This window comes from Streptomyces bottropensis ATCC 25435, assembly GCF_000383595.1.
GTDB classification, from domain to species: Bacteria; Actinomycetota; Actinomycetes; order Streptomycetales; family Streptomycetaceae; genus Streptomyces; species Streptomyces bottropensis.
The window spans coordinates 1,885,013-1,942,683 of record NZ_KB911581.1; the positions used below are offsets into that span (position 1 = coordinate 1,885,013).

The 57,671-nt window shown below is 72.0% G+C and carries 44 protein-coding genes and 2 pseudogenes (2 of these 46 running past the window's edge); 24 read left to right on the forward strand and 22 right to left on the reverse strand.

Features of this window, described 5'->3' with window-relative positions; translation table 11 throughout:
• Together STRBO_RS0108455 and STRBO_RS0108460 are read right to left on the reverse strand one after the other, a co-directional pair.
• Nucleotides 1-378, reverse strand: partial view of a PQQ-dependent sugar dehydrogenase gene (locus tag STRBO_RS0108455; RefSeq protein WP_020114057.1) — the 5' portion only. Its footprint begins 771 nt before the window's first position; the window shows 378 of its 1,149 coding nt (coding positions 1-378); its start codon is at nucleotides 376-378; the stop codon falls past the left edge of the window.
• A gap of 226 nt (nucleotides 379-604) precedes the next feature.
• The gene (locus STRBO_RS0108460; protein ID WP_020114058.1) at nucleotides 605-1,603 is read right to left on the reverse strand and encodes an aldo/keto reductase; all 999 of its coding nucleotides are present in this window, start codon (nucleotides 1,601-1,603) and stop codon (nucleotides 605-607) included.
• A 75-nt stretch (nucleotides 1,604-1,678) separates the two neighbouring features.
• On the opposite strand from STRBO_RS0108460, the gene STRBO_RS0108465 reads away from it, so the two are divergent.
• From STRBO_RS0108465 to STRBO_RS0108495, 7 genes and pseudogenes are all read left to right on the forward strand, one after another.
• The gene (locus STRBO_RS0108465) at nucleotides 1,679-2,680 is read left to right on the forward strand and encodes a 2-hydroxyacid dehydrogenase (RefSeq protein ID WP_005479982.1); all 1,002 of its coding nucleotides are present in this window, start codon (nucleotides 1,679-1,681) and stop codon (nucleotides 2,678-2,680) included.
• A 391-nt stretch (nucleotides 2,681-3,071) separates the two neighbouring features.
• Nucleotides 3,072-6,207: pseudogene (locus STRBO_RS0108470) on the forward strand (putative bifunctional diguanylate cyclase/phosphodiesterase).
• A 246-nt stretch (nucleotides 6,208-6,453) separates the two neighbouring features.
• A complete protein-coding gene (locus STRBO_RS0108475) occupies nucleotides 6,454-8,316 on the forward strand; it encodes an acetolactate synthase large subunit (protein WP_028796544.1) in 1,863 nt (620 codons plus the stop codon).
• A gap of 21 nt (nucleotides 8,317-8,337) precedes the next feature.
• Nucleotides 8,338-8,865 (forward strand): acetolactate synthase small subunit, encoded by a 528-nt coding sequence (gene ilvN, locus STRBO_RS0108480; RefSeq protein WP_005479969.1) that lies wholly within the window; start codon nucleotides 8,338-8,340, stop codon nucleotides 8,863-8,865.
• Between the two features lie 117 nt (nucleotides 8,866-8,982).
• On the forward strand, nucleotides 8,983-9,984 hold the full coding sequence (ilvC, locus tag STRBO_RS0108485; RefSeq protein ID WP_005479968.1) for a ketol-acid reductoisomerase: 1,002 nt from the start codon (nucleotides 8,983-8,985) through the stop codon (nucleotides 9,982-9,984).
• Nucleotides 9,985-10,240: 256 nt separating this feature from the next.
• Nucleotides 10,241-11,830, forward strand: a complete 1,590-nt coding sequence (serA, locus tag STRBO_RS0108490) for a phosphoglycerate dehydrogenase (RefSeq protein ID WP_005479965.1) — start codon at nucleotides 10,241-10,243, stop codon at nucleotides 11,828-11,830.
• 226 nt (nucleotides 11,831-12,056) lie between these two features.
• Nucleotides 12,057-14,981: a helix-turn-helix transcriptional regulator gene (locus STRBO_RS0108495; protein WP_005479963.1), complete on the forward strand. Its 2,925-nt coding sequence runs from the start codon at nucleotides 12,057-12,059 to the stop codon at nucleotides 14,979-14,981.
• An 84-nt stretch (nucleotides 14,982-15,065) separates the two neighbouring features.
• Here STRBO_RS0108495 and STRBO_RS0108500 read toward each other — a convergent pair whose 3' ends face one another.
• Nucleotides 15,066-16,799, reverse strand: coding sequence for a serine/threonine-protein kinase (locus tag STRBO_RS0108500; protein ID WP_005479961.1), 1,734 nt, complete (start codon nucleotides 16,797-16,799; stop codon nucleotides 15,066-15,068).
• Between the two features lie 139 nt (nucleotides 16,800-16,938).
• Nucleotides 16,939-18,159, reverse strand: coding sequence for a PucR family transcriptional regulator (locus STRBO_RS0108505; protein ID WP_005479959.1), 1,221 nt, complete (start codon nucleotides 18,157-18,159; stop codon nucleotides 16,939-16,941).
• Nucleotides 18,160-18,266: 107 nt separating this feature from the next.
• On the opposite strand from STRBO_RS0108505, the gene STRBO_RS0108510 reads away from it, so the two are divergent.
• The 3 genes from STRBO_RS0108510 (at nucleotide 18,267) to STRBO_RS45360 (ending at nucleotide 21,355) form a co-directional block, all read left to right on the forward strand.
• A complete protein-coding gene (locus STRBO_RS0108510; RefSeq protein ID WP_020114061.1) occupies nucleotides 18,267-19,193 on the forward strand; it encodes a proline dehydrogenase family protein in 927 nt (308 codons plus the stop codon).
• Between the two features lie 67 nt (nucleotides 19,194-19,260).
• A complete protein-coding gene (gene pruA / locus STRBO_RS0108515; protein ID WP_005479956.1) occupies nucleotides 19,261-20,892 on the forward strand; it encodes an L-glutamate gamma-semialdehyde dehydrogenase in 1,632 nt (543 codons plus the stop codon).
• A 331-nt stretch (nucleotides 20,893-21,223) separates the two neighbouring features.
• Nucleotides 21,224-21,355 carry a hypothetical protein gene (locus tag STRBO_RS45360; protein WP_005479955.1) on the forward strand — a complete coding sequence of 44 codons (132 nt, stop codon included), beginning with the start codon at nucleotides 21,224-21,226 and terminating at the stop codon, nucleotides 21,353-21,355.
• Nucleotides 21,356-21,413: 58 nt separating this feature from the next.
• On the opposite strand, the gene STRBO_RS0108525 is transcribed toward STRBO_RS45360, so the two are convergent.
• Nucleotides 21,414-22,991, reverse strand: a complete 1,578-nt coding sequence (locus STRBO_RS0108525) for a purple acid phosphatase family protein (protein WP_005479953.1) — start codon at nucleotides 22,989-22,991, stop codon at nucleotides 21,414-21,416.
• Nucleotides 22,992-23,133: 142 nt separating this feature from the next.
• On the opposite strand from STRBO_RS0108525, the gene STRBO_RS0108530 reads away from it, so the two are divergent.
• A complete protein-coding gene (locus STRBO_RS0108530; RefSeq protein WP_020114062.1) occupies nucleotides 23,134-24,177 on the forward strand; it encodes a 3-isopropylmalate dehydrogenase in 1,044 nt (347 codons plus the stop codon).
• Nucleotides 24,178-24,438: 261 nt separating this feature from the next.
• Nucleotides 24,439-25,527: a branched-chain amino acid aminotransferase gene (locus STRBO_RS0108535; protein ID WP_005479951.1), complete on the forward strand. Its 1,089-nt coding sequence runs from the start codon at nucleotides 24,439-24,441 to the stop codon at nucleotides 25,525-25,527.
• A gap of 89 nt (nucleotides 25,528-25,616) precedes the next feature.
• On the opposite strand, the gene STRBO_RS0108540 is transcribed toward STRBO_RS0108535, so the two are convergent.
• Nucleotides 25,617-26,774, reverse strand: coding sequence for a serine hydrolase domain-containing protein (locus STRBO_RS0108540; RefSeq protein ID WP_237547575.1), 1,158 nt, complete (start codon nucleotides 26,772-26,774; stop codon nucleotides 25,617-25,619).
• 132 nt (nucleotides 26,775-26,906) lie between these two features.
• On the opposite strand from STRBO_RS0108540, the gene STRBO_RS0108545 reads away from it, so the two are divergent.
• The 6 genes from STRBO_RS0108545 to cimA all read left to right on the forward strand — a co-directional run bounded on the left by STRBO_RS0108545 (nucleotide 26,907) and on the right by cimA (nucleotide 33,703).
• The gene (locus STRBO_RS0108545; protein WP_005479949.1) at nucleotides 26,907-27,419 is read left to right on the forward strand and encodes a hypothetical protein; all 513 of its coding nucleotides are present in this window, start codon (nucleotides 26,907-26,909) and stop codon (nucleotides 27,417-27,419) included.
• Nucleotides 27,420-27,570: 151 nt separating this feature from the next.
• On the forward strand, nucleotides 27,571-28,251 hold the full coding sequence (gene ureA / locus STRBO_RS0108550) for an urease subunit gamma (RefSeq protein WP_005479948.1): 681 nt from the start codon (nucleotides 27,571-27,573) through the stop codon (nucleotides 28,249-28,251).
• The gene (locus STRBO_RS0108555) at nucleotides 28,248-29,927 is read left to right on the forward strand and encodes an urease subunit alpha (RefSeq protein WP_005479947.1); all 1,680 of its coding nucleotides are present in this window, start codon (nucleotides 28,248-28,250) and stop codon (nucleotides 29,925-29,927) included. The genes ureA and STRBO_RS0108555 overlap by 4 nt, the downstream gene beginning before the upstream one ends.
• Nucleotides 29,928-29,938: 11 nt before the next feature.
• Nucleotides 29,939-30,985, forward strand: coding sequence for an agmatine deiminase family protein (locus tag STRBO_RS0108560; protein ID WP_005479946.1), 1,047 nt, complete (start codon nucleotides 29,939-29,941; stop codon nucleotides 30,983-30,985).
• 211 nt (nucleotides 30,986-31,196) lie between these two features.
• Nucleotides 31,197-31,733, forward strand: coding sequence for a TetR/AcrR family transcriptional regulator (locus tag STRBO_RS0108565; protein WP_202499754.1), 537 nt, complete (start codon nucleotides 31,197-31,199; stop codon nucleotides 31,731-31,733).
• A gap of 365 nt (nucleotides 31,734-32,098) precedes the next feature.
• Entirely contained in the window at nucleotides 32,099-33,703 is a 1,605-nt protein-coding gene (gene cimA, locus STRBO_RS0108570; RefSeq protein ID WP_020114064.1) for a citramalate synthase, read from the forward strand.
• A gap of 201 nt (nucleotides 33,704-33,904) precedes the next feature.
• On the opposite strand, the gene STRBO_RS0108575 is transcribed toward cimA, so the two are convergent.
• Nucleotides 33,905-34,402 (reverse strand): hypothetical protein, encoded by a 498-nt coding sequence (locus STRBO_RS0108575; RefSeq protein ID WP_028796546.1) that lies wholly within the window; start codon nucleotides 34,400-34,402, stop codon nucleotides 33,905-33,907.
• A 157-nt stretch (nucleotides 34,403-34,559) separates the two neighbouring features.
• Between STRBO_RS0108575 and STRBO_RS0108580 the strand changes: the two genes are divergently transcribed.
• The gene (locus tag STRBO_RS0108580; RefSeq protein WP_020114066.1) at nucleotides 34,560-35,942 is read left to right on the forward strand and encodes a hypothetical protein; all 1,383 of its coding nucleotides are present in this window, start codon (nucleotides 34,560-34,562) and stop codon (nucleotides 35,940-35,942) included.
• A 135-nt stretch (nucleotides 35,943-36,077) separates the two neighbouring features.
• On the opposite strand, the gene STRBO_RS0108585 is transcribed toward STRBO_RS0108580, so the two are convergent.
• Nucleotides 36,078-36,863 carry a S1 family peptidase gene (locus tag STRBO_RS0108585; RefSeq protein ID WP_005479938.1) on the reverse strand — a complete coding sequence of 262 codons (786 nt, stop codon included), beginning with the start codon at nucleotides 36,861-36,863 and terminating at the stop codon, nucleotides 36,078-36,080.
• A gap of 251 nt (nucleotides 36,864-37,114) precedes the next feature.
• Between STRBO_RS0108585 and STRBO_RS0108590 the strand changes: the two genes are divergently transcribed.
• Complete coding sequence (locus STRBO_RS0108590) at nucleotides 37,115-37,987, forward strand: aminoglycoside phosphotransferase family protein (protein ID WP_005479936.1); 873 nt, start codon at nucleotides 37,115-37,117, stop codon at nucleotides 37,985-37,987.
• Nucleotides 37,988-38,025: 38 nt separating this feature from the next.
• Nucleotides 38,026-38,610 carry a YdeI/OmpD-associated family protein gene (locus tag STRBO_RS0108595; protein ID WP_005479935.1) on the forward strand — a complete coding sequence of 195 codons (585 nt, stop codon included), beginning with the start codon at nucleotides 38,026-38,028 and terminating at the stop codon, nucleotides 38,608-38,610.
• A 457-nt stretch (nucleotides 38,611-39,067) separates the two neighbouring features.
• On the opposite strand, the gene STRBO_RS0108605 is transcribed toward STRBO_RS0108595, so the two are convergent.
• A complete protein-coding gene (locus STRBO_RS0108605) occupies nucleotides 39,068-39,688 on the reverse strand; it encodes a YceI family protein (protein WP_005479932.1) in 621 nt (206 codons plus the stop codon).
• 147 nt (nucleotides 39,689-39,835) lie between these two features.
• Between STRBO_RS0108605 and STRBO_RS0108610 the strand changes: the two genes are divergently transcribed.
• The 3 genes from STRBO_RS0108610 (at nucleotide 39,836) to STRBO_RS0108620 (ending at nucleotide 44,221) form a co-directional block, all read left to right on the forward strand.
• Nucleotides 39,836-42,220 (forward strand): polysaccharide lyase 8 family protein, encoded by a 2,385-nt coding sequence (locus tag STRBO_RS0108610; protein WP_005479931.1) that lies wholly within the window; start codon nucleotides 39,836-39,838, stop codon nucleotides 42,218-42,220.
• 165 nt (nucleotides 42,221-42,385) lie between these two features.
• A complete protein-coding gene (locus STRBO_RS0108615; RefSeq protein WP_037627141.1) occupies nucleotides 42,386-43,969 on the forward strand; it encodes an acyl-CoA carboxylase subunit beta in 1,584 nt (527 codons plus the stop codon).
• A gap of 57 nt (nucleotides 43,970-44,026) precedes the next feature.
• Nucleotides 44,027-44,221: an acyl-CoA carboxylase epsilon subunit gene (locus tag STRBO_RS0108620; RefSeq protein ID WP_005479927.1), complete on the forward strand. Its 195-nt coding sequence runs from the start codon at nucleotides 44,027-44,029 to the stop codon at nucleotides 44,219-44,221.
• An 80-nt stretch (nucleotides 44,222-44,301) separates the two neighbouring features.
• Here STRBO_RS0108620 and STRBO_RS40885 read toward each other — a convergent pair whose 3' ends face one another.
• From STRBO_RS40885 to STRBO_RS0108685, 13 genes and pseudogenes are all read right to left on the reverse strand, one after another.
• Entirely contained in the window at nucleotides 44,302-45,897 is a 1,596-nt protein-coding gene (locus tag STRBO_RS40885; protein ID WP_005479925.1) for a hypothetical protein, read from the reverse strand.
• A complete protein-coding gene (locus tag STRBO_RS0108630) occupies nucleotides 45,894-46,673 on the reverse strand; it encodes a PP2C family serine/threonine-protein phosphatase (protein WP_005479923.1) in 780 nt (259 codons plus the stop codon). Before STRBO_RS0108630 ends, STRBO_RS40885 begins: the two co-directional genes overlap by 4 nt.
• Nucleotides 46,670-47,458, reverse strand: coding sequence for a vWA domain-containing protein (locus STRBO_RS0108635; protein ID WP_005479921.1), 789 nt, complete (start codon nucleotides 47,456-47,458; stop codon nucleotides 46,670-46,672). The genes STRBO_RS0108630 and STRBO_RS0108635 overlap by 4 nt, the downstream gene beginning before the upstream one ends.
• Before the next feature lie 65 nt (nucleotides 47,459-47,523).
• Nucleotides 47,524-48,030: a hypothetical protein gene (locus STRBO_RS0108640; protein WP_028796547.1), complete on the reverse strand. Its 507-nt coding sequence runs from the start codon at nucleotides 48,028-48,030 to the stop codon at nucleotides 47,524-47,526.
• A 1,570-nt stretch (nucleotides 48,031-49,600) separates the two neighbouring features.
• The gene (locus STRBO_RS0108645; RefSeq protein ID WP_005479917.1) at nucleotides 49,601-50,077 is read right to left on the reverse strand and encodes a hypothetical protein; all 477 of its coding nucleotides are present in this window, start codon (nucleotides 50,075-50,077) and stop codon (nucleotides 49,601-49,603) included.
• Nucleotides 50,067-51,065: a serine/threonine-protein kinase gene (locus tag STRBO_RS0108650; RefSeq protein WP_005479916.1), complete on the reverse strand. Its 999-nt coding sequence runs from the start codon at nucleotides 51,063-51,065 to the stop codon at nucleotides 50,067-50,069. Before STRBO_RS0108650 ends, STRBO_RS0108645 begins: the two co-directional genes overlap by 11 nt.
• A gap of 183 nt (nucleotides 51,066-51,248) precedes the next feature.
• The gene (locus STRBO_RS0108655) at nucleotides 51,249-51,830 is read right to left on the reverse strand and encodes a GTP-binding protein (RefSeq protein WP_028796548.1); all 582 of its coding nucleotides are present in this window, start codon (nucleotides 51,828-51,830) and stop codon (nucleotides 51,249-51,251) included.
• On the reverse strand, nucleotides 51,811-52,380 hold the full coding sequence (locus tag STRBO_RS0108660) for a DUF742 domain-containing protein (RefSeq protein ID WP_028796549.1): 570 nt from the start codon (nucleotides 52,378-52,380) through the stop codon (nucleotides 51,811-51,813). Before STRBO_RS0108660 ends, STRBO_RS0108655 begins: the two co-directional genes overlap by 20 nt.
• Nucleotides 52,381-52,478: 98 nt before the next feature.
• Nucleotides 52,479-52,892 carry a roadblock/LC7 domain-containing protein gene (locus tag STRBO_RS0108665; RefSeq protein WP_005479603.1) on the reverse strand — a complete coding sequence of 138 codons (414 nt, stop codon included), beginning with the start codon at nucleotides 52,890-52,892 and terminating at the stop codon, nucleotides 52,479-52,481.
• Nucleotides 52,893-52,902: 10 nt separating this feature from the next.
• Nucleotides 52,903-56,139, reverse strand: a complete 3,237-nt coding sequence (locus tag STRBO_RS0108670; protein ID WP_028796550.1) for a sensor histidine kinase — start codon at nucleotides 56,137-56,139, stop codon at nucleotides 52,903-52,905.
• A 398-nt stretch (nucleotides 56,140-56,537) separates the two neighbouring features.
• A pseudogene (locus STRBO_RS39990) lies at nucleotides 56,538-56,796 on the reverse strand (ATP-binding protein); the annotation flags it as partial.
• Nucleotides 56,797-56,926: 130 nt separating this feature from the next.
• A complete protein-coding gene (locus STRBO_RS0108680) occupies nucleotides 56,927-57,502 on the reverse strand; it encodes a GTP-binding protein (protein ID WP_020114072.1) in 576 nt (191 codons plus the stop codon).
• Nucleotides 57,483-57,671, reverse strand: partial view of a DUF742 domain-containing protein gene (locus STRBO_RS0108685; protein ID WP_005479912.1) — the final stretch only. Its footprint extends 210 nt past the window's final position; the window shows 189 of its 399 coding nt (coding positions 211-399); its start codon lies beyond the right edge, outside the window; the stop codon is at nucleotides 57,483-57,485. The genes STRBO_RS0108680 and STRBO_RS0108685 overlap by 20 nt, the downstream gene beginning before the upstream one ends.

Genomic DNA, 57,671 nt, shown 5'->3' on the forward strand with positions numbered 1-57,671 from the left:
GTACTCCGGGGAGACCGCGAGGCCCAGGAGGCCGCCCTCCCCGGCCGGGGCCACGCCTGGGACCTCTCCGAGCACGGTCTTCTCGCCCGACTTCTCGTCGATCCTGCTGATCGTGGCCTCGTCGCGGGAGGACACGAGGAGCCCGCCCTCGGGCAGGGGCGCGAGGCCCCAGGGGGTGTCGAGGTCCTCGGCGACGGTGCGCACCACTTTCACCGAGCCCTTGGCGGGGGGCGCCGTGTCCGCCGCCCGCTCGGGCGGAGGCGACTCGGCACTGCTGCTGCTCGGGGGTGAGCTGCCGGCCGTGTCCTTCTTCTCCCCGTCGTCGGAGGAGCAGCCGGTCGTCACCAGGAGCACGGCTGCGGCCAACGCGGCCGTCATCACTCGACGTTGCACCATCACGGTCCCTTCGGCGTGGAGCTTCTACCTGTCTTACACCGCGAGTGCCCCACAGGTTCCGCCTCCGCCCGATCAAGCAGATATTTCGCACGCCCCGCCACGCCCCGCCCCGCCACGCCCCGCCACGCCCCGCCCCGCCACGCCCCGCCCCGCCACGTCACGCCGCGCACCGCGGTGCACCGCCCGGCACACGGGCCGCCGCATCCCCTCAGTCCCAGGATCCCCGGGCCGGAGGAAGGGCCGCCACCTCCGCCAGATCCGCGGCCGTGAGGCGCAGGGCGTGGGCGGCCGCGTTCTCCGCGGCCCACCGGGCCTGCTTGGTGCCCGGCACCGGCACCACGTGCGGGCCGAGGGACAGGACCCAGGCGAGGGCGACCTGCGCCGGGGTCACCTCCGCCCCATGGCGGGCCGCGACGCGGCGCAGGCCGACGACCAGCGGCTGGTTGGCGGCCATCATGTCCGCGGTGAAACGGGGATGACGGGCGCGGAGGTCGTCGCGCTCGAAGCCCCCGCCGGGCGTCAGGGTGCCCGTGAGGAAACCGTTCCCCAGGGGCATGGCGGCGAGGAAGCCGATGCCACGGGCCACGCACCACGGAAGAAGGGAGTCCAGTGCCTCCCGCGACCAGACCGACAGCTCCGCCTGCACGGCGCTCACCGGGAAGATCTGCTGGACCCGCCGCAGCTGGCGGAGCGTGGTGTCGTACACGCCCGCGCCCGGCCGGCGCCCCGCCCGCGCGCCCACCGCGCACAGACCGAGCGCCCTGACCTTCCCGGCCTGCACGAGTTCCGCCATCGCACCCCACGTCTCCTCCACGGGGACCTCGGGGTCCGCCCGGTGGAGCTGGTAGAGATCGATGACGTCGGTCTGGAGCCGGCGCAACGAGGCGTCACAGGCACGCCTCACATAGCCGGGGCGTCCGTTGGCCACGATGTGCTGCTCACCCACCAGCAGACCCACCTTGGTGGAGACGAAGGCCTCCGCACGGCGTTCCTTCAGCACCCGGCCCACCAGCAGCTCGTTGGTGAAGGGGCCGTACATGTCGGCGGTGTCCAGCAGCGTGGTGCCGAGGTCGAGCGCCCGATGCACCGTCCGCATCGACTCGTCGCCCCGTTGCCGCGACCTGGTGTACGCCCAGCTCATCGGCATGCACCCGAGTCCTACGGCCCCCACCTCGAGCGTCGCCGCGCCGATCGTCCTGCGCTCCACCTGGTCGTGACCCTCCCTCTCCCGACCCCCAACCTAACCTCTGCCGTACCGGGTACCTGACATAGCCTCCGGAGCATGACTGCTGACGCGACTGGCGACCCGACCGCGGGCGTGACCGGCGATGTGTGGCTCTCCATCCCGCCGGACGAGATCGAGGGGCTCCCCAAGGGTCCCCGCTACCTCTTCTGGGACGGGGGCGACGACGGCACGGAGCCGTTCCCGGGCGACCCCGCGGACTGCGTCCTGTACGTGGTGCCCTACATGAAGCGCCGTCCGAGGACCGTGAACCCGCTGGAGTCCATGCGCCGTCTGCGGGTCGTCCAGACGCTCACGGCGGGTGTCGACGACGTCCTGGCCCGGATGTCCGTGCTCCCGCCCGGGGTCCAGCTCTGCAACGCGCGCGGGGTGCACGAGGCCAGCACGGCCGAACTCGCGCTCACCCTGACCCTCGCCTCGCTGCGCGGCGTCCCCGACTTCGTCCGTGACCAGCAACAGGAGCGCTGGCAGGGCGACTTCCGTCCCGCGCTCGCCGACAGGTCCGTCCTGATCGTCGGTTACGGCGCGATCGGCGCCGCCATCGAGGACCGGCTCGTGCCCTTCGAGGTGGCGCGTGTGGCGCGCGTCGCGCGCTCTGAGCGCACCACGGCGCGCGGACCGGTGCACTCGTTCACCGACCTGCCCTCCCTGCTGCCGACGGCGGATGTCGTGATCCTGTCCACTCCTCTCACGGAACAGACGAGAAAGCTGGTCGACGCCGACTTCCTGGCCCGTATGAAGGACGGGGCCCTCTTGGTGAATGTTGCCCGCGGAGGCGTCGTCGACACCAAGGCGCTGCTCGCGGAACTGGACACCGGGCGCATCACCGCGGCCCTCGACGTCACCGACCCCGAGCCGCTGCCGCCCGGGCACCCGCTCTGGCGCGCGCCCGGGGTGCTCATCAGTCCGCACGTCGGCGGCCCCACGTCGGCCTTTCTGCCGCGTGCCAAGAGGCTGCTGGTGGACCAGTTGGGGCGATTCGTGAACCGGGAGCCTCTGCGCAACGTGGTCTTTACGACGGGCGGGACGGACGACGTGTAGTCCACTTCGGGCACCCTCCGCGTTCCTTCGGAAGCGGACCGTGCTCGTGTTGCCAGAGACGGTCACTGAGCGTAGAGGAACTATGTCCCTGAGTGACGAGACTGGTGTATCGTCCCGACAGGGGCAGCGCCGCGCACCGTTCGGCGCCGGGGACGAACTTGAGACAGCGAGGGGGGCGACGGGCGATGCACGGCCTATGGACGAACGATCCGACGCGGCGGAGCCGCCGACGACGGCCCTGGCGAGCTGCGACGCGGAGGCACCCGCACGGGAGCCACGGCGGCCACAGCGGTCAAGGTCATCACCGCGGGCACGGCAACCGCAGAAAGCACACCCACCGCGCACACCGGGACCAGCGGGGCAGGGGAGCGGCGCTCACCGGGGAGACCCCGTGAGCCCCCGCCAGTCCTCCTCCCCCACGCTGAGCCCCGCGCTGCGGGCGGCCCAGCCGCTGCCCGGCCCGCTGCCCGGCGGGCGGGCACCCGACCACGGTGGCGCGAGCCTGCGGGCCCAGATCGTCCTCGCCCTGCTCTGCGCGGCCTACGCCGTCGGCGCCGCGTTCGGCTGGGGCAATGAGCAAGTCGCCCTCGTCATGGGCGACTTCGGGCTCAGCGCCGCCGCCGCGGCGGCCGCCGTCTCCTGCTTCCGCTACGCGCGCAGCCGCAGCAGCCGCTTTCGGCCCGCCTGGCTGCTGTTCGCCCTCTCCTCCGCCATGGCCGCCCTGGGCAACGGCGTCTGGGGGTGGTACGAGGTCGTCCTGGAGCGGCCCGTGCCCGAGCCGAGCTACGCGGACCTGTTCTTCCTCTGCTTCGCGCCGCCCGCCATCGTCGGTCTGCTGGTGCTGGCCAAGAGGCCGGTGACCAAGGCCGGCTGGATCTGCCTCGCGCTGGACGCCTGGCTCATCGGCGGCTCCCTGGTCACCCTCTCCTGGAGCCTCGCGCTCGCGCAGAACGCCCAGATCGACGACAGCGACACCGCGCACACCGCGCTCTCGCTGGCCTACCCGCTGCTCGACATCGCCCTGGTCAGCATGGTGCTCGCGCTGCACTTCCGCCGCTCGTCGATGCATCGCTCCGCGGTGAACACCGCGATCGGCGCCCTCGCGCTCACCGTGATGTGCGACGCCCTGTTCACCTCCCCCCTGGTGCACAGCAGCTACGAATCGGGCCAGCTCCTCGACGCCGGCTGGTTCGCGGGCTCCGTGCTCCTCGCCTACGCCCCCTGGGCCGGCAGGCGCCACGGACAGGGGGAGGAGGGCGGGCACGCACGCGTGGTGCACGAACACATCCCGGGCCAGCGCCCCGACGTACACCCGGGCCTGCGTCACGACGTACATCCGGGGCACCGGCACGACAGCCCGCAGGGAGGGCACGCGCACGCGCTCCTCCAGGGCGGAGGCCACGGTCGGTATCCGGCCACCCGTCCCATCGCCGGATCCCTGGCCGCGCTCACTCCCTATCTGGCCGCCGCCGTCTGCACGCTGGGCATCCTCTACAACGTCCTCAACGGCCGCCGCGTCGACCGCGTGGTGCTCATCACCGCCTGCACCGTCGTGCTCGCCCTCGTGGTGCGCCAGGGCATCATGCTCCTCGACAACATCACCCTCACCCAGGAACTGGCCCAGAAGGAGAACCACTTCCGCTCCCTGGTGCAGGGTTCCAGCGACGTCATCATGATCGCCGCGCCGAACGGCATCCTCCGCTACGTCAGCCCGGCCGCCGCCGGGGTCTACGGACGCCCCGCGGAGGACCTGGTCGGCAAGGAGCTGGCTTCGATCATCCATCCCGAGGATCTCGGCTGCGTGGTCCACGAGGTGCGCCGCTTCCTCGCCGCCAGCCCCGCCGAGGAGCCCACCACCCGCATCGAGTGCCGCTTCAAGGCCGGCGCCGGGGGAGGCTGGCTGAACGTGGAGTCCACGGTCAACCGCCACCACGGCGGCCTCATCTTCAACAGCCGGGACGTCACCGAGCGCGTGCGCCTGCAGGCCCAGCTGCAGCACAACGCCGAGCACGACCCGCTCACCGACCTGCCCAACCGCGCCCTGTTCACCAAGCGCGTCCAGCAGGCGCTCTCCGGCCGCCGCTCCTCCGACCGCGGTGCCGCCCTGCGCAACACGGCGGTCCTGTTCATCGACCTCGACGGCTTCAAGGCCGTCAACGACACGATCGGTCACCAGGCCGGGGACGAACTGCTCGTCCAGGCCGCCCGCAGACTCCAGGACGCCGTGAGGCAGGGGGACACCGCCTCCCGTCTCGGCGGTGACGAGTTCGCCGCCCTGATCGTCGGGGACGGCACGCACGACCGCGTCGCCCGGGAACGGCACATCGTGGAGCTGGCGGACCGGCTCCGGATCGCCCTCTCGCAGCCGTACACCATCGACGGCAACGATGTCCGGGTCGCCGCCTCCATCGGCGTCTCCTTCGCCGAACCCGGCCTCGGCGCGGGCGAGCTGCTGCGCAACGCCGACCTGGCCATGTACCGGGCCAAGGCGTCCGGCAAGGGCCGCGTCGAGCTGTACAAGCCACAGATGCAGCAGGACGTCGTCCGCAGGGCCGAGCTGGCCACCCGGCTGCGGGCCGCGCTGCACGACGGCGAGTTCATGCTGCTCAACCAGCCCGTCGTGGAGCTGGCGACCGGCCGGATCTCGTCGGTCGCGACCGCCGCCCGCTGGCGCTCGTCCCAGGGGGTGCTGTTCACGCCCGCCGAGTTCCTGCGGGTCTCCGAGGACAGCGAGAAGACCGCCGAGCTGGGCCGGTGGATGCTCGAACAGGCCGTCGAGCAGGCCGCCGACCGCCTCACCAGCGGGCTGAACGTCCCGGTGTCCGTCCGGATGAGCGCCCGGCGTCTGCTGGACCGCTCACTGCCCCCGGGCTCGCTGGAGACGCTCCTCACCCGCCACGGGCTGCCCTCCGGCTCCCTGGTCGTCGAGCTGTCCGACACCGAGCTGAAGGGCCCGCCGGACGAGTTGGAGCGCCGGCTGAACCAGCTGCGCCGCCTCGGCGTCACCATCGCCCTGGACGGCCTCGGCAGTGGGCACGCGGCCATCACGGCCCTGCGCAGGCTCCCCGTCGACGTACTGAAGCTGGACCGCGGCCTCGTCGAGGGGATCGTGGAGTCCACCCGGCTGCAGAAGATCACTCGCGGGCTGCTGCGCATCGCCGACGACCTGGGGCTGCAGTCCGTCGCCGACGGGGTGGACCTGCCCGAGCAGGTTCTCGCCCTGCGCGCGATGGGCTGCACCCATGGTCAGGGCGCCGCCTTCTGCGGACCGCTGGACGAGTACCGCCTTCGCCGGGCCCTGTCCCTCGGCCACTTCCCGGTGCCCTCCGGACCGGCGGAACCCGCCTTCGCGGGCGGCACGAGAGAACAGGAGGGCCGCGTCGTGGCCTCGGCGCCGACCCTGGCGCCCCAGGGGTGAAGGAGCAGTGACGGGTGCGGGGGTGTACACAAGTGGTGTCACCGCTGTCCACCACGGAGCCGGACGTGCCCGTCGCTCACATGTTGAGACTCCCGTCCCACCCGCTTGACACGTGGTGCGCGCCGGAGAGAGGGTCATTGCCATGCGCACCCGAATCCTCGTACTTGGAAAGCGCGTCGGCTGAAGCTGGGACCCACCGGACGACGATCCGGAATTTCCAGCGACCGTACCCGACGCGCTCCCCTCGCTTGCCCTGTGGCAAGGAGGGGTTTTTTGTTGCACGGGCACTGGTCGGCGTTAGCCGCACACCGCACGAACCTCGCAAAACACCCTCAGCATCGAGAAGAGAATGCCGATGACCGAGCAGGCCACCGGGGCCCACCATCCGCAGCCGCGGCCCCGATCCGGAGGACCGTCCACCCCCGTCGAGCACGTCACGGGTGCGCAGTCCCTCATCCGCTCTCTCGAGGAGGTCGGGGCCGACACGGTGTTCGGCATTCCCGGGGGCACCATCCTGCCGGCGTACGACCCGATGATGGACTCCAAGCGGGTGCGCCACGTGCTGGTCCGTCACGAGCAGGGCGCCGGCCACGCGGCCACCGGTTACGCGCAGGCCACCGGCAAGGTCGGGGTGTGCATGGCGACCTCCGGGCCGGGCGCCACCAACCTGGTCACCCCGATCGCGGACGCGCACATGGACTCCGTGCCGCTCGTCGCGATCACCGGGCAGGTCGTGTCGAAGGCGATCGGCACGGACGCCTTCCAGGAGGCGGACATCGTCGGCATCACCATGCCGATCACCAAGCACAGCTTCCTGGTCACCAAGGCGGAGGGCATCCCCCGGGCGATCGCGCAGGCGTTCCACATCGCCTCCACCGGCCGCCCGGGACCGGTCCTGGTCGACATCCCCAAGGACATCCTCCAGGCGAAGACCACCTTCAGCTGGCCGCCCACCATGGATCTGCCCGGCTACCGGCCCGTCACCAAGCCGCACGCCAAGCAGATCCGCGAGGCCGCCAAGTTGATCACCGCCGCCAACCGGCCCGTCCTGTACGTCGGAGGCGGTGTCCTCAAGGCGCACGCGACCGCCGAGCTGAAGGTGCTGGCCGAGCTGACCGGCGCGCCCGTCACGACCACCCTGATGGCGCTCGGCGCGTTCCCCGACAGCCACCCGCAGCACCTGGGCATGCCCGGGATGCACGGCTCCGTGGCCGCCGTCACCGCACTGCAGAAGGCCGACCTGATCGTCGCCCTCGGCGCCCGCTTCGACGACCGCGTCACCGGCAAGCTGGACAGCTTCGCGCCGTTCGCGAAGATCGTCCACGCGGACATCGACCCGGCCGAGATCGGCAAGAACCGTGCCGCCGACGTCCCGATCGTGGGTGACGCCCGCGAGGTCATCGCCGACCTGGTCCAGGCGGTGCAGAGGGAGCACAGCGAGAGCGGACCGGGCGAGGCCGAGGGCCCCCGCTACGCGGCCTGGTGGAAGGACCTCAACCGCTGGCGCGAGACCTACCCGCTCGGCTACGACCAGCCGGGCGACGGCTCGCTCTCCCCGCAGCACGTCATCGAGCGCATCGGACAGCTCGCCCCCGAGGGCACGATCTTCACGGCGGGCGTCGGCCAGCACCAGATGTGGGCCGCCCACTTCATCCAGTACGAGAAGCCTGCCACCTGGCTGAACTCCGGCGGCGCCGGAACGATGGGGTACGCGGTCCCAGCCGCCATGGGTGCCAAGGCCGGAGCCCCGGCCAACACCGTCTGGGCGATCGACGGCGACGGCTGCTTCCAGATGACCAACCAGGAACTCACCACCTGCGCCCTGAACAACATCCCGATCAAGGTCGCCATCATCAACAACGGCGCCCTCGGGATGGTCCGCCAGTGGCAGACCCTGTTCTACAACCAGCGCTACTCCAACACCGTCCTGCACAGCGGCCCGGACGACGTCAACCCCAACGCCCGCGGCACCCGCGTCCCCGACTTCGTGAAGCTGTCGGAGGCCATGGGCTGCTACGCGATCCGCTGCGAGTCCCCGGACGACCTCGACAAGGTCATCGAGGAGGCGAACTCGATCAACGACCGTCCGGTCGTCGTCGACTTCGTCGTGCACGAGGACGCGATGGTGTGGCCGATGGTCGCCGCCGGCACCTCGAACGACACCATCATGGCCGCCCGTGACGTCCGCCCCGACTTCGGCGACAACGAAGACGACTGAGCGAGAGAGACCGAACCAGACATGTCCAAGCACACGCTCTCCGTCCTGGTGGAGAACACCCCCGGCATCCTGGCCCGGATCGCCGCGCTGTTCTCCCGTCGCGGCTTCAACATCGACTCGCTCGCGGTCGGTGTCACCGAGCACCCCGAGATCTCCCGTATCACCATCGTGGTGACGGTGGTCGAGGAACTGCCCCTGGAGCAGGTGACGAAGCAGCTCAACAAGCTCGTCAACGTCCTGAAGATCGTCGAGCTGGAACCGGGCTCCGCCGTTCAGCGGGAACTCGTTCTGGTGAAGGTGCGCGCCGACAACGAGACGCGCTCCCAGATCGTCGAGATCGTCCAGCTGTTCCGCGCCAAGACCGTCGACGTCTCCCCGGAGGCCGTCACCATCGAGGCCACCGGGTCCAGCGACAAGCTGACCGCCATGCTCAAGATGCTGGAGCCGTTCGGCATCAAGGAACTGGTCCAGTCCGGCACGATCGCGATCGGCCGCGGCTCCCGTTCGATCACGGACCGCTCGCTACGCGCCCTGGACCGTTCGGCCTGACACACGACACGGGCGGCCGACGACGCGCGGCCGCCCGTATGCCGAGACCCGCGGACTTTCATCCCGCCCGCCGTCATACGGTGGACGCAACACCTGCACTCAAGGAGAGAACCCAAAGTGGCCGAGCTGTTCTACGACGCCGACGCCGACCTGTCCATCATCCAGGGCCGCAAGGTCGCGGTCATCGGTTACGGCAGCCAGGGCCACGCCCACGCGCTGTCCCTGCGCGACTCGGGTGCGGACGTCCGCGTCGGTCTGCACGAGGGCTCCAAGTCCAAGGCGAAGGCCGAGGAGCAGGGCCTGCGCGTGGTGACTCCGGCGGAGGCCGCCGCCGAGGCCGACGTCATCATGATCCTCGTCCCGGACCCGATCCAGGCGCAGGTCTACGAGGACCACATCAAGGACAACCTGAACGACGGCGACGCGCTGTTCTTCGGCCACGGCCTGAACATCCGCTTCGGCTTCATCAAGCCCCCGGCCGGCGTCGACGTCTGCATGGTCGCCCCCAAGGGCCCCGGCCACCTCGTCCGCCGCCAGTACGAGGAGGGCCGCGGCGTTCCGTGTATCGCCGCCGTCGAGCAGGACGCGACCGGCAACGCCTTCGCGCTGGCGCTGTCGTACGCCAAGGGCATCGGTGGCACCCGCGCGGGTGTCATCAAGACGACCTTCACCGAGGAGACCGAGACCGACCTGTTCGGTGAGCAGGCCGTGCTCTGCGGTGGTACGGCCGCCCTGGTCAAGGCCGGTTTCGAGACGCTGACCGAGGCCGGCTACCAGCCGGAGATCGCGTACTTCGAGTGCCTGCACGAGCTGAAGCTGATCGTCGACCTCATGTACGAGGGCGGCCTGGAGAAGATGCGCTGGTCGATCTCCGAGACCGCCGAGTGGGGCGACTACGTCACCGGCCCCCGCATCATCACGGACGCCACCAAGGCCGAGATGAAGAAGGTCCTCGCCGAGATCCAGGACGGCACCTTCGCCCAGGCGTGGATGGACGAGTACCACGGTGGTCTGAAGAAGTACAACGAGTACAAGACCCAGGACTCCGAGCACCTGCTGGAGACCACGGGCAAGGAGCTGCGCAAGCTCATGAGCTGGGTCAACGACGAAGAGGCGTGATCCGGGGGCCGGTCACGGCGGGGTTCACCCGGTGCCGTGACCGGCCTTGCTCTCACGTCCGGGTGACCTTTCCGCGGTGGCGTGGGACGACGCCTCCGGCGCCACTACACTGCTGCACTACATACGCGTCAGGCCCACAGCGTCGTGCGTCTTCCACGCGGCCAAGCGACATCGGGGGAATCCCGGGTGTCACTCCCCTCCACCGCCTGCGGCCGTCGGGACGGCCGTCCGCAGCATTGGACTTGTGAGGACTCACGTGAGCGCGAAACCAGTCGTACTGATCGCTGAAGAGCTGTCGCCCGCCACCGTCGACGCGTTGGGCCCGGACTTCGAGATCCGGAACGTCAACGGAGCGGACCGAGCCGAACTGCTCCCGGCCATCGCCGACGTCGACGCCATCCTGATCCGCTCGGCCACCAAGGTCGACGCCGAGGCGATCGCCGCCGCGAAGAAGCTGAAGGTCGTCGCGCGCGCCGGCGTCGGCCTGGACAACGTGGACGTCTCCGCCGCCACCAAGGCCGGCGTGATGGTCGTCAACGCCCCCACCTCGAACATCGTGACCGCCGCCGAGCTGGCCTGCGGTCTGCTCCTCGCCACCGCCCGCCACATCCCGCAGGCGAACACGGCGCTGAAGAACGGCGAGTGGAAGCGCAGCAAGTACACGGGCGTGGAGCTGGCCGAGAAGACCCTCGGCGTCGTCGGCCTCGGCCGCATCGGCGCCCTGGTGGCCCAGCGCATGTCCGCCTTCGGCATGAAGGTCGTCGCCTACGACCCCTACGTGCAGCCCGCGCGGGCCGCCCAGATGGGCGTCAAGGTCCTGTCGCTGGACGAGCTGCTGGAGGTCTCCGACTTCATCACCGTCCACCTGCCGAAGACTCCCGAGACGGTCGGTCTGATCGGCGCCGAGGCGCTGCAGAAGGTCAAGCCCTCGGTGCGCATCGTCAACGCCGCGCGCGGCGGGATCGTCGACGAGGCCGCCCTGTACTCGGCGCTCAAGGAGGGCCGGGTCGCGGGCGCGGGCCTCGACGTGTACGCCAAGGAGCCCTGCACCGACTCGCCGCTGTTCGAGCTGGACGAGGTCGTCTGCACCCCGCACCTCGGTGCCTCCACCGACGAGGCACAGGAGAAGGCGGGCATCGCGGTGGCGCGGTCCGTGCGGCTCGCCCTCGCCGGTGAACTGGTCCCGGACGCGGTGAACGTGCAGGGCGGGGTCATCGCCGAGGACGTCAAGCCCGGTCTGCCGCTCGCCGAGAAGCTCGGCCGCATCTTCACCGCGCTGGCCGGTGAGGTCGCGGTCCGCCTCGACGTCGAGGTGTACGGCGAGATCACCCAGCACGACGTGAAGGTGCTGGAGCTGTCCGCGCTCAAGGGCGTCTTCGAGGACGTCGTCGACGAGACCGTGTCGTACGTCAACGCTCCGCTGTTCGCGCAGGAGCGTGGCGTCGAGGTGCGGCTGACCACCAGCTCCGAGTCGCCCGACCACCGCAATGTCGTCACCGTGCGCGGCACGCTCGGCAGCGGTGAGGAGGTGTCGGTGTCCGGCACGCTCGCCGGGCCGAAGCACCACCAGAAGATCGTCGCGGTCGGTGAGTACGACGTGGACCTCGCGCTGGCCGACCACATGGTCGTCCTCAGCTACGTCGACCGGCCCGGTGTCGTCGGCACCGTCGGTCGCGTCTTCGGCGAGGCCGGGATCAACATCGCCGGCATGCAGGTCGCGCGGTCCGCGGCGGGCGGGGAGGCGCTGGCGGTGCTGACGGTGGACGACACCGTTCCCCCGGTGGTGCTCGCCGAGGTCGCCGAGGAGATCGGCGCGACGTCGGCGCGGTCGGTCAACCTGGTCTGACGGTTCTTCACAGCGGTAGCAGAGGCGGGGTCCGGTCACCTGGGGTGGCCTGGGCCCCGCCTCCTTCTGGTGCGTCGTCGGGTGTCGGCCCGGTGGGGCTTCTCGCGCGGTTCCCCGCGCCCCTGAGAAGCAGGGGCTGGGCTTCTAGGGGCACGACCAGCCCCCACCGGGCCCGCACCCGACCACGCACGCCGGGGGGCGTGCGCGGGCGTGCCAGGATGGCCAGGTGGCTCAGAGCATCGTGTACGCGCCGTTCGTCGGGCGGGACTCCGAGATGGCCCGGCTGAGGGACGTGCTGGACCGGGCCGGGGCCGGGGAGCCCCGGGCCGTGCTGGTCGCGGGGGACGCGGGGGTCGGCAAGAGCCGGACCCTCGCGGAGGCCGCGGCGTACGCGACGCGCAACGGCACCGTCGTGTTCACCGGCCACTGCGTGGACCTCGGCGACGTCGGACTGCCCTATCTGCCGTTCACCGAGATCCTCGGCGCCCTGGCCGCGGACGAGCGGTTCGCGCCGCTCCTTCAGGCGCACCCGGCGACCGGCCGTCTCCTCGGCGGCGGAACCGACGGCGGCGACCGGCTCCAGCTCTTCGAGGGCATCGCCGCCCTGCTGACGGACCTCGCCGAGACGACCCCCGCCCTGCTCGTGCTGGAGGACCTGCACTGGGCCGACCAGTCCTCACGGGACCTGCTGCGTTTCCTGCTCAGCCGGGGCGTCCTCCAGCGCCCCACCCCAGGCGTGGCGCCCCACCGCCTCGCCGTCTTCGCGTCCTACCGCGCCGACGACCTGCACCGCCGCCACCCGCTGCGCCCGCTGCTCGCCGAACTGGTGCGGCTGCCCGCCGTGGAGCGGCTGGAGTTGCGGCCGATGCCGGACAAGGAGGTCGCCCGGCTGGTGCGTTCGCTGCGCGCCGAGCCGCTGTCCGAGGCCACGATCGGCCGGATCGTCGAGCGGGCCGAGGGCAACGCCTTCTACGCGGAGGAACTGCTGGCCGCGACGGCGGACGAGCCGGGGGCGGTCCTGCCGAGCGGGCTGGCCGACCTCCTGCTGATCAGGATCGAGCAACTGCCCGGCGCCGCCCAGCAGGTGCTGCGCACGGCGGCCGTGGCGGGCCGCCGGGTCGGGCACGACCTGCTGCGGGAGGCCGTCCAACTCCCCGACGAGGAGCTGGAGTCGGCGCTGCGGGAGGCCGTCGGCCGGCAACTGCTGCTGCCGGGTGAGGGATCGACGTACGAGTTCCGGCACGCCCTCACCCGGGAGGCGGTCTACACGGATCTGCTGCCGGGCGAACGGGCGCGCCTGCACGGGGTGTTCGCGAAGCTGCTGGCCCGCCGGGGCCGGCCGGGGGAGAGCGCCGAACGGGCGCACCACTCGCGCGAGAGCCATGACCTCGCCGACGCGCTGACCGCCTCCGTCGAGGCCGCCGATCACGCGCACGGCATCGGGGCGCCCGCCGAGGAGCTGCGGCATCTGGAGGCCGCCCTCGATCTGTGGTCGTCCGTGGAGTGCGGGGCCCTGCCCCGGGACCTCGACACGGTCACCCTCACCCTGCGCGCCTCGTCCGCCGCCGCGCGTGCCGGGGAGAACCACCGTGCCGTCTCCCTCTCCCGCTCGGCGCTCGCCGGAGCCGGCCCGGACGCCGGCTCCGAACTGGCCGCCCGGGTGCGCTACACCCTCGCCGGTGACCTGATGCGCGTGGACAACCTGGAGGCCGCGTTCCGGTACAGCAGCGAGGCGCTGGCGATGATCCCCGCCGAGCCCCCGTCCCGTACCTGGGTGTGGGCGGCGGCCACGCACGTGATGGCGGCGCGGTACGTGGGGGAGGACGAGGAGGCCGGGCGGGTCGCGCAGGCGGCACTGGGCGTCGCCGGGCGGCTCGGACTGGCCGACGCCGAGGCCGACCTGATCGTCTCCGTCGTCGGCCTCGACCCCCGGAGCAACCGGCGTACCCGGGCGGGCCGTGCGCGGCTGAAGGACGCCCGTGAGCTGGCCGGGCGGGCGGGGAACGTCCCGGTGGAGATGCGCGCCCTGTTCAACCTCGCCGTCGGCTGCTTCGAATCCGGCGACCTCGACGAGTGCCTCGGCTGGCTCTCCGAGGGGCTGGACCGGGCGGGTCGCACCGGGCTGCTCTCCTCCCCGTACCCGGTGGAGATGCGTTATCTGCACTCCCTGTGCCTCTACACGCTGGGCCGCTGGGACGAGTGTGTCCGTTCGGCCGCCGAGGCCGACCGGCTCCCCGTGGCGGGCGGCTACGCGGTCGGGCCCGCCCTGTACGTGGGCCTCGCGCGCGGCGACGAGGGCGCCGCGGAGCGGGCGCGGGCGCTCCTGGACGGGCCGCCCGACTTCATGACCTGCCTCGTCGGGGGCATCGTCCTCACCGAGGCGGCCCTGCTGCGGCACGACCCCGAGGCCGCGGTCGCCCAGTACCGTTCGAGCGTCGCCACCCTCACCGAGCTGGCCGGGGTCCGGCCCGACGCGACCGTCCGGTTGGCGGCGCTCACCCTGGGGGCGATCGCGGACGCGGTGGCACGGCGGCGGTCGGCCGGCGACGAGGAGGGCGTACGGCGCTGGGCGGCCACCGGTGAGGAGCTGGTGCGGGCCGCGCGGGTCACCGCCGCCGAGGGGGAGGACGGGGGCCGGCAGGGGCCGGAGGGACTCGCGTGGCTCAGCCGGGCCGAGGCGGAGTGGACGCGGGTGCGGACCGGGCCCGATGTCGAGGCCTGGCGCACGGTGGTGGACGCGTTCGCGTTCGGTGATCCGTACGAGCGGGCGCGGTGCCGGCTACGGCTGGCGGAGGCGTTGGCGCAAGCGGGCGAGCGGGAGGAGGCCGGGGCCGAGGCACGGGCGGTGGGGGAGACCGCCGACCGGCTGGGGGCCGTGGCGTTGCGCGCCGACCTGGACGACCTGGTCCGTCGGGGGCGGCTGGCGCGGGCCCCGGCGGCCGGGGCCGTACCCGCGCTCACCGCGCGGGAGGGTGATGTCCTGCGGCTGCTCGCGCTCGGGCGCACCAACCGGCAGATCGGCGACGAGCTGTTCATCACCGGGAAGACGGCGAGTGTGCACGTGTCCAACATCCTGGCCAAGCTGGGCGCGGCCAGCCGTACGGAGGCGGTGGCCATCGCGTATCGGGAGGGGTTGATCACGGCGGGGTGACGGAGACCGGGGAGGGCGCTGTCCCGGCCGTCGGCCGGACCGTCGGGTGTGCTCCCGGCCCGTCGGCCGGACCTCCGGGTGTGCCTAGGTCTTCTTCGGCCAGACCGTCATGTCCGCGGTGACGAAGCTGGCCTCGTGGTCCCCGAGCGCGGTCGACTTGACCTGGATCACCAGCAGGGCGATGTCTCCGGAGGGGTGCTTGACGCAGAACTCGCTGCCGGCCGCCGCTCCGGAGAGCGTGAAGCTGTGGCTCTTGGCGCCGGTGAGGGCGATACGGCACGTCTCCAGGGTGGCGCCGGGGTCGGCGTACATCATCGTGATCACGCTCTTGTCGCTCTCCAGCGCGCAGAGGATCTCCTTGCAGGAAAGACGGACATCGCCCTTGCGGTCCTCGCGTGTCCTGCCGCTCCGGATGTCGACGGAACTCGTCTGTGACAGGAACTGCATGGGATAGGCGGTGGGTTGGGGGTCCCCGGGCGCGGTCGGGGAGGGGTTCGCCGTCCCGGACGTCCGCTCGCCGTCGGTCCCCGCGTCCGCCGTGCCCTTCGTCCCCGGGTCCGTCGCGGACCGTGACGGGGACGCCGACGACCCAGCGGACCTGTCGCCACCGGAGGTCGAGGAGGAGGTCGTCTCCCGGGTGCGGTACCGGTCCACGCCCTGCTTGAGCGTCCACCCCAGGCCCGCGATCAGCAGGGCGCCTCCCGTCACGGCGACGACCGTGAGCAGCGCGGTGCGCCGCCGCCGGGCACGCCGCTGCTCCGGCCGTTCCGGCCCTGCCGGCCCGTTCGGACCCATCGCCCTCATCGGCCTGTTCAGCACCAGCGGCCCGTTCAGCACCAACGGCCCGTGCGGCCCCAGCGGCCGGGTCGGCGACAGCAAGGGCATCGGGTGCGGGACGGTGGCCCCGTGGGCCGTCGCCGGGGGCGGCACCGAGACCTCCGGGCCCGTGACCTCGCGCCAGACGGCGGGCCCGCCGCCCGTGTCGGCGTCCCGGCCCAGCCGACCGCGGCACCACTCGACGACCTCCGCCGGGGTGGGGCGCTCTGCCGGGTCGAGGGCGAGACAGCGGGCCATCATCGGGCGGAGCGGTTCGGGCAGCAGGGACAGGTCGGGTGCCGAGTGCACGATCCGGTACAGCACACCGACCGAGGGTCCGTCGCCGTACAGCGGCTCGCCGAGGGCCGCGAACGCCGCCGTCTGGCCCAGCGCGAAGACATCGGTCGCCGTCGTGACCGCACCGCCGGTCGCCTGCTCGGGGGCCATGAACTGGGGCGTGCCGACGGCGGTGCCGGTGGCCGTGTTCGAGGTGAGGTCGGCGGCCAGCGAGATGCCGAAGTCGATGACCCGGGGCCCGTCGGCGGCGAGCAGCACGTTGGAGGGCTTCAGGTCGCGGTGCACGATGCCCTCGCCGTGGATGGCCTGCAGCGCCTCGGCCACGCCCGCCATCAGCCAGAGCACCGCGGGCACCGGCAGCGGTCCGCGCCGGGCGACGGCCTCCGCCAGGGAGGGGCCGGGCACGTAGAGCGTGGCCAGCCAGGGCGGTACGCCGTCCGCGTCGGCGTCGATCAGTTCGGCGGTGTAGGCGCCCCGGACCCGCCGGGCCGCCCTGATCTCCCGGCCGAACCGCCGCCGGAAGGCCGGGTCGTCGGCCAGCTCCGGGCGGACCACCTTGATCGCCACCGGCCTGCCACCCTGGGTGTGCGACAGATAGACCCGGCCCATGCCGCCCGCGCCCAGCCGGGCGGCGAGACGGTAGCCCGCCATCTGCGGTGGGTCGTCGGCCTGGAGCGGCTGGAACACCTCGGTCGCGTCGTTCAACGGCGCACGTCCCCCTGTTTTCCTGATCTCCCCCGATGCGTCGGTCCGATGATCCGACCGACGGAAACAGCCTAAAGGTTGTTGTGAGCATGCTGTTCGGAGGTGTGCCGGAAGTGCTCGCGGCCGACCGGACCGGAGGTCAGAGCCGCGCCCCCTTGAGCGCCATGTGCAGCAGCAGCCGGTCCTCGCCGTCCGTCAGCCGCAGGCCGGTGAGCTGTTCGACGCGGGAGAGCCGGTAGTAGAGGGTCTGGCGGTGGATGCCCAGCTCGGCGGCGGTGCGGCCCGCCTGGCCCGCCCGGTCGAGGAACACCTCGGCGGTGTGGGCGAGTTCGCGGTGGGCCGGGGTGAGGAGCAGGCGCACACAGGGGTCCTGCGGGGTCCCGGGAGGGAGCGCGGTGAGCAGCCGGTACGGGCCGATGGAGTGCCACTCGGCGACCGGGCCGAGACGCGGCTCCGCCAGCGCCGCCCGCGCCGCCGCCGAGGCCTCCCGCCAGTCGGTGCCCAGTTCGGCGAGGCCCGCACGGGCGCCCGAGACGCCCGCCGCCGCGTGCGTGCCCGCGCGCTCCAGGAGCCGGGCGGCGGCGACGAGCGCCGGCGCCGGTACGTCCGCCGAGCGCAGCCGCACCAGCAGGGCCAGGCCCCGGCCCGCCGTGCCCCACGGCACCGTGCACAGCGCGGTCGCCCCGGGCACCGTACGGAAGGAGGGGGCGTCGTCGGGGTCGGCGGAGGGCCAGGGGGCCACGCACACCATCGCGTGGACGCCGTCGCCGCGCGGGCCGAGAGCCGTGCGCAGCTCCGCCACCGCCATGTCGCGCTCCCAGTCGCGCTCGGCGGTCAGCACCGCGCGCAGCTCCCGGGTGAGGTCGGCGCCGGCCTGGGCCTCGTCCGCGAGGAGGGCGCCGATGCGGGCGGCGACCGCCATCGCGGCGGCGAGCTGGGCGCTCGTCGGGCCCGGGTCGCCGTCCAGGAGCCAGACGTAGCCGAGCACGACACCGCGATGGCGTACGGGCAGGCAGACACGGCCCCGGAGCACCCCCGCCGCCGGGGTCGGCGGGATACGGACCGGGGCCGTCGCCCGGGTGATGCCGAAGCCCTCGAACCACTCCCGCACCGCCGTCGTCGAGCGGCGGGTCAGGATCGAGCGGGTGCGGACCGGGTCCAGGTCGGACGGATCGAGGTCGCCCTCACTGTCGTACGCGCCGAAGGCGATCAGCTCGAAGTCGCGGTTCTCCAGCGTCGCCGGGGCGCCGAGCAGCTCGGAGATCTCGTCGACGAGGTCCTGGTAGTCGCCCACGGGGTGGGGCGATGCGGATTCCGGCGTCACCCGGGCATTGTCCCGTACGGACAGGTCTTCATACATCTGTCTGAGATCTGCGGCACGGATGCGTGACAGCTGTCGATGGCCGACGATCGGCGGGATCCTTAGGTTTCACGGTGGTTCTGTCTGCTGGTCTGTGGAGGTGCCCCGTGCTGGGTCCCGTGATTCTCGCCGCGTCGCGCAGCGGCCGGATACGACGCCTGATCTCGGCGGCGCCGGTGACCAGGCAGGTCGTCGACCGCTTCATCCCCGGGGAGCGGGTCGACGACATCGTCCCGGTCGTCCGGGACCTCACCGCCAAGGGCCTCGACGTGACCCTGGACGTCGTCGGCGAGGACATCACCCGTCCGGAGCAGGCCACCGCCGCCCGCGACGCCTATCTGGAGCTGATCGACCGGCTGAAGGAGCTGGAGCTCGGCGAACGCGCCGAGATGTCCGTCAAGCTCTCCCTGTTCGGCCAGGCCCTCCCGGGCGGCCACGAGCTGGCCCTCGCAGGCGTCAGGCCGGTCGTCGAGGCGGCCGCCGCGATCGGGACGACGGTCACGCTCGACGCCGAGGACCACACCACCCTCGACTCGATGTTCGCCATCCACGACGAGCTGCGGCGGGACTTCCCGCAGACCGGCTGCGTCATCCAGGCCTACCTCTTCCGCACCGAGACCGACGCCCGCCGCCTCGCCGCGAACGGCAGCCGGGTGCGGCTGGTGAAGGGCGCCTACAAGGAGCCCGCCGAGGTCGCCTTCCAGCAGAAGGCCGAGATCGACAAGGCGTACGTACGCGTCCTGAAGATCCTCCTGGAGGGAGAGGGGTACCCGATGATCGGGTCGCACGACCCGCGCCTCATCTCCATCACCCAGGAACTCGCCCACCGCGCCGGGCGCAAACCGGACGAGTACGAGTTCCAGATGCTCTACGGCATCCGCGGCGACGAGCACCTGCGGCTCGCCGCCGAAGGGCACCGCATGCGCGTCTACACCGCGTACGGCACCGACTGGTACGGCTACTTCATGCGCCGCCTCGCGGAGAAGCCGGCGAACCTGCGCTTCTTCGTCCGCTCGATGATCAGCAAGGGCTGAGCCGACACCGCCCGCTCAGGACACCGCCCGCTCAGGACACCGCTCACGTCAAGGAGTTACGGAAATCATGGACGCTGTGACCCAGGTCCCCACCCCCGTCAACGAGCCGGTGCACGGCTACGCCCCCGGCTCGCCCGAGCGGGCCCGGCTGGAGGCCAGGCTCAAGGAGCTGGCCGAGAACCCGGTCGACCTGCCGATGACCATCGGCGGCGAGCGGCGGATGGGCGGCGGCGACCGCTTCGACGTGGTGCAGCCGCACAACCACAAGGCCCGCCTCGGCACCTACGCCAACGCGACCCGGCAGGACGCCCAGGACGCCATCGACGCGGCCCTCGCCGCCGCGCCCGCCTGGCGCGCGATGTCCTTCGACGACCGCGCGGCGATCATCCTGCGCGCCGCCGAGCTGCTCGCCGGCCCCTGGCGCGAGACGCTGGCCGCCTCCACCATGCTGGGCCAGTCGAAGACCGCCCAGCAGGCCGAGATCGACTGTCCCTGCGAGCTGGTCGACTTCTGGCGCTTCAACGTCAAGTACGCCCGTGACCTGCTCGCCGAGCAGCCCCCGGCCAACTCGCCGGGCGTCTGGAACCGTCTCGACCACCGCCCGCTCGAAGGCTTCGTCTACGCGATCACCCCCTTCAACTTCACCGCCATCGCGGGCAACCTGCCGACCGCCCCGGCCCTCATGGGCAACGTGGTGGTCTGGAAGCCGAGCCCCACGCAGACCCACGCCGCCGTGCTGCTGATGCGGCTGCTGGAGGAGGCGGGCCTGCCCAAGGGCGTCATCAACCTGGTCACCGGCGACGGCATCGAGGTGTCCGAGGTCGCGCTGGAGCACCGCGACCTCGCCGGCATCCACTTCACCGGCTCGACGAAGACCTTCCAGTACCTGTGGAAGACGGTCGGCGCGAACATCGAGAAGTACCGCTCGTACCCGCGGCTGGTCGGTGAGACCGGCGGCAAGGACTTCGTGGTCGCCCATCCGTCCGCCGACCGCGCGATCCTCAAGACCGCCCTCACCCGGGGCGCCTTCGAGTACCAGGGCCAGAAGTGCAGCGCGACCTCCCGGGCCTACATCCCGGCGTCGATCTGGAACTCGGGCTTCAAGGAGGAGTTCGCCGCCGAGGTCGAGTACCTGACCATGGGCGACGTCACCGATCTGTCCAACTTCGTCGGCGCCGTCATCGACGAACGCTCCTTCGCCAAGAACAAGGCCGCCATCGACCGCGCCAAGTCCGACCCGACCTGCACGATCGTCGCGGGCGGCTCGTACGACGACTCCGTCGGGTACTTCGTCCGCCCGACAGTCGTCGAGTGCACCGACCCGGCCAACGAGGTCTTCACCACCGAGTACTTCGGCCCGTTCCTCGCCGTCCACGTCTACGAGGACGACCGCTACGAGGAGATGCTGACCCAGATGGAGTCGGTGTCCGCTTACGCCCTGACGGGTTCGGTGATCTCGGGCGACCGCGCGGCCGCCGCGTACACGATGGACAGGCTCCGCTACGCGGCCGGCAACTTCTACATCAACGACAAGTCCACCGGCGCCGTCGTCGGCCAGCAGCCCTTCGGCGGCGGCCGCGCCTCGGGCACCAACGACAAGGCCGGGGCCCCGCAGAACCTGATGCGCTGGACCCTGACCCGCGCCATCAAGGAGACCCTGGTCCCGCCGACGGACTACACGTACCCGCACATGGGCTGACCCGGACATCTGGTCCGCCGCTCGTCGCGCCCCCGTTCCCGGGACCCGGGAACGGGGGCGCGGTCATGTGACGGATGGGAAAAGGCCAGGTCAACGATGTGTGACCCAATCCACCGTCTCAGATAGTAGGAAGTCCGACTAACTGTGGAGACAGATGCGCCGACCTCGCCTAGCTTTGTAGGAGCCGAACGTCTCGCTCGATCCAGCGAATGGCGGTCGTGAGCCGGAGCCCTAGGCAGGCAACCCCTGCGGCCCCGCTCCCCGCCCCTTCCGGCGTCTCGTACACCTCCCGTTTCCGAACTCCGGAATGCCTCGAAGGAGTCGATTTCCCATGGCCGAGACGACCGTCCGCCGCCGAGTCCGTCACGTTTCCCGGACCACCGAGTCCGACCGCAAGAACGCCGCCGCCGCCCTCCAGCGCGCCCTCGACCGCAGGGACAACGGCGGTTCGACCGGGCACTGAGCCCCCTGCCGGGAGCCGCACCCGTGTTCGGGGTGCGGTGCGGCCGTGAGCGGACGGCTCACGCGCCGCGCCGCACCTCGAAGTGGTCGATCCGCCTGCCGTCCTCGGCCAGCGCCGACACCTTCAGAGCCGGACGCGCGCCGCTCTCCGCCTCCACCGAGAGCAGCGAGAAGCCCCGGTAGCGCACCCGCGACCACTCCACCGTCTCCGCCTTCGACCTGCGGGACTTGGTCCACTCGAACGTCTCGACGGCGTCGTGGCGGGTCACGTGCCCCTCGTAGCTCTCCTTGACGCCGGACGGGAAGCCGTACAGATCGCGCCCGCCGCCGCCCGCCGTGACATACACGATCCCGTCCCGGGTCGGGTCGGTCGACGCGCCGATGGGGACCGCCCGGCCGACCTCGCCGCCCTTGACGGCGTCGGTCCGCTCGTAGACGTGGTTGTGGCCGTTGATCACCAGGTCCACCTGGTGCTTCGCGAACAGCGGCAGCCAGGTGTCGCGGATGCCGCCGTCGGAGGCGTGCGAGGACGTCGAGTAGGCGCAGTGGTGGAAGAAGACGACGACGAAGTCCACGCCCTTCGCGGTCCGCAGCTCACCCAGCGTCCTGTCCAGCCATCTGGTCTGCCGACCGCCCGTGTAGCCGAAGTTGGCGGGGATCTCGTACGACACGTCGTTGGCGTCCAGCGCCACGAAGGCGACGTTGCCGTAGGTGAACGCGTACACGCCCGGTGCCGTGCGCGGATCGAAGCCGTTGTCCGGGAGGGACCAGCGGGCGAGCTGGCCGCCGTAGCCGTCCGGCGAGTACCAGGCCTCCATGTCGTGGTTGCCGGTCGTCACCATCCACGGCACGGACCTGGCCACCGACTCGTTCTGCTTGAGGAACAGGTCCCAGAACCCGGGGTCGTAGCCGTCCGACGTGACGCCCTTGCCGTTGCCGTTGGCGTAGCAGATGTCGCCGGCGTGGAGGTGGAAGGCGGGCTTGCGGCGGGCGATCAGGTTGTCGTTGGCCGCGGCCGCACTGCCGACGCCCTGGTCGCCGAACGCCGTGAACACGAACGTCTCGGGGGCCGCGGGCGCCGTGCGGAAGGTGGCGATCGTCGAGCGGTGGGCCGGGGAGGCCGGGTCGAAGCCCTCGTGGCCGACGCCGTAGTAGTACGTCGTGCCGGGGCGCAGGCCGTCCAGGGCCGCGTGCACGTAGTACTGCTCCAGCTCCAGGCGCACGCCCTCGACCCCCGGCGTGTGCAGGTCGCGGATCTCGGCGTCGATCTTCCGGCTCAGTTCCTCGGGCTTCAGCCCCACCCGCACGTACGGCTTCCGCACCGCCACCGGCACCTGCCAGGAGATCCGCATCTCCTTCCTGGGGTCGCCGCCGAAGGCCAGATGGCGGCCGAAGGGGACGACCGCGGAGCCGGGCAGCCGGGAGGTGGCGGGCGACGGGGCGGAGGAGGTCGTCGAGGGCGTCGAGTTCGGCGAACCGGAGCCGCCGCAGCCGGTCAGCAGCCCGCCCGCGGCCAGCGAGCCCGCCGTCACCAGCGTGCGGCGCCGCGTCAGCTTCGTACGCAGGTACTCGTGCTGCTCGGCCATGCTCATCCGGCGCGCGAGCCGCGGCGGGATGCCGAAGTCGGGTATATCCATGGTGATGAAGTTCCCAGTGCATCCCAACGCCCGCCCCGCATACGGGTGAACGCGTGGTGACGTGTGGGCAGAGTCACCGCACCGGACGTCCGCATCGCGGACAGCGCATGTCATCCCGTGGGACAAGGAGTACGGTGCCGTCATGTCTCGCAGCCTCAATCTCGCAGTGATCCCCGGTGACGGCATCGGTAGGGAAGTCGTGGCCCAGGGGCTCAAGGTCCTCTCCGCCGTCCTTCCGCAGGATGTGAAGCTGGAGACCAAGGAGTACGACTTCGGCGCCCAGCGCTACCACGCCACCGGTGAGACCCTCACCGAGGCCGACCTCGACGCGCTGAAGCAGCACGACGCGATCCTGCTGGGCGCGATCGGCGACCCGAGCGTCCCCTCCGGGGTCCTGGAGCGCGGCTTCCTGCTCAAGCTCCGCTTCGCCTTCGACCACCACGTGAACCTGCGCCCGTCGAAGCTGCTCCCCGGTGTCGCCACCCCGCTCGCCGGTCAGCCCGAGATCGACTTCGTCGTGGTCCGCGAGGGCACCGAGGGCCCGTACACGGGCAACGGCGGCACGATCCGCAAGGGCACCGAGCACGAGGTCGCCACCGAGGTCTCGGTCAACACGGCCTTCGGGGTCGAGCGGGTCGTCCGTGACGCGTTCGCCCGCGCCCAGGCCCGCCCGCGCAAGAAGCTCACCCTCGTCCACAAGAACAACGTGCTGACCTTCGCCGGTCACCTGTGGACGAACATCTTCAACAAGGTGGCCGAGGAGTTCCCCGAGGTCACCACCGACTACATCCACGTGGACGCGGCGACGATCTACCTCGTCACCGACCCCGCCCGCTTCGACGTGATCGTCACCGACAACCTCTTCGGCGACATCATCACCGACCTCGCCGCAGCCGTCTCCGGCGGCATCGGCGTCGCGGCGTCGGGCAACATCAACCCCTCCGGCGAGTTCCCGTCCATGTTCGAGCCCGTGCACGGCTCGGCCCCGGACATCGCCGGCCAGGCCAAGGCCGACCCCTCCGCCACGGTCCTGTCCGTCGCCCTGCTCCTGCGCCACCTCGGCTTCGAGGCCGAGGCCGCGGCGATCGAGGAGGCCGTCTCCGCCGACCTCGCGGAGCGCGTCGGCAAGCCGGCCCGTTCGACGGACGAGATCGGCGACGCCCTCGCCGTACGAGTAGCCGGCTGACCCGCCGCGCCACTCGAATCCTCTCGAAGCCGCCGGGTCGCACCAGCACCCGGCGGCTTCCGTATGGCTTCCCCAGGGTCCCGCCGGGTGTCACCATCATCCCTGGGTCGCATTCACGCCGTTTTCTTCCGCGGACTCCGCTTGCGATAATCGAACGCGGAGCCGCTGAATGAGGCAATGCTCGGACGTCCAAGCACTCGCCACCGGCAGTGCGGATGTGAGCGCGGCCCGTCACACACAACCGGTGAAGGACAACCACTCATGACGACGCCCACGATCGAGCTCAAGCCCTCGGCCTCGCCACTCTCCGCCGCGGAGCGCGACGCGGTCCTGGCCGCCCCCGGCTTCGGCCGCCACTTCACCGACCACATGGTCGTGATCAAGTGGACCGAGGGCCGGGGCTGGCACGACGGCCAGCTCGTTCCGTACGCGCCGCTCTCCCTCGACCCGGCCACCATGGTCCTGCACTACGCGCAGGAGATCTTCGAGGGACTGAAGGCCTACCGGCAGCCGGACGGCTCCGTCGCCACCTTCCGGCCGGAGAAGAACGCGGCGCGCTTCCGGGCCTCCGCCCGCCGGCTCGGGATGCCGGAGCTGCCGGTCGAGACATTCATCGAGGCCTGTGACGCGCTGGTGCGGCAGGACCAGGCCTGGGTCCCGGCCCACGGCGGCGAGGAGTCCCTCTACCTGCGCCCCTTCATGATCGCCACCGAGGTGGGTCTGGGCGTCAAGCCCGCAGGCGAGTACCTCTTCCTGGTCATCGCCTCCCCGGCCGGCGCCTACTTCCCCGGCGGAGTGCAGCCCGTCTCCATCTGGGTCTCCGAGGACCACGTCCGCGCCGTCCCCGGCGGCATGGGCGACGCCAAGACCGGCGGCAACTACGCGGCCTCCCTGCTCGCCCAGGCCGAGGCCGCCGCCGAGGGCTGCGCCCAGGTCTGCTACCTCGACGCGGTCGAGCGCAAGTGGGTCGAGGAGCTGGGCGGCATGAACCTGTACTTCGTGTACGGCGACCGGATCGTCACGCCCACCCTCACCGGCTCGATCCTGGAGGGCGTCACCCGCGACTCGCTCCTCACCGTCGCCGCCGACCTCGGTCACAGCGCCGAGGAGGGCCGGATCTCCATCGACCAGTGGCAGGCCGACTCCGAGAGCGGCGCCCTCACCGAGGTCTTCGCCTGCGGGACGGCCGCCGTCATCACCCCCGTCGGCACGGTCAAGCGCACCGGCGCCAGCTGGCAGCAGTCCGCCGGCGAGCCCGGCCCCGTCACGCTCAAGCTCCGCGAGGCGCTGCTGAACATCCAGCGCGGCACCGCGGAGGACAAGCACGGCTGGATGCACGAGCTGGGCTGAGTGCGCGGAGTACATGTCTCGCGCGGCGGCCGGCCCCAGCCCGGCCGCCACGCGGCGCTCCTCGGCGCGGCACTCGGCGGCCCGGCTCCTCATGCCCCCTCCGCCCGCACCCGCTCCACCAGCCCCAGGGTCAGCTCCTGCGCCACGTCCTCCAGGTTCCACTCCCCGTCCCGGTACGCCTGGTTGCTGATCCAGAACACGAGGACACCGTCGGCCGGTGAGCGGCCGAGGAGGCCGAGGGACCAGTCGTTGCCGCCGTCGTGCCAGGCGAAGGGGCCGTCCGGGGTGTCCCGCACGCTCCAGCCGTAGCCGTACGAACTCGTCGAGCCGGGCTCCCGGACCCGCGGCTCGAACAGCTTGTCCCGGGCCCGCGCCGGCAGGATCTCCTCGCCCAGCAGCGCGCGGTGCCAGCGGAACACGTCCTCGGCGGTCGAGAGCATCCCGCCGTTGCCGCGCAGGTTCCAGTGGGGCCCGTCGGCGGCCCAGGGATGGTCGAAGGGCCTGCCCATGCTCCGCCCCCGGTCGTCGTACTCCACCGCGACGAGCCGCCGTGGCCACCGGGGCAGCACGTACCCGGTCCGCTTCATCCCGGCCGGAGCGAACAGGTGCCGGGCCAGGAACTCCTCGTAGCCCTCCGAGGACGCCTTCTCCACGATCGCCGCGAGCAGGCTGTAGCCGGTGTTGGAGTAGTGGAAGCGCGTACCCGGCGCGGAGCGGAGCCTCGATGCCAGCGCCCCGCGCACCAGCTCCTCGCGCGACACGGGGGCGTAGTCGTCACCGAGCCCCTCCACGAGACCGGAGGTGTGGGTGAGCAGCTGCTCGACCGTGATACCGCGTTTGTCCTCCGGCACCGGTCCCAGGTGACGGTCGATGCGGTCGGACACCCGGAGCCGGCCCAGCACCTCCAGCTTGAGGATCGCGGCGGCCGTGAACTGCTTGGTCATCGACATGACGTCGTACACCGTGCGGCAGCTCGCCGCGGTCCCGGCCTCGCGGTCGGCCGTGCCGAAGCCCGCGCAGTAGGCCAGTTGGTCGCCGCGCGCGGCGACGACGGTGCCGCCTGCGCCCCGCGGCAGGGTGCGGCGGACGAAGTCGGCGATCGAGGCGTCGGCGCGGGGCGGTGCGGCGTCGGCCGCCGGGCCGTCGCCGGGCAGGGGAGCGAGCACCCCGAGTGCCAGTGCCGCCGCGAGCAGCGCGGCGCTCCCGACCCTCGTACGGGGCTGAGGTGAACGGCGGGGCGGACCCATATGACCTCCCAGTGGTCTCCGAGCGGGGCGATGCGCACCGAGGTTGACCGCCGGTCTCCCGCCTCCTCAAGCTGTGGGGGTGTTCGAGCTTGTACGAGTCCGTGTCCGTCCAGCTCAGCGAGGGGGACCCCGATGACCACCGCACCGCCCACACCGCCCGACACCGATCCCGCCGCGTTCGTCGCGGCCCTGCGGCGCCTCAAGGCCTGGTCGGGTCTGAGCTATCGCCGGCTGGAGCGCCTGGCGACCGAGGCGGGTCACGTCCTGCCCCACTCCACGGCGGCGACCATGCTCGGCCGCGAACGGCTTCCCCGCGAGGAACCGCTCGCCGCGTTCGTCGCGGCCTGTGGACTGCGCGGGGCCGAGGCCGAGGCGTGGACGGACGCGCGGCGCCGTATCGCCTGCGGCCCGGACGAGGTCCCGGCCGCGGCGGCCGTGCGGCCACCCGGTGTCGACCTGCCCCGGCCCCCGTCCCTGGCGCGGCCCGTCTCGCTGCCGCGGCCCGGACGTCGGCGGGTCCTCGCCGTGGCGGCGCTCTCGCTCACCGCGCTCCTGGGCGGTGCCCTGACCTCCGGCGCGCTCACCGAGGACGAGGAGGTACGGGACACACGGACGGTGCACTACGACGCGTCCCGCGACCGTTAGAGCGATACTCGAATCACATCGCCCTGGTCATCAGCTCACCTCCACGCAGCCAGGCGCCGCTGTCTCGATGTGCGGTCACACGCTTCCGCTGTCCCGTGAACCATGTTTAGAGTGACGTTCTAAGTGAGGGATCGCAAGGAGGTGTCGCCGCATGCGACTGACCCCCACCGAACGCGACCGCCTGCTCCTCTTCGGCGCCGCCGAACTGGCCCGGGCCCGTCGTGCGCGCGGACTGCGGCTGAACGTGCCCGAGGCGACCGCGCTCGTCGCGGACGCCGTGTGCGAGGCGGCGCGGGACGGGCTGCGGCTCGCCGAGGCGATCGAGCGGGCGCGCGGCCTGCTCGGGCCCGACGACGTGCTGCCGGGCGTGGCGGACATCGTGCGGGAGGTGCATGTCGAGGCGGTGTTCGAGGACGGGTCACGGCTGGCCGTCGTCCCGGACCCGATCGGCGGCGCACCGGGGGATCCCGCCCCCGGTGCGCTCCTGCCGGGCCCGGCGCACGCGGACCCCGAGGCCGTCGTGCGGCTGACGGTGACCAACACCGCCCGTGTGCCCGTCTCGGTCACCTCCCACTTCCACTTCTTCGAGGCCAACCCGCGGCTGGACTTCGCGCGGGCGGCGGCCTACGGGATGCGGCTCGCCGTCCCCGCCGGGTCGTCGGTGCGGTTCGGTCCGGGGGAGCGGGTCGAGGTCGGGCTCCTGCCGGTCGGGGGCGAGCGGATCGCGATCGGGTTCGCCGGCCTCGTCGACGGGGAGCTGGACGCGCCGGGCGCCAAGGACGAGGCCCTGCGCCGGGCCGCCGCCTGCGGATACCTGGGGGCCGACCGATGAGCGTCGATCCGTACGGGTACGCCGCCACCCACGGCCCGCGCGCCGGCGACCGGATCCGGCTCGGCGACTCGGGGCTCGTGATCCGGGTCGAGTCGGACTCCCAGGGTTACGGCGACGAGTTCCTGGCCGGCTTCGGGAAGACCGCGCGGGACGGACTGCACCTGAAGGCGGCCGCCGTCCGGGAGACCTGCGACGTCGTGATCAGCAATGTCGTGGTGATCGACGCGGTCCAGGGCGTCCGGAAGGTGTCGATCGGCATCCGGGAGGGGCGGATCAGCGCGATCGGACGGGCCGGGAACCCCGACACCCTCGACGGGGTCGAGGTGGTCGTCGGCACGGGTACGTCCATCGTGTCCGGCGAGGGGCTGATCGCCACCGCCGGAGCCGTCGACACCCATGTCCATCTGCTGTCACCACGGATCATGGAGGCCTCGCTGGCCTCCGGGGTGACGACGATCATCGGGCAGGAGTTCGGGCCGGTCTGGGGCGTCGGGGTCAACTCGCCCTGGGCGCTGCGGCACGCGTTCAACGCGTTCGACGCCTGGCCGGTCAACATCGGCTTCCTCGGCCGGGGTTCGTCGTCCGGTGACGCCCCGCTGGTGGAGGCGCTCGCCGAGGGCGGGGCCTGCGGCTTCAAGGTGCACGAGGACATGGGCGCCCACACCCGGGCGCTGGACACGGCGTTGCGCGTGGCCGAGGAGCACGACGTCCAGGTCGCCCTGCACAGCGACGGACTGAACGAGTGCCTGTCGGTCGAGGACACCCTGCGCGTCCTGGAGGGCCGCACGGTCCACGCCTTCCACATCGAGGGCTGCGGCGGCGGCCATGTGCCGAACGTCCTGAAGATGGCCGGGGTCCCGAACGTCATCGGCTCCTCCACCAACCCCACCCTCCCCTTCGGCCGGGACGCCGTCGCCGAGCACTACGGGATGATCGTCGCCGTCCACGGCCTCAAGACGGACCTGCCCGGCGACGCGGCCCTGGCCCGCGACCGCATCCGCGCCGGGACGATGGGCGCCGAGGACGTCCTGCACGACCTGGGCGCGATCGGCATCACCTCCTCCGACGCGCAGGGGATGGGCCGTGCGGGGGAGACCGTCCGCCGGACCTTCGCGATGGCGGGGAAGATGAAGGCCGAGCGGGGCGCCCCGGACGACGGCCACGACAACGAGCGCGTGCTGCGGTACATCGCCAAGCTGACCGTCAACCCCGCCATCGCCCACGGCCTCGCGCACGAGATCGGTTCGATCGAGGTCGGCAAGCTGGCCGACCTCGTGCTGTGGCGGCCGGAGTACTTCGGGGCCAAGCCCCAGCTCGTGCTCAAGTCCGGCTTCCCCGCGTACGGCGTCGTCGGCGACCCGAACGCGGCCACCGACACCTGCGAACCCCTTGTGCTGGGGCCCCAGTTCGGGGCGCACGGCGCCACCCCCGCCGACCTCTCCGTCGCCTTCGTCGCGGCGGCCGCCCTCGACCTGGGCGGCGACTCGATGCCCACCCGGCGGCGCAGGGTCGCGGTGCGCGGCACGCGCGGGATCGGCCCGGCCGACCTGCGCCTCAACTCCCGCACCGGATCGGTCGACGTGGACCAGCGCACCGGCCTGGTCACCCTCGACGGCGAACCGCTGCGCTCCGAGCCCGCCGAGTCGGTCCCGCTCAACCGCCTGTACTTCCTCTGAGGAGCCGTCCCATGACCACACCCGCCGCCGACGGATTCCGGATGCCGCCCGAGTGGGCCCCGCACGAGCGCACCTGGATGGCGTGGCCGGGACCGAACCCGACCTTCGAGGACCCGGCGGACCTCGCGGACTCCCGCCGGGCCTGGGCGGCGGTCGCCCGTGCCGTCCGCCGCTTCGAACCCGTGACCGTGGTGTGCGGGCCGGGGCAGTCGGAGGAGGCGCGCACTCTGCTGGGCGACGGCGTCGACACGGTCGAACGCGCGCTGGACGACGCCTGGATGCGGGACATCGGGCCGACCTTCGTCACCGACGGGCGCCAACTCGCCGCCGTCGACTGGACGTTCAACGGCTGGGGCGCCCAGCCCTGGGCCCGCTGGGGGCACGACGCCGGGATCGCCGGGCAGGTGGCGGACCTCGCGGGCGCGCGAACGTACGCCTCGAAGCTCGTCAACGAGGGCGGGGCGATCCATGTCGACGGCGAGGGGACCGTCCTGCTGACGGAGACCGTCCAGCTCGGCCCGGAGCGCAACCCCGGCTGGACCCGCGAGGAGGTCGAGGCGGAGATCCACGCCCATCTCGGCACCCGCCGGGCGATCTGGCTGCCGCGCGGCCTCACCGGCGACTACTCCCCGGACGGCTTCGGCACGCTCGGCCATGTCGACATCGTCGCCGCCTTCGCCCGCCCCGGCGTGGTCGTGGCCCACTCCCAGCCGGACCCCGCCCACCCCGACCACGAGATCACCCGGGAGATCATCGGCCTGCTCCGGTCCGCGACCGACGCGCGCGGGCGGCGCCTGGAGGTCGTCGAGGTCCCCGCCCCGACCGTGCTGGAAGCGGACGGCCGCTGGGCCGACTACTCCTACATCAACCACTACCTCTGCAACGGTGGAGTCGTCCTGTGCGGCTTCGACGACCCGCGCGACGAGAGGGCCGCCGAGATCTTCCGCCGGCTGTTCCCGCGGCGGACGGTCACGCTCGTCGACGCCCGCACGGTCTTCGCGGGCGGCGGAGGCATCCACTGCGTCACCCAGCAGCAGCCGCGGACGGGCGTCAGGTAGAAACGTACGGATGACCACGCCACCGCATCCGCCACCGGACACGCACCCACCGGACACGCACCCACCCGAGACACACCCACCGGACGCGCACCCGTCACCGGACCCGGACGCGCCGCCGGACCCGGACGCGCCGCCGGGTCCGCCCGCCCGTCCCGTGGCCGCCCGTCGCCGCAACACCGCCCCGCCCCGCGAGGACGTGCTCGGAGCCGCCATGAGCATGATCGCCGAGCGGGGCCTGGACAAGCTCACCATGGCGGCGCTCGGCCGGGAGGTCGGCATGAGCAGCGGTCATCTCCTCTACTACTTCCACTCCAAGGACGAGCTGCTGCTGCGGACCCTGGAGTGGAGCGAGGGCCGGCTCGGCGTGGAGCGGGCCCGGCTGCTCACCCGCACGGGCACCGTCCGTGAACGGCTGGCGGCGTACGTCGACCTGTACGTCCCCGACGGCCACCGCGACCCCCACTGGACACTCTGGCTGGAGGTCTGGAACCGCTCGCAGAACGCCGACGACGACGCCCGTGAGCGTCAGGCCGCCATCGAGGGCGCCTGGCACCGCGACCTGGTGGCCCTGCTCGCGGAGGGCGTGTCGAAGGGGGAGTTCCGGGCGGTCGACCCGGATCGGTTCGCCGCCCGGCTGCGGGCCCTGCTCGACGGCTTCTCCATCCATGTGGCCATCGGGCTGCGCGGCACGGACCGCGCCCAGATCCTCGCTCACGTACGGGAGTTCCTCGACGAGTCGCTGGGGTGAGCGTGACGCGCGGACTCGTACGCCGCTCGCGGTGACCGCGTGCGGTGACCGCGCGATGATCAGCACGCTGTTCGCATCCTGAGACGGACGGTGAGCGCGGGCCCGGTCTGTGCCAGACTTCCCCCGTGCTCTCGTTCGCCATGATTATTGGCAGCAGGCGCGCCGGTCCGCAGTGACCGCCTCGTACGACCAGGTACGGGCGGACACCGTCGTTCTCGACCCGCGCGCAGACCTCTCGCACCCGCGAGGGGTTTTTCGCTTTTCTGGCCCACCTTCAGCCGGGAGCGCAGCGCGAGGGATCATTGGAGGACGGTGGAGCCGGTCATTCCGGTACGACCGAGATCCAACACAGGAGCCTTGAGATCATGACGGACACCAGCGAACTCGACGACTCGTTCCACGTCTTCGACACCACCCTGCGCGACGGCGCCCAGCGCGAGGGCATCAACCTCACGGTCGCGGACAAGCTGGCCATCGCACGGCACCTGGACGACTTCGGCGTCGGCTTCATCGAGGGCGGCTGGCCCGGCGCGAACCCGCGCGACACCGAGTTCTTCGCCCGCGCCCAGAAGGAGATCGACTTCAAGCACGCCCGGCTTGTCGCGTTCGGCGCCACTCGTCGCGCGAACGGCAAGGCGAGCGAGGACCCGCAGGTCAAGGCCCTGCTCGACTCCGGCGCCCCGGTCATCACCCTCGTCGCGAAGTCCCATGACCGGCATGTCGAACTCGCCCTGCGCACCACTTTGGACGAGAACCTGGAGATGGTCCGCGACACCGTCTCCCACCTGCGCGCGCAGGGCCGCCGGGTCTTCGTCGACTGCGAACACTTCTTCGACGGCTACCGCGCCAACCCCGAGTACGCCAAGGCCGTCGTCCGCGCCGCCGCCGAAGCGGGCGCCGACGTCGTGATCCTCTGCGACACCAACGGCGGCATGCTCCCCGCGCAGGTCCAGGCCGTCGTCGCCACCGTGCTCGCCGACACCGGCGCCCGTCTCGGCATCCACGCCCAGGACGACACCGGCTGCGCGGTCGCCAACACCCTGGCCGCCGTCGACGCGGGCGCGACCCACGTCCAGTGCACGGCCAACGGCTACGGCGAGCGCGTCGGCAACTCCAACCTCTTCCCGGTCGTCGCCGCGCTGGAGCTGAAGTACGGCAAGAAGGTCCTCCCCGAGGGTGCCCTGCGGGAGATGACGCGGATCTCGCACGCGATCGCCGAGGTCGTCAACCTCACCCCCTCCACCCACCAGCCGTACGTCGGTGTCTCCGCCTTCGCGCACAAGGCGGGCCTGCACGCCTCCGCGATCAAGGTCGACCCGGACCTGTACCAGCACATCGACCCCGAGCAGGTCGGCAACACCATGCGGATGCTGGTGTCCGACATGGCGGGCCGTGCCTCCATCGAACTCAAGGGCAAGGAGCTGGGCGTCGACCTCGGCGACGACCGCGAGCTGGTGGGCCGCGTCGTCGAGCGGGTCAAGGAGCGCGAGCTGAAGGGCTACACGTACGAGGCCGCCGACGCGAGCTTCGAGATCCTGCTGCGCGACGAGGTCGCGGGCAAGCCGCAGCGCTACTTCCGCACCGAGTCCTGGCGGGCCATCGTCGAGGACCGGCCCGACGGCAGCCACGCCAACGAGGCCACCGTCAAACTGTGGTCCAAGAGCGAGCGCATCGTCGCCACGGCCGAGGGCAACGGCCCCGTCAATGCGCTCGACCGCGCTCTCCGGGTCGCCCTGGAGAAGATCTACCCCCAGCTCGCCAAGCTGGAGCTGGTCGACTACAAGGTCCGCATCCTGGAGGGCAAGCACGGCACCCACTCCACGACCCGCGTCCTCATCTCCACGACGGACGGCACGGGCGAGTGGTCCACGGTGGGCGTCGCCGAGAACGTGATCGCCGCCTCGTGGCAGGCGCTGGAGGACGCGTACACGTACGGCTTGCTGCGCGCGGGCGTCGAGCCGGCGGAGTAGGCCCGGGTGGCTCGCGCACCCCTACGGCACCCCGCGCCCCCTGCTCGTCAGGGGCGCGGGTGCCGCGCGAGAAGACCCACCGGACCCGCACCCGGCAGCCCTCCGACCCGCATCCGACAGCCCCCGACAGCCTCACCGGCCCCGCCCGGCAGCCTCACCGGCCCCGCACCCGACGTCCCACGCACCCCGACGGCGCGACCGTCAGCACGCACGCTCGGCCAGATCCTCGAACGCCTGTGCGCCCATCACCCGGTCGTCGGCCCACACCCGCCCCGGCTCCAGCCTCGCGAGATCGGCCGGAGTGAAGGAGACCGAGCCGTTGGCCTGGTCGTCGGTGTGGCCGTAGAACACGAACGCGTAGGTGTGGCCCGACCGGAGCCGCTGCTCGCCCCTCGACTCGGCGTCCCACGCGGCCGGCGGCGAGAAGAGCGGGAAGTCGGCGTCGCCCGACCACTCGCCGTCCGTCTCCCAGACCGTCGTGTCCGTCTCGTCCTCGCTGGGCTCGTCCTCGTAGGAGCCGGCCCAGCCCATGAGCGTCGGCGCCGTGTACGAGGCGTCACCGCACGGCCGGACCAGCACGCGGGGAGACCCGTCGCCGTCCACGGTCACGCCGGCCAGCGGCCGGATCTCCGGTGTGCACCCGCTCAACAGCACCGCCCCGCTCACCGCGCACACCACCGCGAGAACTCTCCGCAGCATTCCGCCCGCCCCCGTAATCCCGCCGCCCCGCGTGCACCGCACCCGTCTCGAACGGTTGTACAGCCATCCGAGTGACCGCCCAAGTCGACAGTCGGCTCCCATCAGGTCACGAACGGGGATCGTCCGTTCGCGCGCAGATCGAGGTAGCTTCGAAGGTATGAAAGGCGCACCGGTCCGACGTCTGTTCCGCCTCCTCATGATGCCGCTCGCCGCGCTCACGCTCGCGGCCCTCGCGGTCCTGACCCTCGGCGCGCCGGGCGCGCACGCGGCCACCGACCTCTCGACCGTGGCCGCGGCCCTGCGCGAGAGTCCCGTCTACGTCGACCCGGCCGCCTCCGACCTGCTCTCCGCGGCGGACGCCGAAGCCCTCGCCGACACGATCGAGGACGCGGACGAGCCGATCTTGGTGGCGGTGCTCCCGCCCGGCTACCCGACCCAGGACCTCTTCCGCAACCTGCGTACCGAGACCGGCGTGACCGGCCTGTACGCCGTGCGTCTCGGCGACCGCTTCGACGCCCGCGCCGACAGCAGCGTGCTGAGCCGCCAGACCGTGGCGAACCTGGTCTCCGCGGTCCAGGGCGCCGGCGACCCCAAGGCCCAGCTCAACGACTTCGTGGACGACGCGCTGCGCAGCAACCCCGGCGGCACGGCCCCGTCCAGCTGGAGCGGCGGCGGCGACCAGGGCGTGGACGCGGGCGGGCTGGCGGTGGCGGGCGCGGTCGTGGCGGCGGGCGGCGTGGGCGCGTACGCGCTGGTGCGCCGGAACCGCCGCCGCAAGGAGGAGGAGCGCCGCGAGGCGCTGGCCCGGCTCGCCGTCGTGGTGGACGAGGACATCACGGCCTTCGGCGAGGAACTGGACCGCCTGGACTTCCACCCCGCCGAGCTGGGCGCGGACGACGCGATGCGCGCCGACTACGAACGCGCCCTGGACGCGTACGAGCAGGCCAAGTCGTTCATGGCGGCGGCCACCCGGCCCGAGGAGGTCCGCGCGGTCACCCAGACCCTGGAGGACGGCCGTTTCTCCCTGGCGCAGCTCGCCGCCCGCCGGGAGGGCCGCCCCCTGCCCGAACGCCGGGCCCCCTGCTTCTTCGACCCCCGCCACGGCCCCTCCGTCGCGGACGTCCTGTGGACCCCGGGCGTCGGCACCGAGCGCGAGGTCCCGGTCTGCGCCGCCGACCGGGCCCGCCTCGCCGACGGCCAGGACCCCATGATCCGCGAGGTGGACACGGTGTCCGGCGGGCGCCGCCCCTACTGGGACGCGGGCCCGGCCTACGGCCCCTGGGCGGGCGGCTACTACGGCGGCGGCCTCCTGCCCGGCCTCCTCGTCGGCACGATGCTCGGCAGCATGATGGCCACCCCCTCCTACGCGGCCATGTACGGCTCCGGCTACGGCGACTTCGGCGCGGCTTCCGGTTACGGGGGCGGCGACGTCTCGGGCGCCGACTTCGACACGAACGACTTCGGCGGCGGCTTCGGCGGCGGGGACTTCGGCGGTGGCGGGGACTTCGGGGGCGGCGGGGACTTCGGCGGCGGTTTCTGAGGGCCGGCCCCGGCAGGGCCCCGGCCACGGGCACGGACATTGGGCACGGCCCCGGCCTCGGATACGGGCACGGGCCCGGCACTGGGGAGCTGCCGGACCCGTGGACGTCGTGCGAGAGCTGGTGCGGGACTCCGCTCAGAGCGTGGCCGCACCCGCCGCGATCTGGGACGCGAAGGTGGACACCTCAGAGTAGACACCGGGGGCGTTGCGCCGGGCGCAGCCGTCGCCCCAGCTGACGATGCCGACCTGGATCCAGGCTCCGGCGTTGTCCCGGCGGAACATCGGGCCGCCGGAGTCGCCCTGGCAGGTGTCGACGCCACCGGCGGCGAAGCCGGCGCAGATCTCGTCGCCCGGGACGAGACCCCTGTACAGGCCGCCGAAGGCGCGGCAGGTGGTGTCGCTGATGAACGGCACCGTGGCCTTCAGCATGTACCGCTGCTGGGCACCGCCCTCGACGGCCGCGCCCCACCCGGCCACCGTGAAGTCACCGGTGTTGTACTGCGTCGTGGTGGCGATCTTCAGCGTCGGCAGGTTGATCGGCTGGGCGAGCTTGATGAGGGCCCAGTCCTTGCCGGTGCCGTTGTAGCCGGGGGCCCGGTACACCTTGGTCGAGCGGACCTGGACCCGGCCGCTGGTGCTCTGCAGGTCCACGACGCCCGCCGTGGCGGTGATGCCGGTGTTGTTGCCGGTCGCGCCCACACAGTGCGCGGCCGTGAGCACGATCTGCTGGGTGTACAGCGCGCCGCCACAGCCCATCGACAACCGGACCATGAACGGGAACTCGCCCTGCGCGGCACGCGTACCGCCGACGACCGGCGAGGGAGCGGCCTCGGCCGGTGACACGGGCTGCAGACTGGCGATCGCGAGCGCGGCGGCACCGACAACCGCGCATCTCTTCAGGGCGGTGATGAGTCGCTTCAACGTGATGCCTTCCGTGGGGGGTTGACATGCGATGACTCGTACGACCGAACCGCAGATTTGACGCAGGCATGCCAAAAGGCGGCAGGAACTTCCCTCTGATGGCATGCCCAGGTCAATTTCTGTTGCAGGATTATGAGAACGCCGAAAGCCCCCGCACAAGAGGCGTGAACCAGCCAGCCCCACGCCCGGCCCACGCCGCACACCGCGAAAACCGCGTGCGGCGGCGCCGAAGGGGCGCGCACACTGACCCGGTGATCGACATCACCCCCCACCTCGTACGCGCCCTCGTCTCGGCCCAGTTCCCCGACTGGAGCGAGCTGCCCGTCCGGCCCGTCGACCGGCAGGGCTGGGACAACCGCACCTTCAGGCTGGGCGAGGACCTGACCGTCCGGCTGCCGAGCGCGGAGGGCTACGCGGCCGCCGTGGCCAAGGAGGACCGCTGTCTGCCCGAGCTGGCCCGGCACCTGCCGCTGCCCGTGCCGGAGCCGGTGGCCGTCGGCGTGCCGGGGGCGGGGTACCCGTTCGCGTGGTCGGTCCGCAGATGGCTCCCGGGGGACACCGTCGAGGTGGCGCCGGGCATCGACCGGACGCGCCTGGCCCGCGACCTCGGGGACTTCCTGGTCGACCTCCGCCGGGCCCCGCTCGGCCGCGGTCCGGCGGCCGGGCGGCACTCGTACTTCCGCGGGTGCCACCCCGGCGTGTACGGCGACGAGGTCGAGCAGGCCCTGGACCGGCTGACGGACGTCGTCGACGTCGCCGCCTGCCGAGCCGTGTGGGCGCAGGCGCTGACGTCCGCCTGGCCTGCGGCGCCGACCTGGTTCCACGGCGATGTCGCCGTCGGCAACCTCCTCGCCGCGGAGGGCACCCTCCGCGCCGTCATCGACTTCGGCTCCTCCGGCGTCGGCGACCCCGCCTGTGACCTCGTCATGGCCTGGACGTACTTCACCGGCGAGGAACGGAAGGTCTTCCGCGAAGCGGTCGGCCTCCCCGACGACACCTGGCGCCGGGCCCGAGGCTGGGCACTGTGGAAAGCGCTGGTGACCACGGCGGGCCTGTCCGGCCCCGACCCGGAGGGACGTCAGCGCCGGGTGATCGACCAGGTCCTGGAGGACCCGGTCGTCTAGGCCGTCCCCTGGCCTACTTCCCCTCTACCGTGCGGAGCATGACCACTCACGCGGGCCCGCAGGCCCACGCGTTCCCCGACGCCGACCACCTCGACGCCTGGCTGACCGCCCACCCCGCCCCGCACACCGGCGACCTCTGGGTCATGGTCGCCAAGAAGGGGTCCGGCATCCGTTCCGTCGACGCCGGCGAGGTCAACGACGTGGCCCTCTGCCACGGCTGGATCACCGGCATCCGCCGACGCCTCGACGAGCGGTACTTCCTGCAGCGGATCACCCCGCGCCGCCCGGACAGCGCCTGGTCGACGGTGAACGTCCGCCGGGTGGCCGAGCTGACCGCCGCGGGCCGCATGCGCACCGGTGGCCTCACGGAGGTGGCCGCGGCCCGGGCGGACGGGCGATGGGCGGCGGCCTACGCCTCACAGCGGGAGGCCGCCGTACCGCAGGACCTGACCACGGCCCTCGCCGACCACCCCACCGCCCGCCGGGCCTTCGAACGCCTGGGGAGAACGGACCGGTACCTCGTCGTCCTGGGCCTGCTCAAGGCCCGCACACCGCACACCCGGGTGACCCGCCTGCGGGCGGTGCCGGCCGAACTGGAGGCGGCGGGGCGGGACAGGACCTGACCCGGTCGGCTCGGAGCCGGGCGCCGGGCCGCCCCAGGGTCAGCGCGGCCTCCGCGCGGGCGGTCCGGCTGGGGCGGTCTCGGCCGAGCTGGGGCCTGGTCCGTCGGGCAGGGCGCCGGGGATGTCGACGCGCACGCGGCGACCCGGTTGCGGTGCCGCGCCGGCCGAACCGGGCCGCGGCGGTACGACAGAACCCCACCGGTACGGCGCCGAGCCGCCGGTCGGGGCCGCACACCTGGCACCCGGCCGCGCGGCGGATACGGTCACCTGCTGGCCTGGCTGCCGCCGGCCACCGCCCACACCCACCACGACACAGCCGGGTTCGTGTACGGCGAGGACGGCGAAGGTCTCCACGACGACTTCACCGTCCGCCCCGTCCTCGCACTCCGCACCGGCTGACGTCCCGGGCGTCCCGGGCGTCCCGGGCGTGCCGGGCGTCCCAGGCGTCCCGGGCGGCTCAGCCGGCGTTCCGGATCGCCGAGATGTCGAAGGTCAGCTTGATCTTGTCCGACACCAGGACGCCGCCCGTCTCCAGCGCGGCGTTCCAGGTGAGGCCCCACTCGGAGCGCAGGATCTCCGCCTTGCCCTCGAAGCCCACGCGCTCGTTGCCGAAGGGGTCCTTGGCCGCGCCGTTGAACTCCAGGTCGATGGTGAGCGGCCTGGTCGTGCCGAGGATGGAGAGGTCACCGGTGATGCGGTAGTCGTCCCCGCCGAGGGCGACCGCCTCGGTGGAGCGGAAGGTCATCGTCGGGAACTCCTCCGTCTTGAAGAAGTCCGCGCTCTTCAGGTGACCGTCACGGTCGGCGTTGCCGGTGTCGATGCTGTCCATCTTGACGTCGATGGACGCCGTGGACCGGGACGGGTCCGAGCCGTCCAGGTGCAGACTGCCGGTGAAGTCGAGGAAGCCGCCCTTGACGTTGGTGACCATGGCGTGGCGGGCCGTGAAGCCGATCGTGGTGTGGGACGCGTCGATCGTGTAGTCACCGGTCAGCGCGGCCAGTTCGGGGTTCACCGCGGAGGTGGTCGCCGTGGCGGCGGCGGTCTCGGTGGTCGTGTTGTTGCGGCCGAAGATGCCCATGACGTCTCTCCTTGGGGAAGTTGTTCAACGTTCAATGAACTGAACAAGCCCCACCGTAGACCTATTCCGTTCAACTTTCAACCTTGTCGCACGCGTGATCGACACGTCACGCACCGTTGATCCCGCGCGGACGGAATGGTAGACGCCATGGGCATGACCCCCACCCGCCGGAACGTCCTGCTCCTCGCCGCGACCCTGGCGGCGGCGCCCACCCCCACCGCGTACGCCGCCGACCGGTCCGCGGCCGACGACGACGAGTACGACACCCTGCGCCGCCGCTGGCTGGCCATCGCACTCGGCGCCGGATACGACCCCACCGCCGAGCCCTACGCCACCCGCCTGCGCGAGACCGGCGACCTCGCCCACGCCTTCCGCGCGGCCATGGCACCCACCGCGGACTCCCTCTGGCCCGGCCACCGCTTCGACCCGCCCGCGGGAATCACCCAGAGCTACAGCCGCCTGTGGACGATGGCCCAGGCCTACGCGCAGCCGGGCACCGGCTCCACCGGCGACGCCGGCCTCCTCGCCGACATCCTGCGCGGCCTCGACCACCTCACCGCGACCGTCTACCACCCCTCCACCACCCGCTACGGCAACTGGTGGGAGTGGCAGATCGGCAGCCCCCGCCTCCTGCTGGACATCGTGGCCGCCCTGTACGCCGACCTCACGCCCGCCCGGCGGGCCGAGGCCTGCGCGGCGGTCGACCACTTCATCCCCGACGCGCTGCTCCGCGAGTACAGCGGCACCTCCACCGGCGCCAACCGCGTCGACCTCTGCCGCTCCGTGGCCCTGCGCGGCATCCTCGGCCGCGCCCCCGAGAAGATCGCCCTGGCCCGGGACGCCCTCTCACCGGTCTTCCCGTACGTCACCCGGGGGGACGGGCTGTACGCCGACGGTTCGTTCGTGCAGCACACCTGGGTCGCCTACTCGGGGACGTACGGACAGGTCATGCTCGACGGACTGGGCAGGCTCTTCGCGCTGCTGGCCGGGTCTGCCTGGGAGGTGACCGACCCGAACCGGCAGATCGTCCTCGACGGTGTGGAACGGGCGTACGCGCCGCTCATCCACGACGGACTGGTGATGGACAGCGTCAACGGCCGTGCCATCAGCCGGGGTTACCTCAAGGGCGACGACCGGCACATCATGCGCGGCGACCACTTCCACGGCCAGGGGATCATCGCCGCGATCGCGCTGCTCGCGCTCGGCGCCACCACCGCGGAGCGCGAGCGGTGGCACGGGCGGATCAAGGGGTGGATCGCCCGCGACACGGTCACCCCGATCCTGACCGCGAGACAGTTCGGCGTCGCGGACCTGGCCCGGCTGCACGCCGTCGCCGCGTCCCCGGTCGCCGCCGCGCCCGACCCCGTCGGCCACCGTCTCTTCCCCGCCATGGACCGGGCCGTCCACCGCCGCCCGGGCTTCGTGGTGAACATCGCCATGGCCTCCGACCGCATCGCCCACTACGAGTGCGGCAACGGCGAGAACCCGCGCGGCTGGCACACGGGCGCCGGTGCCACCCTCTGGTGGGCCGCCGGGCGCGGCGACCAGTACACGGACTGGTTCTGGCCCACCGTCGACTGGTACCGCCTCCCCGGCACCACCGTCTCCACCCAACGGCTCGCCGACCGGGAGGGCGGCGAGTGGGGCGAGCCGAAGCCGGCCGTGCGGTGGGTCGGCGGCACCACGGACGGCGAGTACGCGGCGATCGGCCAGCACCTCAAGGGGCTCGGCTCCACGCTGGAGGCCCGCAAGTCGTGGTTCTGCCTCGCGGACGCCGTGCTCTGCCTCGGGGCGGGGATCACCTGCGCGGACGGCGTGCCGGTGGAGACGGTGGTCGACAACCGGAACCTGGGTGAGGGCGGCGGTACGGCTCACCCGCCGCTCGTACGCGGCCGGCTCTGGGCCCACCTGGAGGGCCACGGCGGCTGGGTCTTCGCGGACCCGTCGGCGGGCAGCCCCGGCAGCCCCGGCAGCCTCGCCGGAGCGCCAGTCCTGCGCACCCTCGGGGAGGACCGCACCGGCGCCTGGTCCGACATCAACACCGGCGGTACGACCGAGCGCCGCACCCGTCGCTGGCAGACCCTCTGGCTGGACCACGGCACCGATCCGGTGAACGCCGGCTACGCCTATCTGCTCATGCCCGGGGCGTCCCGCCACGCCGTCGAGGCCCGTGCCGCCGACCGGCGCTGGTTGTCGATCCTCGCCAACGACAGCGCCTGCCAGGCGGTTCACGTCCCCTCGCTCGGGCTGATCGGCGCCACCTTCTGGCACGCCGGTACGGTGGGCCCGCTGACCGCCTCCGCCGGGGCGAGCGTGCTGATCCGCCGCCGGGGCGGGACCGCTACCCTCTGCGTGAGCGAACCACCGCGCACGGGCGAGCCGCTGGAGATCATCTGGCGTGGTCCGGTGCGCGGGGTGATCCGGGCGGACGAATCCGTCGAGGTGCTGGAGCCCGCGCCCGGTCGGCTACGGCTGCGCGTCACCCCCGGGACGGCCTGCGCCACCCACACCTGTGAGCTGTCTCTCCCCTGAGGGTGCCGACACCGCTTTGTGAGACCCCTACAAGCCCCACACCCCCTGAGCAGTCGATTCGCCTGCATGCCGACGAGGTTCTGTTCAGGGGTACCAGGAAAACACGCCGGAGACTGTACGGAGTCGACGGACCGCTTTCCTCGCTCGGCTTCGTATGGTCGCTACATGACCGTTTTGGATGAGGCACCGGGTGAGCCGACGGACGCGCGCGGGCGAGTGGCCGAACTGCACGAGATCCGTGCCCAGGCTCTGGCCGGCCCCAGCGAGAAGGCGACCGAGGCGCAGCACGCCAAGGGCAAGCTGACCTCCCGGGAGCGCATCGAGCTGCTGCTGGACCCGGGCTCCTTCAACGAGGTCGAACAACTGCGCCGGCACCGGGCCACCGGATTCGGTCTGGAGGCCAAGAAGCCGTACACCGACGGTGTGATCACCGGCTGGGGCACGGTGGAGGGCCGTACGGTCTTCGTCTACGCCCATGACTTCCGTATCTTCGGCGGCGCGCTGGGCGAGGCCCACGCCACGAAGATCCACAAGATCATGGACATGGCCATCGCGGCCGGAGCCCCGCTGGTCTCGCTCAACGACGGCGCGGGCGCCCGTATTCAGGAGGGCGTCTCCGCCCTCGCCGGCTACGGCGGCATCTTCCAGCGCAACACCCGGGCCTCCGGTGTCATCCCGCAGATCAGCGTGATGCTCGGCCCCTGCGCGGGCGGCGCGGCCTACAGCCCCGCCCTCACCGACTTCGTCTTCATGGTCCGCGAGACGTCGCAGATGTTCATCACCGGCCCGGACGTCGTCAAGGCGGTCACCGGCGAGGAGATCACGCAGAACGGACTCGGCGGTGCGGACGTGCACGCCGAGACGAGCGGTGTGGCCCACTTCGCCTACGACGACGAGGAGACGTGCATCGCCGAGGTGCGCTACCTCCTGTCGATGCTCCCGCAGAACAACCGCGAGAACCCGCCGCGCGCGGAGGTCTCCGACGCGCCCGACCGCCGCAGCGACGTCCTGCTCGACCTGGTCCCGGCCGACGGCAACCGGCCCTACGACATGACCAAGGTGATCGAGGAGATCGTCGACGACGGCGACTACCTGGAGATCCACGAGCGCTGGGCCCGCAACATCATCTGCGCCCTCGGGCGGCTCGACGGCCAGGTGGTCGGCATCGTCGCCAACCAGCCGCAGTCCCTCGCGGGCGTCCTGGACATCGAGGCGTCGGAAAAAGCTGCGCGCTTTGTCCAGATGTGTGATGCTTTTAACATCCCGATCATCACGCTGCTGGATGTCCCCGGGTTCCTCCCGGGCGTCGACCAGGAGCACGGCGGAATCATCCGCCACGGCGCCAAGCTGCTGTACGCGTACTGCAACGCGACCGTGCCCCGGATCTCCCTGATCCTGCGCAAGGCGTACGGAGGTGCCTACATCGTCATGGACAGCCAGTCCATCGGCGCCGACCTCACGTACGCCTGGCCGACCAACGAGATCGCCGTCATGGGCGCCGAAGGCGCCGCCAACGTCATCTTCCGCCGTCAGATCGCCGAGGCCGAGGACCCCGAGGCGATGCGGGTCCGCATGGTCAAGGAGTACAAGGCCGAGCTGATGCACCCGTACTACGCGGCCGAACGCGGCCTCGTCGACGACGTGATCGACCCCGCGGACACCCGCGCGGTCCTCATCCGCTCCCTCGCGATGCTCCACACCAAGCACGCGGACCTGCCGTCCCGCAAGCACGGCAACCCGCCGCAGTAACCCGCCCGTTCCCTCGCGGTACCCCTGCGGAAACCTCATCCACGGAGACTGACTTCCATGAAGCTGCCTGATATTCGCGTCGAGAAGGGCCACGCCGAGCCCGAGGAAGTGGCCGCGATCACCGCGCTGCTCCTGGCCCGTGCCGCCGCGCAGCCCACCGAGGCCACGCCGGCCCACCGGGGCCGCCTGCGTGCGGGCTGGCGCCGCCTGGAGCGCGAGCCCGGCTTCCGGGCGCCGCACAGCTGGCGCTGAGCGGATCCGTCCGCCGGACCTCAGGAGGGCCGGAACCCGTCGCGGGTTCCGGCCCTCCGGCGTTCCCTCTCGTCCGCCGGTCAGACGAGCGCGACGATCCCCCAGATGATCAGTCCGAGCACCAGAAGCACCACGAGGAGCGTGCCGCAGGCGGCGGCCAGGACGAAGAGGTCGTCGTTCCCGGACGCGGCGCCGGCGCCCGCCTTCGGCGGTGGCGTGCGGGGCGCCCGGCCGGGCTTCTGCGGCGGAGGCGCGCAGGCCGGTGGTGGTGTGGGGGTCGGTGGCGGTGTGGGGGGTGCCGCCGAGGGCCGGGGTCGGGTGGACGCGGTCGTGGAGGTGGGCGAGGCCCTCGGCGTGGCGGTGCGGGAAGGCGCGCCGCTGGAGGGTGGAGGGCCGGAGGGTGCCGGGCTGGACGCGCCGGCCGTGCGCGGCGAGCCGGTACGGGGAGGCGCGGTGCCGGAGGGGGCGGTGCCGGAGGGGGCGGTGCGGGACCTTCCGGCGGGGGACGACATGGGTCGTGACATCGAGGCGGACGCGGTCGCCGAGGCCGACGCGGACGCCGCCCCCGCCCCACCCACCCGGCCGGGCGAACGCGTGAACGGGTCGGTTTGCCCGTCCGCGAGCCGGCGGCACCATGGACACGCGTCGAGATGGCCGCCGTAGGAGTGCGCCGGAACCCGGGCACACCGCGTGATGTCCTCCCGGACGTCGTCGAGTGCGGCCAGCCAGGCCGCCGAGCTCGGCCGGCGGGCCGGCTCGCGCAGCCCCGGCCCGAACGTGGCCTTCGCCAACCGCAGCACCCGGGGCGGCACCACCTCGGCCGACAGCAGCTGCGCGGGCACCACCACACGGTCGGGATGCACCAGGAACGAGGTCCCGCTGAGGATGTTGTCCTTGCGCGTGGACTCCTCGGCGCCGTACTTCGGGGCACCGTCGAAGGGGTGGTTCCCGGCGGTGACCAACTGGTAGACGAGGACCGCGAGGGCGAAGTCGTCCGAGTGCCGGGTCGGCTCGGTGCCGTCGTAGCGCTCGGGGCAGGCGTAGTCGTCCGTGAACGCGTCGGAGCCGAACTCCTCGTTCGTCAGCGCGTCCCTGAACGCGAACGAGTCGCAGTCGAGCAGGGTGATGTAACCGCTGCGGTCCGCGACCGCGTTCGCGCTGGACAGGTCGCCCACGACGAACCCCTCGACATGCAGCCGGGCCGTCATGTACGCCAGGTTCGCGGCCACCCCGACCAGGAACTTCCAGTCGGTGGCCCCGTCGAGGCGGAGCCGCACCTGCTTCTGGAGCAGACCCTTGAGCGGGGTCTGCGCCGACGGCTCCAGCCGGGGCATCCCGTAACCGACCGGCCGGCCACCGGACTCGACGAGATCCGTCGGCCACGCCAGCAGCGGCGGCTGGTCCGGCTGCAGCTCCTCCTCCGCCAGCGGGGCCGCTCGCAGCATCGCCGTGAGCCGCCGTAACTGCTCCTCGCCCGGGGCGCGTTTGTAGATCTTGGCGGCGAGGTCGGGGCGCTCGCGCAACGCCCACACGTCGCCGTAACCGCCCTCCCCGAGCGGCTGTCCCTCGCGGGTGACCGGCGTACCGTCGCCGAGGGTCAGTTCGGCGGTGTCGTCCACGCCGTCGCCGTGGCCAGGGCCGCCGCTCTTGTCGTCGCTGTCGTCGTTCGTCCTCATGTCCGGACCGCCCACAGAAGAGTCTTGTCGTCACCGGTCACCCGGGTGATCTGGTCCGAGGCCAGGAAGGAGGACAGCCACCGCTCCTCCTCGGCGTGGTCGTACGCGGGGTCGCCGAGCCGTGCGAAGAGGTGGCCCACGAACGCGTCGTGCGGCAGCGGCGGGCCGGCCGGGGTGCGTTTCAGCAGTGCGTTGGTCAGTCCGTCGGTGGACAGCAGGACCCCGTCGATGCCGCCGTCCCGCACACAGTCCACCCGGAGGTGTTCCTCCGCCCCGGGCGAGCCGACGAACACCGTCTCGTTGGCGTACTCGCTGCGGACGTGGGGGCGGGGCAGCAGATGGTACGAGCCCGGTGCGCCGCCGGTGCGCAACAGCACCAGGCCGTCACCGATGGACAGTTGCCCGAGCCAGCCCTCGGCGACCACCGCCACCGTCAGCGTCGTCGCGTACGGACCGGGGTCCGCGCCGCACCAGCCCAGGAAGGTGCTCCGGACCTGGTGGAAGGCCTCGGTCAGGCGGTCCTTGCGGGCGTGGACCTCCGGGAGGACCGCCCAGGGGGTCGCCACCGTGGCGAACGCGTCCATCGCGAGGGTCACGACCTGCCGGGACCCCTCCTGCGAACAGGAGGCGCTGCCCGCCCCGTCCGCCACCGCCAGCACCAGACCCGTGGGGGTCTGCCGGTGGTCCATGGCGTCCTGGCACGGCAGCCGTTCCTGGAGGTGCCGGTAGCCGATCACACTCGTGCCGTGCACCCGCCAGTCGGCGGCGGCGCTCACGCGGGCACCTGCCCGCCGCCGCGCCGGCTCTTGAGCCGGGCGAAGATCTCCTGGAACTCCGCCTCCGCGGCACCGCCCTGGGCCGCGCGGGCGCTGTGCGACATGGCGGCGAGCAGTTCCTTGAACGGGAACCCGTCCAACCAGGCGTGGTAGTTGGGCGCGAGCTCCTGCAGGACGGCCTCCGCGCCGCTGTGCCGCTCCCCGACGCCCACCGCGAACAGGCGGAAGCGGCGCTCCTCCTCGGCCTTGCGCAGCTCGGGCAGCAGATCGCGGTAGGCGTGCGAGAACTGGCCGCGTTCGTTGCTGGGGAAGCCGTCCGTGACCACGCAGATCTGCGGGCGGTAGTAGGTCAGTCCCGAAGTGCGAAGCCCCGCCTTGTAGTCCGCGACCACCTCCATCGCCAGACGCAGGGCCCGGTCCAGCAGGGTCACCCCGTGGGCGCGCAGCTGGGGCGGGCGGAACTCGTGGGCCGGGACGAACGGACTGTGCGGCCACACCGGCGCGGTCGTGCCGAGCGGGACGTCGCCCTGCCACACCGTGATGTTCTCCGGGCCGCCGAACGTGATCACGGCCACGTCGACCGCCGCGCTGAGGGCCATGTCGTCCACCAGGCTCTCGGCCCACGAGGCCAGCGCCGTGTTGAGGGAGGTGATGGCGCCCTTGGCGGCGAGCGAACTGGAGGCGTCCAGGCAGAGCAACAGCGGCAGCCGTTGGGCGCTGTCGAACTCGAAACCCGTGTAGGGAACGGGGAGCTGGGTCTCTTCGGAACCAGGAATGTGGGTCACGGCTTCTCCGTGGTGCTGTGGGAAGAACAGGACGTCGTGCGAAAGAGAGACGGGGCGGGCGGGGGTCAGCGGAGCGGGCGGGCGTCGAGGACCGGCGGGTCGGACAGTGCTGCCGCGCCTGCGGTGGTGGAAGGGGATGTGGCTGCGGCTGTCGTCGTGACCGTGATGCGTACGGGACTGCCGGGCTGGGGGAACGCGTCGGCCGGACCGTGCCAGTGGGCGCGGCGCAGGACGCCCTCCCACTCGACGTACCCCTGCGGACGCAACCAGGTGACCGCGGTCGCGATCCTGGTGCCCGAACCGAGATAGAGCGTGTCCAGTCCGTCGCCGCCGGCGTCGTCCCGCACCGGGGACGGGGAGACGGCGGGATCGGGGGCGCCGATCGTGGTGGGCGGGGTGTGGGGTTCCGGCTGGTCGGCGGCACGGGTCGGACCGGGACCGGTCGGCCGGGGCGGAGCGTGCTCGTCCGGGCCGGGAGGGCTGTGCGAGCCGGACGGGTCGCCGTGACCGGGCGGCTCGTTCGCGTCGGGGGGCGCCGAAGTCGTAGGCGGCGCGGAGGGATGGGGTCGCATCGGGGCTCTGGGAGACGTCGGAGAATGCGGTGACGTCGCGGGGTGGTGCGATACGGGGGACTGGGGCTGCGCCTCGGGCCCGTGCGGCGCCGAGGACCTTGACGACGGCGATGACCTGGGCGACCTGGGGCGCGGCGGGGTGGCCGTCGGTGAGTGTTCCGGGGGTTCGGTCGGAGCCCGGTGGTCGGGCGGTGCGGCGGACGAGGTGTACGGACTCTCGCGCGAGGGCAGGCCGGGCTGGGTCAGCTCGCCGGAACGGCTTCCGTGCCCGGGGAGACCCGCGGGACCCTTGGCTCCAGCCACCTCCTCGCGCTCGCCGAACCGCCCGGACTCCCGGGGCTGCGAGGACCGGTTGCCGCGTGCGGGTTCCCGGCGCGGCTCGGCATCCTGGTGCCCTGCGGGCCTGCCGGGATTCCCGGGTTCGCCGCGTCGCTGAGGCTCGCTGCCGCGTGCGGGTTCCCCGCGTCGGTCGGTTTCCCGGTGTCCCGCGGGCCTGCCGGGATTCCCGGGTTCGCCGCGTCGCTGAGGCTCGCCGCCCCGTGCGGATTCCCCGCGTCGCTCCGGTTCGACGCGTCGCCCGGCTTCCTCGCGTCGCGCGGGCCGGGTCCGGCCGGCTGCTCCGTGGCGCTCGGCTTCCCCGCCCGCACCGGACTTGCCGTACCACCCAGGCCCGCCAAGAGGTCCGGGTCCCGTGCGCTGCTCAGCTTCTCGGCGCCGTCCCGGCTCGCCGAGCCTGCCGGACACCTCGCGTCGCTCGGGTGCACCGCGTCGCTCGGGCTCATCGAGAGGCCCGGGCACGCCGGGCCTCTTGAACACACCGAACCTCCCGGACGCACGGCGCCTCCTGGACTCACCGCGTCGCTCGGGATCGCGGTGCCTTCCGAAGGCACGGCGCCCGGCTCCCCCCTCCGGCTCCCTCCGCCGGGCGACCTCTTTGAGCCCCTCGGACCCCCCACGCTCGTCGGACCCTGCGCGGCCCTCGGCGCCCCCGCGCTCGTCCAACGCTCCGCGCCCGCCGGACCCGCCACTCTGATCGGGCACCCCCTGCCCTCCGGCCTCACCGTGTCCTTGGTCCTTCGCGGAGACTTCGTGGGCCCAATGCCCCAGCGCTGCCCCCGCCCACTCCAGCAGTCGGCCGGGGAGGCCGAGCAGCCAGCGCACATCCGTGCTCAGGCGGCGGCCGGTCGTCCCCCGGGCCGGGCGTCCCGGGCGGCGGGCACGGTCGGACGTGGCCGACGAACCGTGGGCGCTGCCCACCCCGCGCCTGTTCCTCCGGCCCCGAAGCCGCCCGCCCGCACGCTCTTTCCCGGACTCGCCCCGCCTCTCCCCAGGCCCACCAGGGTTTCCGGGGCCGCCCACCGACCCCACCGACCCCTCCTCCTGTTCGGCGTCGCTTCCGTCCCCGGGCTCTTCCCGCGGGTCCCGCCGCGGGCGCAGGTGCCCGTCCGGGGAGCGATGGCCGCCGGGCCCCCGGGAGGGGCGGGCGCGTGTGGCCCAGATGAGTGCCGTCACCACCGTGATCAGTGCCACCAGTACGGCCCAGAGTGTGTGGAAGACGAGTTGCACCGGATCACCCCCGCGCCGCGAGGTCGTCGGCGCCGCGCAGCGTGTGTCCCAGGTCCCGGCACTCCGCGAGCAGCCGGGTCGCCCGTTCCAGCACGGTGTCCAGCGTCGCGTCGAAGCCGGCCGGGGTCATGTGCGAGGTCAGGGGGAGCGTCGACACCGCGGAGAGCAGGGGGAGTTCGGTGCGGTCGTAGCCGAGTACGGCCGTGGGGGTCACTTCGCGCGCGTTCCACGCCGTCGCCGCCGCGGCGGTCGACGCGACCCGGTCGGGCGGCACGAGGGTGCCGTCCGTGACGATCACCACCACCCACCCGCCGGCCTGGTTGAAGTCCACGACGAGCGCCGGCCCGGGGCTCCCCTCCGGGGTGATGTCGACGCCGAGCGCGCCGTGCTCGGCGGTGACGCGGGCGCCGCGTCGGCGGGCCCAGGTGCGGGCCAGTGCCTCCCAGCCGTCGCGCAGCGGGACGAGGGGATCAGCGGTCATGGTGCGCGAGTGCCTTCCGGATGAGTGCCTGGGTCAGTCCTGCGTCCAGCAGCCGGACGGCGGCGGGCCGCAGCGCACAGCCGCCGCCCGGCTCCGGCGGCCCCGGCACATGGCACCGGTGCGGCGGCCCGGGCACCGGGCGGGACCGCCTGCCGTCCCGCGAGGGCGCCCGCTGCGGCCGGGTCGGGGTGTCCGCCAGTGCGGCCAGGCCGGCCATGACCTCCAGCGGGGTCGGCCGGGCCAGGGGGGCGTAGGAGAGGCAGGCGGTGATCAGCGGGGCGAGGGCCGCGGGCATGCCGCCCAGGTCGGGCCGGGCTGCGCCGAGGATCCGCCGGTCGGCCTCCCGACCGGTGCCGTACGGGGGTCGGCCCGTCGCCGCGAAGGTCAGGACCGCGCCCAGGGCGAAGATGTCGACCGCGGGCGTGGGCCCATGGCCCGTGAGCTGCTCGGGGGCCATGTAGCCGGAGGTGCCGAGGACGGTGCCCGGCGCGGTGAGACCGCCGGCCGCGGCGGCCGACCGGGCGATGCCGAAGTCGATGAGGCGGGGCTCGTCGCCCTCCAGGACGATGTTCCCGGGCTTGAGGTCGCGGTGGATCACCCCGCGCTCGTGCACGGTGACGAGTGCCTCGGCGAGCATCAGACCGAACCGCTGGACGAGCCCCGTGGAGAGCGGCCCCCGCTCGTGGACCCGCACGGCCAGAGTGGGTCCGTCGACATAGCGGGTGGCCAGCCACAGCGGGGGAGTGCCGGTCTCGGCGTCGTACACGGGCACGGTGTACGGGCAGTTCACCTCGCGCAGCGCTGCCACCTCGCGCGCGAACCGCAGTCGTATCTCGCTCTGTTCGGCGAGGTCCTCACGGATGACCTTGACCGCCAGCCGTTGCCCGGCGGGAGTGCGGCACAGATAGACCGTGCCCATGCCCCCGCTGCCGAGTCGGCCGACGACCGTGTACCGCCCCACCCGTGCCGTACCGCCAGGCCAGTCCATGTGTCCCCCGAGCGTCCCGGCGCCGACAGCCGTCCCCCTGACCTGTCGCCGCGCCGCAGGTCGCTCAACGTACCCGAAGGCGCACGCTCGGTGGGTGGATTTGCTGTTAGTACGACAAAAGCCGCGTTCTCCCGGATCGACGGGGGAACGCGGCTTTCGGCGCGAGACTGCGGGGGCGGCTTCCTACCGGAGGCGTGCCATGAGGGCGTGCTCGACGAGGGTGATCAGCGCCGACTTCGCGTCCGACCGGTGCCGGGCGTCCGTCGTGATGATCGGGGTGTCGGGCCCGATCTGGAGCGCCTCCCGGACCTCGTCCGGGTTGTACGGCTGCTGGCCCTCGAAGCCGTTCAACGCGATGACGAAGGGGAGGCCGCTGTTCTCGAAGTAGTCGACGGCGGGGAAGCAGTCGGCGAGGCGGCGGGTGTCGACGAGGACGATGGCGCCGATGGCGCCGCGGACGAGGTCGTCCCACATGAACCAGAAGCGGTCCTGTCCGGGGGTGCCGAACAGGTACAGGATGAGGTCCTGGTCGAGGGTGATGCGGCCGAAGTCCATGGCGACCGTGGTGGTCGTCTTGTCTCCGGTGTGGGTGAGGTCGTCGATGCCCGCGGACGCGGACGTCATGACGGCCTCGGTACGCAGCGGGTTGATCTCCGAGACGGCCCCGACGAACGTGGTCTTGCCCACGCCGAAGCCGCCCGCCACCACGATCTTCGCGGACGTGGTGGAGCGGGAAGGCCCTCCGCTAGAGCTTGCGAAGTCCACTGAGCACCCTTTCGAGCAATGTCACGGCTGGCTGGCCGCCGGCGCTCTCGTCGCCGCCGGGCTGATGAATGGCGACCAGGCCCGCCTCCGCCAAGTCGGCGACGAGAATCCTGGCCACGCCGAGAGGGATCGTCAGGAGGGCCGAGATCTCGGCCACCGACTTGATCTCCCGGCAGAGGTTGCAGATCCGCTGATGCTCGGGCAACTGGCCCTGCATCTGGTGCGGCTGCGCGGTGGTGTGCACCAGCGCCTCGATGGCGAGCTGGTAGCGAGGCCTGGTACGGCCGCCCGTCATGGCGTACGGGCGCACGAGGGGGTTGTGCGCCGCCCCGGCGGGCGACGACTCGGGGGCGCGGCGTTGCGGCTGCACGGGCTGGATGCGCGGCGCCGGCGGCTGGTCGTACGGCGAGGGGCCGGGGCCCTGCGGTGCGTACGGCTGCTGGCGGCTCGGTGCGGAGGGGAAGTTGTACCGGTTCTGGTCACCCTGGCCCGGCCCCTGGCCAGGGTAGGACCAGTTGCCCGACGATGAACCGCCTGGGGGTGTTGCCACGTTCTCTCCTCCTCCGACTGTGCTGGCATCCATGGCTCATTGGAAGCCGCGTCCCGAAACCTTACGGCCCCGGGACGCCAAAACGCACCGTCTGACTGTTAGTTGAGCAGGCTGCCCTGGAGCTCCGCACGAAGATCGGGCGTCAGGACCGTACCGGCACGGTCCACCAGAAGGGCCATCTCGTACCCGATGAGACCGATGTCGGCTTCCGGATGTGCGAGAACGGCGAGCGAGGAACCGTCGGAAACGGACATGATGAACAGGAATCCCCGCTCCATCTCCACAACCGTCTGATTGACGCTGCCACCTTCGAAGATGCGGGAGGCACCCGCGGTCAGAGAGGTCAGACCCGACGCGACGGCCGCCAGCTGGTCGGCACGGTCGCGGGGGAAACCTTCGGACATCGCCAGAAGGAGTCCGTCGGCGGAGACCACCACCGTGTGCGACACCCCGGGGGTGTTGTCCACGAAATTGGTGATCAACCAGTTCAGGTTCTGCGCCGCCTGGCTCATCGGGCTCACACTAACGCTCCTGGTTGTAGGTGCTGTCAGGCCCACTGTGGTGATTCCTAGTGGCCTGGCCGTTCGTTTCACTGCTTGCGTTGCGCCCACGCTGGACACCCCGGCGCAGGTTGCTCAGCCTGCCCCGGACGTCCTCGGGAGCGCGGGAGATCTGTGGACCTCCCTGCGGGGTCGTCTGGGCGGCGCCCTCGACCAGGTTGGCCTTGGGCACCCGCCGCGGCAGGCCGGAGGAGGTGACCCCGCCCGCCTTGGGCTTCTTCAGCTGGGAGGCCTGCTGCCAGCGCGCGTCGTTGTCCGAGCGCCAGTCGCCGTTCGGTCCCCCGGCCGTCGGCTGGTCCTGGGCCACTTCCTGCCGTCCGTTCACGGCGCCCGCGCTCGTGCCGCCCATGCTCGCGGTGGATCCGCGGCGGGGCAGGCCGGCGTCGGTCAGCGCGTGGCCGGCGGAGGGGGTGGGTCCCGGACGTTCGAAGCCTACGCGGTCCGGCTCCTTCACGTCAGCGGCCTGCGAAGATTCCGGTTCCGGAGCGTAGTCGGAGCGGTACGAGCTCTGGTAGTCCTGCTGCTGCGGCCAGTCGTCCTGATAGGGCTGCTCGTCGAAGCCCGCGTACGACTCCGGGGCGCTCGCGGCGGCTGCCGTGTGCTCCTCCTGGACGGGCTCCGCATAGGAGGGCTCGGGGTAACCGCCGGTGGCGGAGAACGTGTCGTTCCCGCCCGGCAGGTGCCCGTTGCCGTTCGCCATGCCGTTGCCGCCCTGGCCGAAGTACGCCTCGTCGTACGACGGCTGCTGCGGCTCCTCGTACGCCGTCTGCTGGTCGAACGACCGCTGCGGGTCCACGTAGGCCGTCGCGCCGTTGTCGTAGGACGGCTCGGCGGACTGGAAGTCGTCGCCGTAGCGCGGCGTCTGGCCCGGGGGCAGCTGCGGGTTCTGGTGCGTCTGCGACTCCAGGGCCGCACGGCGCTCCTCGCGTATCAGCGAGCGGCCCACGGGGTCCAGGTCGCGCAGGTCGTCCGGGACCTCGTAGCGGCTGTCGTCGAAGCCCAGCTCGGCGGCGGTCCGCATCGGGGCCACGGCCGGCTGCTGGAACGCGTGCTGCTGCTCCGGGATGATCTGCGAGACCGTGAACTGGTCGGCCGCCGGCTGCTGCTCGCCACCGCCACCGTGGGTGATGACGTCGGGGAGCATGACCAGCGAGGTCGTCCCGGCCTGCTCGCCCGAGGGGCGGAGCTGGACGCGGATGCCGTGCCGGTCGGACAGCCGGCCGACCACGAACAGACCCATGCGCTGCGAGATCGCGGCGTCCACGGTCGGCGGGTTGGCCAGCTTGTGGTTGATGTCCGCGAAGTCCTCGGCGGTGAGGCCGATGCCCTTGTCGTGGATCTCGATCATCACGCGGCCGTCGGGCAGACGGGTCGCGGTGACGCGGACCTTGGTCTGCGGGGAGGAGAACGTGGTGGCGTTCTCCAGCAGCTCGGCGAGCAGGTGCACGAGGTCGGTCACGGCGCGGCCGTGGATCTCGGCCTCCGGGACGCCGGACAGCTCGATGCGCTCGTACTGCTCCACCTCGGAGGAGGCGGCGCGCAGCACGTCGATCAGCGGGACCGGCTGGTCCCAGCGACGGCCGGGCTCCTCACCGGCGAGGACCAGGAGGTTCTCGCCGTTGCGGCGCATACGGGTGGCCAGGTGGTCCAGCTTGAAGAGGTTCTCCAGCTGGTCCGGGTCGGCCTCGTTGTTCTCCAGGTCGGTGATGAGGGTCAGCTGGCCCTCGATCAGCGACTGGTTGCGGCGCGAGAGGTTGGTGAAGATCGCGTTGATGTTGCCCCGCAGCAGGGCCTGCTCGGCGGCGAGCCGGACGGCCTCACGGTGGACCTGGTCGAAGGCGCGCGCGACCTCGCCGATCTCGTCCGTGCTGTTGATGGGGATCGGCGCGACGCGGGTGTCGACGCGGCCGGGGTCGGTGCGCGAGAGCTGGTCGACCAGCATCGGCAGACGCTGCTCGGCGATGCCGAAGGCGGCGTTGCGCAGCTGGCGCATCGAACGGCTCATCTGGCGGGCCATGATCCCGGCGATGATGAACGCGGCGAGCAGGGCGACGATGACGATGGCGCCGTTGATGTAGGCGTCGCGCTGGGCGTCGGAGGCGATCTGTCCGGCCTCGGCCACCGCGCGGTTGATCAGATCGGTCTCGACCTCGCTGTAGCCCTCGAACTTCAGAGTCGAGGCCGCCATCCAGTTCTGGTAGGTGACGCCCTGCTTCGCCAGGTCCTCGGGCGAGGCGCCGCTGCCGATCGCCTGGATCATCTTCAGCATGGTGTCCGGCGGCGGGACGTAGTTCTTGTCCTTGGCCGCGGCCTCGGCGGCCTGCTTCTTGCCCTCTTCGGTCTTCTGCGCCATGACCGATTCCAGACGCGCGGCGTCGGCCTCGGTACCGCCGGAGACGTACTCCTGTACGGCGATGTTCTCCAGGTACGCGTACGAGGTGAACGCGGTGACCTGCTGACGGAAGATTTTCTGGTCCTCGCTGGGCCGGACCAGCAGGTGGGTGCCGATCGAGCGCTGCAGGGAGGCGGCGCCCTTGGCGAGCGTGACCGCGTAGACCGTACGGCCGTACGCGGTGATGTTGCCCGTACCGAGTCCGAGCTCGTTGGAGAACTCCGCCAGGAGGTGCTCGACGGTGACGTAGCCCTCTTCGGTCTGTACCGGGTCGGCGGCCCGGGTGAAGGCGGTCTGCCGGAGCTTCTCCAGCGCGGGCTCGGCCTCCTCCACCAGACGCAGCCGGCGCTCCAGGCCCTGCCCGGACGGCATTCCGACGACCTCCGCGTGGAAGGCGTCGGCCTTCTCGTCGGTGAAGGCGCGGGCGTCCTTGACGACCTCGCTGTCGCGGTCGCCGTCCAGCAGCGGCTGGGCGGAGATGTCCCGCTCGTTGAGGAGTGCCTCCGCGTAGACGCCGGCAGCGGATACGATCTTGGCGACCTTCTCAGCGTCCCGGGCGTCCTGCCAGGTGTCGATCGAGCTCTTCACCTGGAAGCCGCCCATGACCAGGCCGACCAGCACGGGTATGAGGAGGATCGCGTTCAGACGCGTGGGTACACGCCAGTTGCGGGGGGAGAGACGACTTCCGCTGGACGCGGGAGCTGCCGTCGGCTCCGGCCCGGTCACTTGTGCGGGTGCCGCTCCGCGCGGCGGCGGGGTGAAGTTGCCCCGCGCCGACGGCTCGGGACCTTTCTTGCTTCGCCTCACTCGACCAACAACCTCTCGGCGCCGGCACCTACGTCGTGCCGCGGGTGACTCCACGCCCTAGTACGTCTTTGACTAATGGGCAGTTCAGGCATTCCAGCACGTCACGCTGAGGACTTCCAAACACTGGGAGGCAACGATTCCGCGTGATGTAAGTCCCAGATAAAACGGTCATAAAGAGCGAGCCGCGCCAAAAAGCGGGGGCAAGGTGAGCGCAGTGGTACTGATCGACCGCGACGCGTGGTCGTACCACCCTATTTCTCTGTCGAAACGTTATGAACACCGGGGCCGACCGTGTCAAAGGACACAGCCGGCTCCGGTGTAACTACGACAACTGTCTTATGCGGTTGTGGACTTGGGTCCTGTTTTGGTCCCAGTCGTGGTACTTCGACCCCGCGGGACTACCGCAGCCGTGCCATGAGGGCGTGCTCGACGAGGGTGATCAGCGCCGACTTCGCGTCCGACCGGTGCCGGGCGTCCGTCGTGATGATCGGGGTGTCGGGCCCGATCTGGAGCGCCTCGCGCACCCTCGTCCGGCGTGTAGGGCTGATGCCCCTCGAAGCCGTTCAACTCAAGCGCGATGACGAAGCGTGGAGCGTACCGTGCTTCTTCGCTGTAGTACCACGGCTCGAAGCTGTCGGCGAGCGGCGGGGTGTCCACTCTCTGTCGAAACGTATGAGCGGCGACCGGGCAGCACGGCCGGCTCCGGTGTAACTACGACAACTGTCTTATGCGGTTGTGGACTTGGGTCCTGTTTTGGTCCCAGTCGTGGTACTTCGACCCCGCGGGACTACCGCAGCCGTGCCATGAGGGCGTGCTCGACGAGGGTGATCAGCGCCGACTTCGCGTCCGACCGGTGCCGGGCGTCCGTCGTGATGATCGGGGTGTCGGGCCCGATCTGGAGCGCCTCGCGCACCTCGTCCGGCGTGTAGGGCTGATGCCCCTCGAAGCCGTTCAACGCGATGACGAAGGGGAGGCCGCTGTTCTCGAAGTAGTCGACGGCGGGGAAGCAGTCGGCGAGGCGGCGGGTGTCCACGAGGACGATGGCGCCGATGGCGCCGCGGACGAGGTCGTCCCACATGAACCAGAAGCGGTCCTGTCCGGGGGTGCCGAACAGGTACAGGATGAGGTCCTGGTCGAGGGTGATGCGGCCGAAGTCCATGGCGACCGTGGTGGTCGTCTTGTCTCCGGTGTGGGTGAGGTCGTCGATGCCCGCGGACGCGGACGTCATGACGGCCTCGGTACGCAGCGGGTTGATCTCCGAGACGGCCCCGACGAACGTGGTCTTGCCCACGCCGAAGCCACCCGCCACCACGATCTTCGCCGAGGTGGTGGCCCGCCCCGATTCAGAGCTTCCGAAGTCCACTGAGAACCCTTTCCAGCAGAGTCACGTCCGGGGCACCACCGGCGTTCTCGTCGCCACCGGGCTGGTGGATCGCGACGAGTCCGGCCTCGGCGAGGTCCGCGACAAGGATCCGTGCCACACCGAGCGGCATGGACAGCAGGGCCGACACCTCGGCCACCGACTTCACCTC

Bases quoted from the DNA above. Each gene is read 5' to 3' on its own strand.
- STRBO_RS0108465 (WP_005479982.1), top strand. From the start codon at position 1,679: ATGACTGCTGACGCGACTGGCGACCCGACCGCGGGCGTGACCGGCGAT.
- STRBO_RS0108475 (WP_028796544.1), top strand. From the start codon at position 6,454: ATGACCGAGCAGGCCACCGGGGCCCACCATCCGCAGCCGCGGCCCCGA.
- ilvN (WP_005479969.1), top strand. From the start codon at position 8,338: ATGTCCAAGCACACGCTCTCCGTCCTGGTGGAGAACACCCCCGGCATC.
- STRBO_RS0108505 (WP_005479959.1), bottom strand. From the start codon at position 18,159: ATGTATGAAGACCTGTCCGTACGGGACAATGCCCGGGTGACGCCGGAA.
- pruA (WP_005479956.1), top strand. From the start codon at position 19,261: ATGGACGCTGTGACCCAGGTCCCCACCCCCGTCAACGAGCCGGTGCAC.
- STRBO_RS45360 (WP_005479955.1), top strand. From the start codon at position 21,224: ATGGCCGAGACGACCGTCCGCCGCCGAGTCCGTCACGTTTCCCGGACC.
- STRBO_RS0108525 (WP_005479953.1), bottom strand. From the start codon at position 22,991: ATGGATATACCCGACTTCGGCATCCCGCCGCGGCTCGCGCGCCGGATG.
- STRBO_RS0108530 (WP_020114062.1), top strand. From the start codon at position 23,134: ATGTCTCGCAGCCTCAATCTCGCAGTGATCCCCGGTGACGGCATCGGT.
- STRBO_RS0108535 (WP_005479951.1), top strand. From the start codon at position 24,439: ATGACGACGCCCACGATCGAGCTCAAGCCCTCGGCCTCGCCACTCTCC.
- STRBO_RS0108540 (WP_237547575.1), bottom strand. From the start codon at position 26,774: ATGGGTCCGCCCCGCCGTTCACCTCAGCCCCGTACGAGGGTCGGGAGC.
- STRBO_RS0108545 (WP_005479949.1), top strand. From the start codon at position 26,907: ATGACCACCGCACCGCCCACACCGCCCGACACCGATCCCGCCGCGTTC.
- ureA (WP_005479948.1), top strand. From the start codon at position 27,571: ATGCGACTGACCCCCACCGAACGCGACCGCCTGCTCCTCTTCGGCGCC.
- STRBO_RS0108555 (WP_005479947.1), top strand. From the start codon at position 28,248: ATGAGCGTCGATCCGTACGGGTACGCCGCCACCCACGGCCCGCGCGCC.
- STRBO_RS0108560 (WP_005479946.1), top strand. From the start codon at position 29,939: ATGACCACACCCGCCGCCGACGGATTCCGGATGCCGCCCGAGTGGGCC.
- STRBO_RS0108565 (WP_202499754.1), top strand. From the start codon at position 31,197: ATGAGCATGATCGCCGAGCGGGGCCTGGACAAGCTCACCATGGCGGCG.
- cimA (WP_020114064.1), top strand. From the start codon at position 32,099: ATGACGGACACCAGCGAACTCGACGACTCGTTCCACGTCTTCGACACC.
- STRBO_RS0108575 (WP_028796546.1), bottom strand. From the start codon at position 34,402: ATGCTGCGGAGAGTTCTCGCGGTGGTGTGCGCGGTGAGCGGGGCGGTG.
- STRBO_RS0108580 (WP_020114066.1), top strand. From the start codon at position 34,560: ATGAAAGGCGCACCGGTCCGACGTCTGTTCCGCCTCCTCATGATGCCG.
- STRBO_RS0108595 (WP_005479935.1), top strand. From the start codon at position 38,026: ATGACCACTCACGCGGGCCCGCAGGCCCACGCGTTCCCCGACGCCGAC.
- STRBO_RS0108605 (WP_005479932.1), bottom strand. From the start codon at position 39,688: ATGGGCATCTTCGGCCGCAACAACACGACCACCGAGACCGCCGCCGCC.
- STRBO_RS0108610 (WP_005479931.1), top strand. From the start codon at position 39,836: ATGGGCATGACCCCCACCCGCCGGAACGTCCTGCTCCTCGCCGCGACC.
- STRBO_RS0108615 (WP_037627141.1), top strand. From the start codon at position 42,386: ATGACCGTTTTGGATGAGGCACCGGGTGAGCCGACGGACGCGCGCGGG.
- STRBO_RS0108620 (WP_005479927.1), top strand. From the start codon at position 44,027: ATGAAGCTGCCTGATATTCGCGTCGAGAAGGGCCACGCCGAGCCCGAG.
- STRBO_RS40885 (WP_005479925.1), bottom strand. From the start codon at position 45,897: ATGAGGACGAACGACGACAGCGACGACAAGAGCGGCGGCCCTGGCCAC.
- STRBO_RS0108640 (WP_028796547.1), bottom strand. From the start codon at position 48,030: ATGCGACCCCATCCCTCCGCGCCGCCTACGACTTCGGCGCCCCCCGAC.
- STRBO_RS0108645 (WP_005479917.1), bottom strand. From the start codon at position 50,077: ATGACCGCTGATCCCCTCGTCCCGCTGCGCGACGGCTGGGAGGCACTG.
- STRBO_RS0108650 (WP_005479916.1), bottom strand. From the start codon at position 51,065: ATGGACTGGCCTGGCGGTACGGCACGGGTGGGGCGGTACACGGTCGTC.
- STRBO_RS0108665 (WP_005479603.1), bottom strand. From the start codon at position 52,892: ATGAGCCAGGCGGCGCAGAACCTGAACTGGTTGATCACCAATTTCGTG.